The 56,671-nt window shown below is 70.6% G+C and carries 51 protein-coding genes; 19 read left to right on the forward strand and 32 right to left on the reverse strand.

Annotated elements, in window-relative coordinates:
* Positions 1-476: 476 nt before the first annotated feature.
* On the reverse strand, positions 477-1,484 hold the full coding sequence (locus PV396_RS38040) for a stage II sporulation protein M (RefSeq protein ID WP_319212681.1): 1,008 nt from the start codon (positions 1,482-1,484) through the stop codon (positions 477-479).
* Positions 1,485-1,615: 131 nt separating this feature from the next.
* Here PV396_RS38040 and PV396_RS38045 point away from each other — a divergent pair, with 131 nt between their 5' ends.
* On the forward strand, positions 1,616-2,593 hold the full coding sequence (locus PV396_RS38045; RefSeq protein ID WP_319212683.1) for an RDD family protein: 978 nt from the start codon (positions 1,616-1,618) through the stop codon (positions 2,591-2,593).
* Here PV396_RS38045 and PV396_RS38050 read toward each other — a convergent pair.
* The 8 genes from PV396_RS38050 to PV396_RS38085 form a co-directional block, all read right to left on the reverse strand.
* Entirely contained in the window at positions 2,590-3,207 is a 618-nt protein-coding gene (locus tag PV396_RS38050) for a hypothetical protein (RefSeq protein WP_319212685.1), read from the reverse strand. The genes PV396_RS38045 and PV396_RS38050 overlap by 4 nt on opposite strands.
* A gap of 163 nt (positions 3,208-3,370) precedes the next feature.
* Entirely contained in the window at positions 3,371-4,828 is a 1,458-nt protein-coding gene (gene ahcY, locus PV396_RS38055; RefSeq protein ID WP_319212687.1) for an adenosylhomocysteinase, read from the reverse strand.
* A 270-nt stretch (positions 4,829-5,098) separates the two neighbouring features.
* Positions 5,099-6,076 (reverse strand): cation diffusion facilitator family transporter, encoded by a 978-nt coding sequence (locus tag PV396_RS38060; RefSeq protein ID WP_319212689.1) that lies wholly within the window; start codon positions 6,074-6,076, stop codon positions 5,099-5,101.
* Between the two features lie 202 nt (positions 6,077-6,278).
* Entirely contained in the window at positions 6,279-7,430 is a 1,152-nt protein-coding gene (gene manA, locus PV396_RS38065; RefSeq protein WP_319212690.1) for a mannose-6-phosphate isomerase, class I, read from the reverse strand.
* Between the two features lie 86 nt (positions 7,431-7,516).
* Positions 7,517-8,656 carry an SIS domain-containing protein gene (locus tag PV396_RS38070; RefSeq protein WP_319212692.1) on the reverse strand — a complete coding sequence of 380 codons (1,140 nt, stop codon included), beginning with the start codon at positions 8,654-8,656 and terminating at the stop codon, positions 7,517-7,519.
* A 29-nt stretch (positions 8,657-8,685) separates the two neighbouring features.
* The gene (locus PV396_RS38075; protein ID WP_190149712.1) at positions 8,686-8,856 is read right to left on the reverse strand and encodes a Trm112 family protein; all 171 of its coding nucleotides are present in this window, start codon (positions 8,854-8,856) and stop codon (positions 8,686-8,688) included.
* A 251-nt stretch (positions 8,857-9,107) separates the two neighbouring features.
* Positions 9,108-10,481, reverse strand: a complete 1,374-nt coding sequence (locus PV396_RS38080; protein ID WP_319212695.1) for a phosphomannomutase/phosphoglucomutase — start codon at positions 10,479-10,481, stop codon at positions 9,108-9,110.
* 102 nt (positions 10,482-10,583) lie between these two features.
* Positions 10,584-11,003, reverse strand: coding sequence for a DUF3499 domain-containing protein (locus PV396_RS38085; protein WP_319212697.1), 420 nt, complete (start codon positions 11,001-11,003; stop codon positions 10,584-10,586).
* A 314-nt stretch (positions 11,004-11,317) separates the two neighbouring features.
* On the opposite strand from PV396_RS38085, the gene PV396_RS38090 reads away from it, so the two are divergent.
* A complete protein-coding gene (locus tag PV396_RS38090; protein WP_319212842.1) occupies positions 11,318-11,767 on the forward strand; it encodes a metallopeptidase family protein in 450 nt (149 codons plus the stop codon).
* 47 nt (positions 11,768-11,814) lie between these two features.
* Here the strand turns inward: PV396_RS38090 and PV396_RS38095 are convergent, their stop codons facing one another.
* From PV396_RS38095 to PV396_RS38105, 3 genes are all read right to left on the reverse strand, one after another.
* On the reverse strand, positions 11,815-13,302 hold the full coding sequence (locus tag PV396_RS38095; protein ID WP_319212698.1) for a DUF5719 family protein: 1,488 nt from the start codon (positions 13,300-13,302) through the stop codon (positions 11,815-11,817).
* A complete protein-coding gene (locus PV396_RS38100) occupies positions 13,299-16,967 on the reverse strand; it encodes a glycosyltransferase family 2 protein (protein WP_319212700.1) in 3,669 nt (1,222 codons plus the stop codon). Before PV396_RS38100 ends, PV396_RS38095 begins: the two co-directional genes overlap by 4 nt.
* Before the next feature lie 211 nt (positions 16,968-17,178).
* Positions 17,179-17,442, reverse strand: coding sequence for a WhiB family transcriptional regulator (locus tag PV396_RS38105; protein ID WP_010034659.1), 264 nt, complete (start codon positions 17,440-17,442; stop codon positions 17,179-17,181).
* 670 nt (positions 17,443-18,112) lie between these two features.
* On the opposite strand from PV396_RS38105, the gene PV396_RS38110 reads away from it, so the two are divergent.
* The 4 genes from PV396_RS38110 to PV396_RS38125 all read left to right on the forward strand — a co-directional run bounded on the left by PV396_RS38110 (position 18,113) and on the right by PV396_RS38125 (position 22,717).
* Positions 18,113-18,643: a cysteine dioxygenase family protein gene (locus tag PV396_RS38110; protein WP_319212702.1), complete on the forward strand. Its 531-nt coding sequence runs from the start codon at positions 18,113-18,115 to the stop codon at positions 18,641-18,643.
* Positions 18,644-18,725: 82 nt separating this feature from the next.
* Positions 18,726-19,685 (forward strand): 2-phospho-L-lactate transferase, encoded by a 960-nt coding sequence (gene cofD / locus PV396_RS38115; protein WP_319212704.1) that lies wholly within the window; start codon positions 18,726-18,728, stop codon positions 19,683-19,685.
* 629 nt (positions 19,686-20,314) lie between these two features.
* Positions 20,315-21,607 (forward strand): coenzyme F420-0:L-glutamate ligase, encoded by a 1,293-nt coding sequence (locus tag PV396_RS38120; RefSeq protein WP_319212705.1) that lies wholly within the window; start codon positions 20,315-20,317, stop codon positions 21,605-21,607.
* A 93-nt stretch (positions 21,608-21,700) separates the two neighbouring features.
* Positions 21,701-22,717 carry a DNA-3-methyladenine glycosylase 2 family protein gene (locus PV396_RS38125; protein ID WP_319212707.1) on the forward strand — a complete coding sequence of 339 codons (1,017 nt, stop codon included), beginning with the start codon at positions 21,701-21,703 and terminating at the stop codon, positions 22,715-22,717.
* Positions 22,718-22,922: 205 nt separating this feature from the next.
* On the opposite strand, the gene PV396_RS38130 is transcribed toward PV396_RS38125, so the two are convergent.
* Both PV396_RS38130 and PV396_RS38135 read right to left on the reverse strand, forming a co-directional pair.
* Entirely contained in the window at positions 22,923-24,005 is a 1,083-nt protein-coding gene (locus PV396_RS38130) for an NDP-sugar synthase (RefSeq protein WP_319212709.1), read from the reverse strand.
* 115 nt (positions 24,006-24,120) lie between these two features.
* Positions 24,121-25,422, reverse strand: coding sequence for a peptidoglycan recognition protein (locus PV396_RS38135; protein ID WP_319212710.1), 1,302 nt, complete (start codon positions 25,420-25,422; stop codon positions 24,121-24,123).
* Between the two features lie 127 nt (positions 25,423-25,549).
* On the opposite strand from PV396_RS38135, the gene PV396_RS38140 reads away from it, so the two are divergent.
* The 4 genes from PV396_RS38140 to PV396_RS38155 all read left to right on the forward strand — a co-directional run bounded on the left by PV396_RS38140 (position 25,550) and on the right by PV396_RS38155 (position 31,464).
* Positions 25,550-26,308: a TIGR03089 family protein gene (locus PV396_RS38140; RefSeq protein ID WP_319212711.1), complete on the forward strand. Its 759-nt coding sequence runs from the start codon at positions 25,550-25,552 to the stop codon at positions 26,306-26,308.
* A 163-nt stretch (positions 26,309-26,471) separates the two neighbouring features.
* Complete coding sequence (locus PV396_RS38145) at positions 26,472-27,608, forward strand: LCP family protein (RefSeq protein WP_319212712.1); 1,137 nt, start codon at positions 26,472-26,474, stop codon at positions 27,606-27,608.
* Between the two features lie 224 nt (positions 27,609-27,832).
* Complete coding sequence (locus PV396_RS38150) at positions 27,833-29,593, forward strand: LCP family protein (RefSeq protein ID WP_319212713.1); 1,761 nt, start codon at positions 27,833-27,835, stop codon at positions 29,591-29,593.
* A 188-nt stretch (positions 29,594-29,781) separates the two neighbouring features.
* The gene (locus tag PV396_RS38155) at positions 29,782-31,464 is read left to right on the forward strand and encodes an LCP family protein (protein ID WP_319212714.1); all 1,683 of its coding nucleotides are present in this window, start codon (positions 29,782-29,784) and stop codon (positions 31,462-31,464) included.
* A 68-nt stretch (positions 31,465-31,532) separates the two neighbouring features.
* Here PV396_RS38155 and PV396_RS38160 read toward each other — a convergent pair whose 3' ends face one another.
* Positions 31,533-32,582 carry a glycosyltransferase family 2 protein gene (locus PV396_RS38160; protein WP_319212715.1) on the reverse strand — a complete coding sequence of 350 codons (1,050 nt, stop codon included), beginning with the start codon at positions 32,580-32,582 and terminating at the stop codon, positions 31,533-31,535.
* Positions 32,583-32,761: 179 nt separating this feature from the next.
* On the opposite strand from PV396_RS38160, the gene PV396_RS38165 reads away from it, so the two are divergent.
* On the forward strand, positions 32,762-34,249 hold the full coding sequence (locus tag PV396_RS38165; RefSeq protein ID WP_416071551.1) for an LCP family protein: 1,488 nt from the start codon (positions 32,762-32,764) through the stop codon (positions 34,247-34,249).
* A gap of 61 nt (positions 34,250-34,310) precedes the next feature.
* Here the strand turns inward: PV396_RS38165 and PV396_RS38170 are convergent, their stop codons facing one another.
* Positions 34,311-34,859 (reverse strand): acyl-CoA thioesterase, encoded by a 549-nt coding sequence (locus tag PV396_RS38170; RefSeq protein WP_319212717.1) that lies wholly within the window; start codon positions 34,857-34,859, stop codon positions 34,311-34,313.
* Between the two features lie 119 nt (positions 34,860-34,978).
* Between PV396_RS38170 and PV396_RS38175 the strand changes: the two genes are divergently transcribed.
* Positions 34,979-36,301 carry an LCP family protein gene (locus PV396_RS38175; protein ID WP_319212718.1) on the forward strand — a complete coding sequence of 441 codons (1,323 nt, stop codon included), beginning with the start codon at positions 34,979-34,981 and terminating at the stop codon, positions 36,299-36,301.
* A gap of 60 nt (positions 36,302-36,361) precedes the next feature.
* Here PV396_RS38175 and PV396_RS38180 read toward each other — a convergent pair whose 3' ends face one another.
* Positions 36,362-37,519: an acyl-CoA dehydrogenase family protein gene (locus tag PV396_RS38180; RefSeq protein ID WP_319212720.1), complete on the reverse strand. Its 1,158-nt coding sequence runs from the start codon at positions 37,517-37,519 to the stop codon at positions 36,362-36,364.
* Positions 37,520-37,742: 223 nt separating this feature from the next.
* Here PV396_RS38180 and PV396_RS38185 point away from each other — a divergent pair, with 223 nt between their 5' ends.
* A complete protein-coding gene (locus tag PV396_RS38185; protein WP_319212722.1) occupies positions 37,743-39,086 on the forward strand; it encodes a UDP-glucose/GDP-mannose dehydrogenase family protein in 1,344 nt (447 codons plus the stop codon).
* Between the two features lie 203 nt (positions 39,087-39,289).
* On the opposite strand, the gene PV396_RS38190 is transcribed toward PV396_RS38185, so the two are convergent.
* Both PV396_RS38190 and PV396_RS38195 read right to left on the reverse strand, forming a co-directional pair.
* On the reverse strand, positions 39,290-39,757 hold the full coding sequence (locus PV396_RS38190; RefSeq protein WP_319212723.1) for a nuclear transport factor 2 family protein: 468 nt from the start codon (positions 39,755-39,757) through the stop codon (positions 39,290-39,292).
* Between the two features lie 51 nt (positions 39,758-39,808).
* Complete coding sequence (locus tag PV396_RS38195; RefSeq protein WP_319212724.1) at positions 39,809-40,318, reverse strand: CGNR zinc finger domain-containing protein; 510 nt, start codon at positions 40,316-40,318, stop codon at positions 39,809-39,811.
* A gap of 95 nt (positions 40,319-40,413) precedes the next feature.
* On the opposite strand from PV396_RS38195, the gene PV396_RS38200 reads away from it, so the two are divergent.
* Together PV396_RS38200 and PV396_RS38205 are read left to right on the forward strand one after the other, a co-directional pair.
* Positions 40,414-40,773: a VOC family protein gene (locus tag PV396_RS38200; RefSeq protein ID WP_319212725.1), complete on the forward strand. Its 360-nt coding sequence runs from the start codon at positions 40,414-40,416 to the stop codon at positions 40,771-40,773.
* A gap of 38 nt (positions 40,774-40,811) precedes the next feature.
* A complete protein-coding gene (locus PV396_RS38205; RefSeq protein ID WP_319212727.1) occupies positions 40,812-41,207 on the forward strand; it encodes a VOC family protein in 396 nt (131 codons plus the stop codon).
* A 17-nt stretch (positions 41,208-41,224) separates the two neighbouring features.
* On the opposite strand, the gene PV396_RS38210 is transcribed toward PV396_RS38205, so the two are convergent.
* From PV396_RS38210 to PV396_RS38225, 4 genes are all read right to left on the reverse strand, one after another.
* Entirely contained in the window at positions 41,225-42,397 is a 1,173-nt protein-coding gene (locus PV396_RS38210) for a dipeptidase (RefSeq protein WP_319212729.1), read from the reverse strand.
* A gap of 150 nt (positions 42,398-42,547) precedes the next feature.
* Positions 42,548-43,729 (reverse strand): dipeptidase, encoded by a 1,182-nt coding sequence (locus tag PV396_RS38215; RefSeq protein ID WP_416071552.1) that lies wholly within the window; start codon positions 43,727-43,729, stop codon positions 42,548-42,550.
* A 5-nt stretch (positions 43,730-43,734) separates the two neighbouring features.
* Complete coding sequence (gene purE, locus PV396_RS38220) at positions 43,735-44,244, reverse strand: 5-(carboxyamino)imidazole ribonucleotide mutase (protein ID WP_319212844.1); 510 nt, start codon at positions 44,242-44,244, stop codon at positions 43,735-43,737.
* 32 nt (positions 44,245-44,276) lie between these two features.
* Positions 44,277-45,419 (reverse strand): 5-(carboxyamino)imidazole ribonucleotide synthase, encoded by a 1,143-nt coding sequence (locus PV396_RS38225; protein ID WP_319212732.1) that lies wholly within the window; start codon positions 45,417-45,419, stop codon positions 44,277-44,279.
* Positions 45,420-45,563: 144 nt separating this feature from the next.
* Here PV396_RS38225 and PV396_RS38230 point away from each other — a divergent pair, with 144 nt between their 5' ends.
* Positions 45,564-46,145: a GtrA family protein gene (locus tag PV396_RS38230; RefSeq protein WP_319212734.1), complete on the forward strand. Its 582-nt coding sequence runs from the start codon at positions 45,564-45,566 to the stop codon at positions 46,143-46,145.
* A gap of 86 nt (positions 46,146-46,231) precedes the next feature.
* On the opposite strand, the gene PV396_RS38235 is transcribed toward PV396_RS38230, so the two are convergent.
* Entirely contained in the window at positions 46,232-47,503 is a 1,272-nt protein-coding gene (locus tag PV396_RS38235) for an ATP-binding protein (RefSeq protein ID WP_319212736.1), read from the reverse strand.
* Positions 47,504-47,661: 158 nt separating this feature from the next.
* Complete coding sequence (locus PV396_RS38240; protein WP_053745752.1) at positions 47,662-48,339, reverse strand: response regulator transcription factor; 678 nt, start codon at positions 48,337-48,339, stop codon at positions 47,662-47,664.
* 337 nt (positions 48,340-48,676) lie between these two features.
* Here PV396_RS38240 and PV396_RS38245 point away from each other — a divergent pair, with 337 nt between their 5' ends.
* Positions 48,677-50,173: an oligopeptide:H+ symporter gene (locus PV396_RS38245; protein ID WP_319212739.1), complete on the forward strand. Its 1,497-nt coding sequence runs from the start codon at positions 48,677-48,679 to the stop codon at positions 50,171-50,173.
* Here the strand turns inward: PV396_RS38245 and PV396_RS38250 are convergent.
* Both PV396_RS38250 and PV396_RS38260 read right to left on the reverse strand, forming a co-directional pair.
* Positions 50,166-50,399 carry a DUF397 domain-containing protein gene (locus tag PV396_RS38250; protein WP_319212740.1) on the reverse strand — a complete coding sequence of 78 codons (234 nt, stop codon included), beginning with the start codon at positions 50,397-50,399 and terminating at the stop codon, positions 50,166-50,168. The genes PV396_RS38245 and PV396_RS38250 overlap by 8 nt on opposite strands.
* A gap of 75 nt (positions 50,400-50,474) precedes the next feature.
* Positions 50,475-50,990, reverse strand: a complete 516-nt coding sequence (locus PV396_RS38260) for a Scr1 family TA system antitoxin-like transcriptional regulator (protein ID WP_416071553.1) — start codon at positions 50,988-50,990, stop codon at positions 50,475-50,477.
* Positions 50,991-51,190: 200 nt separating this feature from the next.
* Between PV396_RS38260 and PV396_RS38265 the strand changes: the two genes are divergently transcribed.
* Together PV396_RS38265 and PV396_RS38270 are read left to right on the forward strand one after the other, a co-directional pair.
* The gene (locus PV396_RS38265; protein WP_319212742.1) at positions 51,191-51,349 is read left to right on the forward strand and encodes a hypothetical protein; all 159 of its coding nucleotides are present in this window, start codon (positions 51,191-51,193) and stop codon (positions 51,347-51,349) included.
* Entirely contained in the window at positions 51,346-51,510 is a 165-nt protein-coding gene (locus PV396_RS38270) for a hypothetical protein (RefSeq protein ID WP_319212743.1), read from the forward strand. Before PV396_RS38265 ends, PV396_RS38270 begins: the two co-directional genes overlap by 4 nt.
* Before the next feature lie 128 nt (positions 51,511-51,638).
* On the opposite strand, the gene PV396_RS38275 is transcribed toward PV396_RS38270, so the two are convergent.
* From PV396_RS38275 to PV396_RS38295, 5 genes are all read right to left on the reverse strand, one after another.
* Complete coding sequence (locus PV396_RS38275) at positions 51,639-52,967, reverse strand: hypothetical protein (protein ID WP_319212745.1); 1,329 nt, start codon at positions 52,965-52,967, stop codon at positions 51,639-51,641.
* Positions 52,964-54,157, reverse strand: coding sequence for a hypothetical protein (locus PV396_RS38280; protein ID WP_319212747.1), 1,194 nt, complete (start codon positions 54,155-54,157; stop codon positions 52,964-52,966). The genes PV396_RS38275 and PV396_RS38280 overlap by 4 nt, the downstream gene beginning before the upstream one ends.
* A complete protein-coding gene (locus tag PV396_RS38285; RefSeq protein WP_319212748.1) occupies positions 54,157-55,038 on the reverse strand; it encodes a hypothetical protein in 882 nt (293 codons plus the stop codon). The genes PV396_RS38280 and PV396_RS38285 overlap by 1 nt, the downstream gene beginning before the upstream one ends.
* A 41-nt stretch (positions 55,039-55,079) precedes the next feature.
* The gene (locus PV396_RS38290) at positions 55,080-55,805 is read right to left on the reverse strand and encodes an LPXTG cell wall anchor domain-containing protein (RefSeq protein WP_319212750.1); all 726 of its coding nucleotides are present in this window, start codon (positions 55,803-55,805) and stop codon (positions 55,080-55,082) included.
* 228 nt (positions 55,806-56,033) lie between these two features.
* Positions 56,034-56,510 (reverse strand): ATP-binding protein, encoded by a 477-nt coding sequence (locus PV396_RS38295; protein WP_319212752.1) that lies wholly within the window; start codon positions 56,508-56,510, stop codon positions 56,034-56,036.
* Positions 56,511-56,671 lie beyond the last annotated feature (161 nt).

The raw sequence follows: 56,671 nt of genomic DNA on the forward strand, positions 1-56,671 counted from the left end.
AACCCACAGAACATTCTGTGAGCCGGGGTATCAACATATCTGGCGTTGATTTTTGGCACGCTGTTGAGTTCTCAAGGAACGGACGCTTCCTTCGTACTCGCCCAAGAGGCTCTCTCAGGCTTTCCTCCGGGCAGTTTCCCTTCGGTTCTTGCTGTCTTGCGTTTCCGACTCTATCAGACCGTTTCGCGATCCAATTTCCTCGGTGCTTTCCAGGTTTCCGCTTTCGCGTTTCCCTTTCCGGCGGCTCCGACTTTATCAGAAGTTTTCGGCCGGGCTGACCGGCTGCTCATTTCTGAGATTCATCGGGAGGTGGCCCTCGGGAATCAAAGTCCTCGAGAAACCAGTAGATTTTCACTGCCGCCACCGAACCTGTCCGGCTCCAGGCAACTGCTCTAATCTACCTCCCCACTCGCTCCGCGTCAACGGTTTCTGTGGGGCGAAGAGGAGACTAGCAGCCCGGCCGCCGTGTCCGCACATCAGGCGGCAGTGGGGACCGAGGCGCTCCGCTCTGCCGCCTCTAGGTCACCCGTCTCGCCGGCGCGCGCGGCACGACCGCCGAGGACGTACACGTACGCGAGGAAGGCCAGTTCGGCGACGACCCCGATCGTGATGCGGGCCCAGGTGGGCAGACCGGACGGGGTGACGAAGCCTTCTATGGCGCCCGAGACGAAGAGGACCAGGGCCAGGCCGATCGCCATTCCCAGGGCGGCTCGTCCTTCTTCGGCCAGTGCCGTGCGGCGGGAGCGCGGGCCCGGGTCGATGACCGTCCAGCCGAGGCGCAGGCCCGTGCCGGCGGCCACGAAGACCGCGGTCAGCTCCAGGAGGCCGTGCGGCAGGATCAGGCCGAGGAAGGTGTCCAGGCGGCCCGCAGAGGACATCAGGCCGATGCCGATGCCCACGTTGAGCATGTTCTCGAAGAGGATCCAGACGACCGGCAGGCAGAGGAAGACTCCCAGGACCAGGCACATCGCTGCGGCCTGTGCGTTGTTCGTCCAGACCTGAGCGGCGAAGGACGCCGCGGGATGGCTGGAGTAGTACGTCTCATATTCGCCACCGGGACGGGTGAGGGCGCGCAGTTCGTCGGGGGCCGCTATGGAGGACTGCACCTCGGGGTGGGTGCCTATCCACCAGCCCAGGAGGACCGCCACCGCCGTGGAGATGAGCGCGGTGGGGACCCACCAGTGGCGGGATCGGTAGACCGCCGCGGGGAAGCCGTGGGTGAGGAATCGGGTGACGTCGCGCCAGGACGCGCGGCGGGTTCCTGTCACGGCGCTACGCGCGCGTGCCACCAGTTGACTGAGCCTGCCGGTCAGCTGGGGGTCCGGGGCGCTCGACTGGATCAGCGAGAGGTGGGTGGCGGTGCGTTGGTACAGGACGACGAGTTCGTCCGCCTCGGCTCCGTTGAGGCGGCGCTGGCGGCGGAGCAGTGCGTCCAGGCGGTCCCACTCGGCGCGGTGGGCGGAGACGAAGACGTCGAGGTCCATCGGTTTTGCCTGCTCCTCGGCTGTTCGCCGACTGCACGTCGTGGGTGTCGGCTTGTCGTACTGCGGCGCGATGCCCTGTCAGCTTGGCAGACTTGCTGTTCCAGGGGCAGGTCAGGGGAAGGACGGCAGGCGTGAGTGAGCTGGTTACGGGCGAGGCAGTGGCGCTGGAACTGCGCCCAGCGAAACTGCCCAGCAGGGCGCTCGCCGTGTTGCTCGACCTTGTGGTGGTCGGGGTGGTCTACACCCTGGTCACCATAGTTCTGGTCATATCCACGGCTTCATTGGACGAGGCGGCGCAGGCCGCTGTCGCCGTCGCCGCGTTCCTTCTGGTGCTGGTGGGTGCGCCGATCGCGGTGGAGACCCTCAGCCATGGGCGATCGCTCGGAAAGCTGGCGTGCGGTCTGCGGGTGGTGCGGGACGACGGTGGGCCGATCCGGTTCCGGCACGCGCTGGTGCGTGGTGCGGTCGGGGTGGTCGAGATCCTGATGACGTTCGGAGTGGTGGCCTGTATCGCGTCGCTCGTGTCGGCGCGTGGGCGGCGGCTCGGTGATGTCGTCGCGGGCACGCTCGTCGTACGGGAGCGAGTGCCGGTGGCTCGGGCCGCTTTCGTACCTCCTCCGCCGCCGTGGTTGTCCGGGCGGTTCGCGGAGCTCGACCTGTCGGCCGTGCCCGACGGGTTGTGGCTGGCCGTACGTCAGTATCTGACGCGTATGGGGCAGCTGGATCCGCAGGTGGGCTGGGCCATGGCCCAGCGGCTGGCCTCCGAGGTGGCGGCGTGTACGGGGGCTCCGGCGCCGCAGGGTGTTCCGCCGGCGGCCTATCTGGCGGCTGTGCTGCAGGAGCGGCAGGTGCGGGAAGCTCGGCGGGCGTTCGGGAGCGGGCCTGCGGCCGTGGGGCCCTCGGTGCCTGGTGGCCATGTCGTGCATGGTGGCCCGGGGGTGTTCGGTCCTGCGGCGCCGCAGCCGCCGGGTGTGGCTTTTCATCCGCCCGCCGCGGTCTCCCATCCGCAGGTCTCCGGCGCCGGCGTCCCTGTCCCGGTCGTCGAAGCCGAGCCGGCGGACCAGGCCGGCGATCGCCGCTCCTCCGGCGGGTTCGCGCCGCCTGCCTAGTCGGCGAACACCGACGGCGGGGATTCGAGGTGTTCCAGCTCGATGCCCGGGGCGGCGAGGACTACGTCGCCGGCGATGTGCACGGCGTGCTGTTCGCCGGTGTCCAGGGCTGTGACCTGGTATTCGTCCACGGTCAGGGGGCCGTTGTCAGTGGCGTGTGCTTCTCTTTTCACCAAGGCCCAGGACTGGTCCACGGTACGGGGGGCGAGGACGGGGTCCGTGAAGGCGACGAGGCGTACGCGGGTTGCGGTGGCGGAGGGGGTGAGGCGCAGGAGACGGGTGGTGGCGACCAAGAAGGCGGGCGATGTGCCGGTGAAGGCATGGGCGCGGACGTTGCCTTCGGTGGCGTGGGTGCCGGTGGGGTCGGTGCGGACCCAGGTGACGCCGTCGAGTGCGGCGCCACGGATCTGCCAGCTCGCCGCGTGGAGTTCGAGGCGGATCGGGCGGCCCAGGTCGTCGAGGGTGAGGTCGACGGAGCCGGTGTGGTCGCCCGAGGGAGCGGTCAGCTGGGAGACGTAGCGCCAGCCGGAGGGGCCGGGGGCGCAGTGGAAGTGCTCTTCTGCGAGGGGGGTGTGATCGTGCGCATCGTGAAGCGAATAACGGCCGCGGGGCATGGGGGTCCTGGGTCTTTCGGACTGTCGCTCGAGCTTTCGAGCCGCTGAGCCTCGGTAAAGGGGCAGGCCCCCGGCACGGGGGTGCGGGGGCCTGCCTCGGAGGACCTGCTGGTGGTGAACGCGTCAGTGCACGGGCGTGTTCACCATCAGTCGGAATACCGGCTCAGTAGCGGTAGTGGTCCGGCTTGTACGGGCCCTCGACCTCGACCCCGATGTACGACGCCTGCTCCGGGCGCAGCGTCGTGAGTTTGACGCCGAGGGCGTCGAGGTGGAGGCGGGCGACCTTCTCGTCGAGGTGCTTGGGCAGCACGTAGACGTCGGTCGGGTACTCCTCGGGCTTGGTGAACAGCTCGATCTGGGCCAGGGTCTGGTCCGCGAAGGAGTTGGACATCACGAACGACGGGTGCCCCGTCGCGTTGCCCAGGTTCAGCAGACGGCCCTCCGACAGCACGATCAGCACCTTGCCGTCGGGGAACTTCCACGTGTGGACCTGCGGCTTGACCTCGTCCTTGACGATGCCCTCGATCTTCGCCAGGCCCGCCATGTCGATCTCGTTGTCGAAGTGACCGATGTTCCCCACGATCGCCTGGTGCTTCATCCGGGCCATGTCCGAGGCCATGATGATGTCCTTGTTGCCGGTCGTGGTGATGAAGATGTCCGCCGTCTCCACCACATCGTCCAGCGTCGCGACCTGATAACCGTCCATCGCCGCCTGCAACGCACAGATCGGGTCGATCTCCGTCACGATCACCCGCGCACCCTGACCGCGCAACGACTCCGCACAGCCCTTGCCCACATCCCCGTACCCGAAGACGACCGCCGTCTTGCCGCCGATCAGTACATCCGTGGCCCGGTTGATCCCGTCGATCAGCGAATGCCGGCAGCCGTACTTGTTGTCGAACTTCGACTTCGTCACCGCGTCGTTCACGTTGATCGCGGGGAAGAGGAGGCTGCCCTCGCGCTGCATCTCGTACAGGCGGTGCACACCCGTCGTGGTCTCCTCGGTCACACCACGGATCTCCGACGCCAGCTGCGTCCACTTCTGCGAACCATTGCCGATCGTCCGGTTCAGCAGCTCGAGAATCACCCGGTGCTCGTCGTTCTCGGCCGTCTCGACGGCCGGCACCTTGCCGGCCTTCTCGTACTCGACACCCTTGTGGACCAGGAGCGTGGCGTCACCACCGTCGTCCAGGATCATGTTCGGACCACCCGTGGGACTGCCCGGCCAGGTCAGCGCCTGCTCCGTGCACCACCAGTACTCTTCGAGGGTCTCGCCCTTCCAGGCGAACACCGGGACACCCTGCGGGTTCTCCGGCGTGCCGTGCGGGCCGACCGCGATCGCCGCGGCCGCATGGTCCTGCGTCGAGAAGATGTTGCAGGACACCCAGCGGACCTCGGCACCCAGGGCGACCAGGGTCTCGATCAGGACGGCGGTCTGCACGGTCATGTGCAGCGAACCCATGATCCGGGCACCCGCCAACGGCTGCGCCGCCGCGAACTCCCTACGGATGGACATCAGACCGGGCATCTCATGCTCGGCAAGGGTGATCTCCTTACGGCCGAACGCGGCCAGCGAGAGATCTGCGACCTTGAAGTCCTGTCGGTTGTCGACAGTCGTCATTACGGGCTGCTCCTCAAGGTTGGGAAGAGGTGATTACGGCTGTTCTGCGCGGCGGCGGACACAGGGGTGCCCGAAGAGGACACGGGCGTGCCCCAGTACGCGCAGCGCAGTCCGTCGGAGGCCCTCTCTCCCTCGGTCGGTCCTCGTTGGGACCGCCCGACCGCCATCAGCAGCGACGTCTGGCTCCGTCCCAAGCTACACCTGTCGGCCGACCGTCCCCAGTCCGCCTGCGAACACATCCGGACACATCGAGGCCGAGCGGAGGTGAACTCAGTGGGCGGCGGGCTGGGTCGGACCGCCCGGGGACGCCTCGGGGTCGGGGCCCTTGGCGGCGTCCTTCTCGCTGTAGATGTCCGGTTCCAGGTAGATGACGCGGGCGATCGGGACGGCGGCGCGGATACGGCCTTCGGCGGCGTTGATCGCGGTGGCCACCTCGGCGGCGGTGTCGTCGTGCTGGACGGCGATCTTGGCGGCGACCAGGAGTTCCTCGGGGCCGAGGTGGAGCGTGCGCATGTGGATGATGCCGGTGACGGTGTCGCCGTCGACGATCGCCTTCTCGATCTTCACGACCGCTTCCGCGCCCGCGGACTCGCCCAGGAGCAGGGACTTGGTCTCGACGGCCAGTACGAGGGCGATCAGGATCAGCAGGATGCCGATGCAGAGGGTGCCGATGCCGTCCCAGACGCCGTCGCCGGTGGCGAGGGCGAGGCCGACGCCGCCGAGGGCCAGGATCAGACCGACGAGCGCGCCGAGGTCCTCGAGAAGGACGACGGGCAGTTCAGGCGCCTTGGCGTGGCGGACGAAGTCCTTCCAGGAGTCGCCGCCGCGCAGGGGGTTGGACTCCTTGATGGCCGTACGGAAGGAGAAGCCCTCGGCGATGATCGCGAAGACGAGGACGCCCACCGGCCAGTACCAGTGCTCGAGCTCGTGCGGGTGCTTGATCTTCTCGTAGCCCTCGTAGATCGCGAACATGCCGCCGACCGAGAAGAGCACGATGGAGACGAGGAAGGCGTAGATGTACCGCTCGCGGCCGTAGCCGAAGGGGTGTTGCGGAGTTGCCTCGCGTTGGGCCTTCTTGCCGCCGAGGAGAAGAAGCCCCTGGTTGCCGGAGTCGGCGAGCGAATGCACGGACTCCGCGAGCATCGACGACGAGCCGCTGAAGAGGAACGCCACGAACTTCGCTGCCGCGATCGCGAGGTTGGCGCCGAGTGCCGCCACGATCGCCCTGGTGCCGCCTGACGCGCTCATGTGTTCGCGTTGTCCCTTCGTACGTTCGCTGTCCCGGGCTTTGCCCGCCCTTTGCCGGTGGGCCATTGTTGCAGCCACCTCCGACAACGACCCGCCAGGCTGTCACACAGGCCCTGGCAACCAGTGCCCGGGATGTGCTTGAACAGTCACCGGCAGGCGTTGACGGTCTCCGGGGGTGCCGGGCGGGGTGCCGAACGGGGTGTCAGACGACGACCGTCGCCCGGAAGAGCGTGCCGGGGCCGGACACTTCGGCTTTTTCGTTCGCCGGTACGAAGACCGACTGGCCGGGGGCGAGTTCGATGTCGCCGGCGCGGACCGAGCCTGCTGTGCAGAGGAGGATCTGCGGGGTCGGGAGGGCCAGTTCGCGGGTGGGCGTGGTCTGCGTGAGGACGTACCGGGAGAGGCGGAACTCGTCGATGGGGGTGTCGTAGACCTCCTCGCCGTCGGCGGAGGCCTCCGGGCGCAGTACGCCGGGGTCGCTCGCCTCGAAGCGGACGACGCGCAGGAGCTCGGGGACGTCGACGTGCTTGGGGGTCAGGCCGCAGCGCAGGACGTTGTCGGAGTTGGCCATGATCTCGACGCCCAGGCCGTTGAGGTAGGCGTGCGGGATTCCCGCGCCGAGGAACAGTGCCTCGCCGGGCTGGAGTCGTACGTGGTTCAGGAGCATCGCGGCGATGACGCCCGGGTCGCCGGGGTAGTGGTGGGCGATGTCCGCGTAGGGCGCGTAGTCGCCGCCGAGGCGGGCGCAGGCGGTCGCGGCCTCGGTGACCGTGCGGGCCATGTCCTCGCGGTCCGCGCCGAGTACGGCCGTCAGGACCTCGCGCAGCGCCGCCTCCTCGGGGTGGGCGCGCAGCAGGTCGACGTACGGCTTCAGGGAGTCGACGTTCAGGCCGGCGAGGAGTTCGGCGGCCTGCGAGGGATCGCGGAAACCGCACAGGCCGTCGAACTCGGTGAGGGCGCAGATCAGTTCGGGTTTGTGGTTGGCGTCCTTGTAGTTGCGGTGCCCGGCGTCCACCGGGATTCCGCGGTTCTCCTCGTCCGCGTAACCCTCTCTGGCCTGGGCGAGGTTGGGGTGCACTTGGAGGGAGAGGGGAGCGCCGGCGGCGAGGATCTTCAGGAGGAAGGGCAGGCGGGGGCCGAATTTGGCCACGGCCGCCGCGCCGAGTTCGGCTTGCGGGTCCGCGTCGATGACCTCGACGAGCGTGCCGCGTCCGGTGCGCGAGGGGGCGCCGGGGTGGGCGCCCATCCACATCTCCGCCTGCGGTTCACCGGTCGGCTCGGTGCCGAGGAGCGCCGGGATGGCGGTGGTGGATCCCCAGGCGTAGGGGCGGATGGTGTTGTCGAGGCGGTCCATACCGGTCTTTCTGTTCTTCCTGCGTGCAGGTTGAAGTAGGTGAACGAGGAGTGAGTCCTCGCGAGTTCTTGGCAGGTCAGGTCGGGTCAGGTCCCGGCGGTGAGCGCCAGGTACACCGCGGCGAAGTCCGTGGTGGCGATCAGTTCCGCCAGGGTCTCCAGTTCGGCGCCGTCCTCCGGTTCGAGCTCGCTGATCGCCGTGTCGTGGCCGAGGGCGAGTTCGCGGGCGGCGGGGGCGGCGCTCAGGCCGCCGGCCGGTCGGTCGCGGAGCAGGACCACGCGCGCGTGCAGGGCGGGAGCCTCGTTCACGCGGTCGCGGAAGAAGTCGTCGGGGTCGGCGCCGGCGGCGAGCCGGCTCGCGAGCAGGGCGCCGTGCGCGGCGAGTGCCTCGGGGAGTTCGGCGGCCAGCGCGGGGCGGCCGGCGAGTTCGGCGAGGGCGGCGGCGAACCGGCGGCCCGCGGGTCCGGCCGACGTGCCCTCCGTCCAGATCACCGGGAGCGTGTCCGCGAGTTCGGCGGCGAGGGTCTTGGCCGGATTGCTGTACGTCGCGATGGCCGGGCCGCAGCGTTCGGCGATGTTGTCGAGGCGGTCGGCGACTTTCTCCAGCGCGTCCGGAGGGGCTGCGAGCAGGCCCGTACGGTCCAGGAGGGCGAGCAGCGGGGTGAGCAGCGCCCACAGGACACCGGGGGCGGACGCGGCGAGGGGCAGGTCCGTCCCCTCCTGCTCGTACGGGGCGGTCGCCATCCTTACGAAGAGGCCATGGGCGGCGCCCTGCACCGTCTCGGTGAGCGGGGTGCTGGTGGGCGCGACGGCGACGACCGTGCAGCCGCGCCGGTAGGCCTGCTCGGCGAGCAGGGACAGGCCCGGTTCGGTGCCGTCGGGGGTGGCGATCAGGAGCAGGTCCACGGAGCCGGCCCAGCCCGGCAGCTCCCAGCGGAGGGCGCCTGCCGCGGGGGCGACGCCGGTGGGGGCCAGGCGGATGACGGGGGTGGTCGCGCCGGCGAGGGTGCCGAGGAGGTCGGCGACGCAGGTCGCGGCGGCGCCGGGGCCCGCGATGAGGACGGCGCGGGGGCGGCCGTCGGGTTTGAGGTCGTTGATGCCTGCCTCGGCCGCGTGCCGGGCAGCGGTGCGGACGCGGGCGCCCGCTTCGGCCGCGCCGCGCAGGAGGTTGCGGCGGTCTGCGTCCGCCAACGCCTCGGGGGCGTCGAGCAGCGATTCGTCGAGCATGGATGGCACCTCCGATCGCCGGGTCGGGACTACGCGGGGTGGCGGGCCTCGTCGACGAGCAGTACGGGGATTCCGTCGCGGACGGGGTACGCCAGGCCGCAGTCCTGGCCTGTGCAGATCAGCTCGGTGTCCTGCTCCTTGAGGGGGGCGTGGCAGGCCGGGCAGGCGAGGATCTCCAGGAGGCCGGCTTCGAGCGGCATGAGGTGTCCCTTCGGGGGTGCGACGCAGTGGTGTGGCCTGGTCAGGGTACCGCCGTGGGGGGTGGGGTGTCGGGCGTGGTGGGGCAGGGGTGGGAAGGGTTTCGCCCCCGCCGCCCCTACCCGTCCCATCCTGTCCCTGGGGGCTGCGCCCCCAGACCCCCCTACGGCCCTGAACGGGCCTTGTCCTCAAACGCCGGACGGGCTGGAAATGCGGGCCGGGGCTGGAAAAAAGGGCCTACCCCCCGGCGGCCTCAGCCTCGGATGATGGTCAGGACCTCGTCCCGTACCTTCGCCATGGTCGGTTCGTCCCTTGCCTCCGTGTTCAGGCGTAGGAGGGGCTCCGTGTTGGAGGGGCGGACGTTGAACCACCAGTCCGCTGCCGTGACCGTCAGGCCGTCCAGGTCGTCCAGTTCGATGCCGTCCCTGGACTGGTAGGCCGTCCTGATCGCGTCCAGGCGGGCTGTCTGGTCGGCCACCGTGGAGTTGATCTCGCCTGAGCCCGCGTACCGGTCGTACTGGGCCACCAGGGCCGACAGGAGGCCGTTCTGGCCGCCGAGGGCGGCGAGGACGTGCAGGGCGGCCAGCATGCCCGTGTCCGCGTTCCAGAAGTCCTTGAAGTAGTAGTGCGCGGAGTGCTCACCGCCGAAGATCGCGCCCGTGCGCGCCATCTCGGCCTTGATGAAGGAGTGGCCCACGCGCGTGCGTACGGGTGTGCCGCCCTGTTCGCGGACGACCTCCGGGACCGACCAGGAGGTGATCAGGTTGTGGATGACCGTCCCGGAGCCGCCGTTGCGGGCCAGTTCGCGGGAGGCCACCAGGGCGGTGATCGCCGACGGCGAGACCGGGTCGCCCTGTTCGTCGACCACGAAACAGCGGTCCGCGTCCCCGTCGAAGGCGATGCCGAGGTCTGCGTGCTCTTCACGGACCCGCTTCTGGAGGTCCACCAGGTTGGCCGGGTCGAGCGGGTTGGCCTCGTGGTTCGGGAACGTGCCGTCCAGCTCGAAGTACATGGGGACGAGGGTCAGGGGCAGGCCGGCGAAGACCGTCGGCACGGTGTGGCCGCCCATGCCGTTGCCCGCGTCGACGACGACCTTCAGAGGGCGGATGGAGGTCACGTCGACGAGCGAGCGGAGGTACGCCGCGTAGTCCTCCAACGTGTCCCGTGACGTGATCGTTCCCGGCGTCCCGGGCTTCGGCTCCGGTGCGCCCGAGTCCAGCCAGGACTCGACCAGTTCCCGGATCTCGGCGAGGCCCGTGTCCTGCCCGACGGGTGCGGCGCCCGCCCGGCACATCTTGATGCCGTTGTACTGGGCCGGGTTGTGCGAGGCCGTGAACATGGCGCCGGGCAGGTCGAACGCACCCGACGCGTAGTAGAGCTGGTCCGTGGAGCACAGGCCGATCTCGGTCACCTCGACGCCGCGTGCGGCCGCCCCGCGCGCGAAGGCCCGCGACAGGCCGGGCGACGAGGGCCGCATGTCGTGTCCGATCACGATCGCGTCCGCCCCGGTCACCTGGATGAAGGCAGCGCCGAGCAGTTCCGCCAGCGGCTCGTCCCACTGGTCCGGGACCACACCACGTACGTCGTACGCCTTCACGAGCTGCGACAGATCTGCGGGCACGGCCATCCCTCCATGAAAAGTCTCATCGGTCGCCCCAAACTACCCGTCGGGACCGACAACTCCCGCGCATGGAGGGTCGCTGGATTCCGCGATGTGGAAAGCGGTTTCTCAGTTCTCGGGGGACCGCAGCACCCTGAGGTGTCCGCGCCGTGCGACCTCGCGGGGGTCCGCCGTGCGTGGTGCGCCGCCCTCGGCGTTCCGCTCCGGTGGGCGGGCCGCTTCGCGGACCGCGTTGGCAAGCGCTTCCAGATCATCTCCGCTGGGCCGTGCGGGAGCGGAGCTGTCCAGAAGCCGGACGACCTCCCAGCCACGCGGCGCTGTGAGGCGCTCGGAGTGCTCGGCGCACAGGTCGTAGCAGTGGGGTTCGGCGTAGGTGGCGAGGGGGCCGAGGACCGCGGTCGAGTCGGCGTAGACGTACGTCAGCGTCGCGACGGCGGGACGGCCGCAAGCGGTGCGCGAACAGCGACGTACAGGGCTCACGACGTTGGACGGTACCGCACTCTTGAGCGGGCCGCGACGACTCCCCACCAGGCCACACTCCCGTGTCGTGGTGTGAAACCGCCCACACGGGTCTTCTGGGACACCCCGTTGACCTGGGGCGACATCGGGGTACGGGATACCGAACAACCCCGCCCCGGTACCCACTTGGCGCAAAACATGTCAATTACCGTGAGATTGACGGCCATCGGCGATCTGGGATGGATATGAAATCGAGCCCAACCTTGGCTGGAATGGTCTTCTCGCGACATGGCGTCGGCAGGCCGTCCGGCCCTGGTCGGCGACCGTGGGCGCAGCGTGCCAGGCACCCGCGCGGTGGTCACGGGGACTACGCTTCGTCAGTGATGGACAACCCCGTACCGCCCCGCGCCGCAGGCCCCGGCCCCCGCCGCCGTGATCGCCACGGCCGTGGCATGCGCGGCCCCGTGGCGCCGCCGCAGGTTCCGCTCTCCGCGAGCCGCGCCGAGGCGTTCGCGGATCTGGTGCAGGACTCCGTGGAGCGGCTCGAGCGGCGCTGGCCGCAGCTCGCGGACATCGACTTCGTCGTCCTCGAGGTACCGCGGCTCGAAGGCCCGCCCGAGGCCTGGGCCGACGAGGCGGTACCCCTGGGAGGCACGATTCCCGCCCGCGAGGGTCACACCGCGCGCGTGGTGGTCTATCGCCGCCCGGTCGAGATCAGGACCAAGGGCCGCGACGAACGCGCGGCCCTGGTCCACGAGGTCGTGGTCGAGCAGGTCGCCGAGCTGCTGGGGCTCACGCCCGACACCGTCGATCCGCGATACGGCGAGGAATGACCCAAGGTCCCTGATCGCCTCGCGGGGCGATCACTTCTGTACGTCGATCACTGCTGCAGGACCGACAGGTCCTGCTCCGCGTCCGGCACCGCCACGGTCGCCCGGTCGTCCGGCAGTGTCTGGACCGTGAATGCCGGGACGCCGTCCTCCGGTGCCAGGAGGGTCCGGGACGCGTAGACGGCTCCCCCGGAGACCCGCTCGACCGTCAGCGCGTACGTGCCCTTCAGGCCTGCCGGGACGGGGAGTTCGAGGTCCTGCGTGGTGCCCTTCTTGATCGTGTACGTCTTCGTGGCCGCCGTACCGCCCTCGCTGCCCGCGGACGCCGTCACCTTGACCTGCGCGGCGCCGTCCGGGGCGGTCAGGGACAGGATGGTGCCCCTGGCGGTGTTGCCGACGACCGTCGCGCGCGTGGAGATCGGGCCCGTGGCCGGGATGAACGCGGTCTCCTGCTTGGCGCCCTTGCCGCGTACGACCTCCAGGGCGGCGACGAACGGCACCGCGGTGTCGGTCGGTGTGAGCACCACGGAGCCGGCCTCGCCGCGCGTGAGGTCACCGAGGTCGGCGACCGCGGTCATGCCCGCCTTGAGGTGCAGCGTCTCGTTGCCGGCCGGCGTGATCAGGCCGGTCGGGGAGGCGAGGCGCACCTTCAGGTCGGCGTCGTTCTCGCTGGGCGTGAAGGCGATCAGACGTACGGAGGTGGCGTCCTTGGGGATGCCCGGCAGGACCTGGCTGGCCGCCGGTTCGCTGGACGCGCTCAGCCAGTCGCCGCCGGTCTTGGCGTCCAGGGCCTGGACGGCCGCGCCGACCCGGCCGCTGCGCACGTTCACGTGCACGGTGAGGTCGGCCTGTGGGCCGTCCGTGAGCGTGGACAGCAGGATCGGCTCGCTGCCGCGCGGCGGGACCGTGATGCCCTCGCCCACCTCGGACTTGAGGTTGCCGTCCTTGCCGTACAGCTCGATGTCGACGACCGCGGCGGAGTCGTCGGGGTTGATCAGATGGACGTAGTCCGTGCGGTCGGCGGCGGTGCTGGCGCCCGGGAACCAGAACTCGGTGTCCGGGACGGCGCAGTTGACGCCCAGCAGGCCGCGCCCGATGCCCGCGTCGACGTCGGTGGTCTCCTGCAGGGTCCAGCCCGGCGCGAACTTGCCCTCGGCGGTGCCGAGGAGCGCGGGCGCGTCACCGCCCGAGGTGTCCCCGTCGACCGGCTTTCCGGGCTCCTTGGGCGCGAGGACGGGCTTGGTCGCCTTGCCCTTGCCCTTGGCGCCGGCCACTGACTTCGTGGTGGCGGCTGCCAGTTCGGCCTTGCCGTCGCTCCCGGTGCCCTTGGTGACGGGCGTGAAGGACGTGTACGTCGTCTCCGCGAGGTCGGAGGAGCTGGGAGCCGGGCAGAGCAGGCTCGTGCGCTCCACGGGCAGCTGGGCGGCCGCCTTGGCCGTGCCCGCGTCGGACGCGTCCGGTGTGCTCATCGAGGCGAACCCGGTGACGGCGGCGAGCGCGGTCGTGCCGGCGATCAGGGAGATGGTGGTGCGGTTCACTGCTGGCTCCCGTCGGGGTGCTCACCCTGCGGGTGGGGCTGGTGTGGCTGCGCCGGGTCGTACGCGGGGTCGTAACCCTGGGTGTACGTCTGGTCGTACGCCGCGTTCTGCGGCGAACCGCCGTACGCGTAGGGGTCGTACTGGCCGCTCTGGTACGGCTCCCCCTGGTACGCCGGGTCGTAGGTGCCCGGCGGGTACTGCTGGGCGTTCTGGAACTGGTCGGCGCCGTAGGCGTCGAACTGGGCGCCCGCGTAGGCCGCGTTGTTCCATTCCTCGCCGTAGGGCTGCTGTTGCCCGGCCGCGGCGGGGACCTCCTCCGAGGGAGGAGGCGGGTCCGACGGGAACTCGGCCTGTTCGTCGGCCTGTTCGGTCTCGTCGGCCTCCGCCTGGGCGCGCAGTCGGCGGGCGCGGCGGCCGTCGCCGGAGGTGGCCTGGGCGGGGATCTCGCGCTCTTCCTCGGGGAGGTCGTCGTCGACGTCCCGGCGGCGGCCCGGCAGGGCCATCACGACGAGGACGACGGCCAGCGCGCCCTGGGTCCACAGCCAGGCGGTGTGGCCGATCGGGGTGTCGAAGGTGACGTCCAGCTTCCCTCCGGAGGAGGGGAGTTCGAAGCCCTGGGCCCAGCCGTCGAGGGTGGTGGGGGTGAGGGGCTTTCCGTCCAGCGTGGCCGTCCAGGACTCGTCGACGGCGTCGGCGAGGCGCAGGACGCGGTTGCCTGCGCCGGCCGGGATCGCGGTGTGGATGTCGACGGGTCCCGCGGCGACGGGCAGCGGGTCGCCGGCGCCGGACGCCGGGACGATGGCGGCGCGCGAGACCTGCTGGTCGACGCGCCACAGCGCGACGCCGTCCTGCTGGCTGAGCCTGCTCAGACCCGGCGTGGCGTCCAGGACGCGAGTGACCTGGCGGGGCGCGCCCCGGTGGACGAGGACGTAACGCACGGCGAAGTCGCCGAGTTCGTCGGCCTGGTCGGCGCCGGAGCCCGCGACGAGGTTGGCGACGACCTTGTCGAGGAGCGCGTTCTCGCCGCTCTGGGCGGCGAGTTCGCCGTCGCCGAGGCGGGCGCCCGAGCCGCGGACCAGGGTGTAGCCGACGCGGGCGGTGGAGTCGCTGGCCAGGACCAGGGTGCGGGCCTGGTCGCGGGTGCCGCTCTCCTCGGCGACGAACGCGGGCACCTGGACGGGGTCGCGTCGCTCCAGCGGGCCGTCGGCGCCGCGGATCATCCAGCCGGCGGCGAGCAGCAGCGGGCCCGCGGCGGCGGCGAACGCGATCAACGCGGCGACCGGCTGACGCCAGCCGAAGCTCTGCTCGGCCACGCGCGAGCGTGCCCCGTCGGCACCGAGCGTGGCGGCGGCCAGCAGCGCGAGTCCGTAGACGAGGGTGGCGGGTCCGGCCCAGGCCGAGCTGTTCGACAGGACCGCGAAGACGAGCGCCACCAGGGCCACCGCCCAGGCGGTCCAGATGCCGGACTGGCGCTCTGTGCGCAGCAGGGCGGCCAGCGCGGCGAGCACGACGCCGATGAGCATCAGCCCACTGACCGTGCCGGGGCCGCCGGGGCTGGCGCTGAGGAGGTCGAGGGCGCCGGCGGCGCCGGAGCCGTACTCCAGGCCGGCTTCCTTGAAGAAGCCGAACGGGAGCAGCGACAGCGACCAGGGGGCGAGCACCAGCAGCGGCACGCCGAACTGGGCGAGGAAGCGCAGCCCGTAGGCGGTGATCTCGCCTCGCCGTACGACAAGCAGCGCGAGGCCGAGCAGCAGGGCGATGGGCCACACGATGGGTGTGAACGCGGTGGTGATCGTCAGGAGCAGTGTGTACGCCCAGGTGGCGCGCCAGCTGCCGCGCGCCCCCGACGCATGCGCGAGACCGCTCGCCGCGACGCCCGCGCGGGCCATCAGCGGGAGGAGGACGGCGAGTACGGCGGTGCCGATCCGGCCGCCGGCGAGGGCACCGGTGGCCGCGGGCAGGAACGCGTAGACGACGGCCGCCCACGCGCGCAGGAGCCGTGATTCGACGAGCGGGCGGGAGGCGAAGTACGCGGTGAAGCCCGCCAGCGGCACCGAGGCGATCAGCAGGACGGTGACCGCGAGGCCCGTCGAGCCGAACAGGGCGGAGGCGAGCATCGCGATGATCGCGAGGTAGGGCGGCGCGGACGAGGTGTCACCCACGCCCACCGGATGCCAGGCGTCCAGATAGCGCGCCCAGAGTTCGGCGGAGTCGGCGGGCGCGGGCAGCAGCGCGCCGCCCGCGAGAGCGCCGCCGCCGAGCAGCTCACGGCAGGCGACGAGCGAGACGAGCAGGAGTACGAGGAAGAGCACCGGGCCGGGTTTGCGGGCGATGCGCTTGAGCCGGACGAACTGCTCGACCTCGAGGAAGTCGGCGTCGTCACCGCCGGGCCCGGACTCGACCGCGTTGCCGTGCCGGCCCGCGCCGGAGGTGGCTTCGGGGTCGGAGCGGCCGCCGAGGTCGCCGGCGACCTGTTCGATGGTGGCCCGCACGGTCGCGCCGGGCGGCGGGAACAGTGCCCTCAGTTCGCCCTTGTCGATCTGGGGAGCGCCTCGCCTGCGGCGCCCGGCGATGATCCGCTCGGGTCGCAGCAGGGTGCCCAGGAGGCCGCGGATCTCGTCGACGGCCTGTCCGGGGGCCTTGCCGACGAGATACGCCACCGTGCGCACCAGGGTGCCGAGGATCACGCGCAGCAGCACCCAGGGCAGCTGCGCCGTACGGCTGTTGACGAGCAGGGTGTAGACGGCGCCGGCCTTGTCGACTTTGTGTGGGGACGCGGAGGTGCGGCCCCCGCAGTCGACGGTGCGGCGCTCGCGGGAGGACGCCTCGGCATGCCGTACGACCGCCTCCGGGGCGACGAGGACCCGGTGGCCGGCGGCGGTGGCGCGCCAGCACAGGTCGACGTCGTCGCGCATCAGGGGCAGCCGGCGGTCGAAGCCGCCGAGTTCCTCGAAGACGTCGCGTCGTACGAGCATGCCCGCGGTGGACACGGACAGCACCGGGCGGACGTGGTCGTGCTGGCCCTGGTCCTGTTCACGGCGGTCCAGGCCGGTCCAGCGGCGGCCGGAGCTGGCGATGGTCACGCCGACTTCGAGGAGCTGTCTGCGGTCGTACCAGCCGCGGAGTTTGGGGCCGACGACCGCGATGTCGTCCGCCCGGCCGAGCTCGTGTTCGTTCTCGACGACCCGCAGCAGCTGGGCCAGGGCGTCCGGCTCGGGGGCGCAGTCGTCGTGCAGCAGCCAGAGCCATTGCACCGGCTCCCCGTGAGGGAGTTCGGGCATGTCGTACGCGTCGTCGCGCCAGCTGCGGGTGACGGGGTCCCAGCCGCTGGGGCGCTTCAGGTACGTCAGCTCGTCCGGTGTGAGGACCGGCGCGGTGCGGTTGGCCTCCTCGACGGCCTGGCCGAAGCCGGTGCGGCGGGCGAGGTGCAGGACTCGGTCGGCGCCGAGGGCGTCGGTGACCAGCTGGGCGGATTCGTCCGCGCTGCCGGTGTCGGCCGCCATGACGTTCTGCACCGGGCGCTCCTGGCCGAGCACCCCGGCGAGCGCGTCGGGCAGCCAGCGGGCGCCGTCGTGGGTGACGAGCACCGCCGTCACCACGTGACGCGGGAACTCGGGCGTGGTGGCAGTGCCGTAGTCGGCTGCCGTGTGGCTGTGCGCGGACATCGAGGTACGGGCCCCGGTTCGGTGGACTGTGGTGGACGCCTGTGCCCTGTGTGAGCGGCGGGGCGTCTCGGACGAGCAGCCACACTATCGGCTGGGCAGCACAGCGGCCCGCCGCCTGTGGATAACCACCCTCGACGGGCCGTTCGCCGTGCTGTGCCGCCGTGTACCGCGTTGCCCTTCGCTGTGTCGCCTTGATCCCGTGCCGTGCGCCTCAGACGGCGGCCTTCTTCAGCCGGCGGCGTTCGCGCTCGGACAGGCCGCCCCAGATGCCGAAGCGTTCGTCGTTCGCGAGGGCGTATTCGAGGCACTCGGAGCGGACCTCGCACGCGAGGCAGACCTTCTTGGCCTCTCGGGTCGAGCCGCCCTTCTCGGGAAAGAAGGACTCGGGGTCTGTCTGGGCGCACAGCGCGCGCTCCTGCCAGCCGAGTTCCTCGTCCGCGTCGTCGACCAGCAGTTGCTGCACCGTCTCGGTCATGTGCGCCCCTCGTCTGTCTTTCGCGTCCCCGTGAGGTTGCCGTCAACCGGTATCGGCCGAACGACACGAGTGAAATTACAAGTGTGCTGATCCGGGCGAGTCAAGCCGAGATCTGCTATTGGGCCCCTTATTCACTCTGCGGAACCAAGGCCATGCGGAAAGTGTTCAAATCGTCATAAACCTTGACAGCAGGAGGAGGCCCCAGGGGAACGGCTACCCCCATACAGAGCCTGTACGGGGGAGGACGTCCAGAAGTTCGATCTCGTTCCGAGGTCCGTGCGCCTGGTTGTGCGCCATGTGTCCCCGAAGACGCGCGAACAAACCTTTCACCTGACAGATGAACCGGATGGGGTGAAACGCGTCCCACATACCGGGTGTCGAGTTGACAGTGAGTGTGTGAACCGGTGTCCTTGTGGGCATGCTCGCGAACTTGGCACTCACCTCGACCCGCCCCGCGCGGTCCCTCGGTGCTGCCCCAGCTCGCTGTAGCTGTTGTTGCTGTTCCAGCTGTTGAGCCCAACGCGCTCCGGCTGCCTTTGAGTCCACCGTGACTCGGCTGCTGTTTCCCTCGAAGCCCACATCAGGGCGATGCGTTTCCCACCCGTGATCCGGGCGGGCGGTACGCGACACCCAGCCAACCCCCACACTCTGCCGAGGACCTCCGCACTCCATGAACAGCGACAGCGACCTCCAGATCGCCGGCGACATCCTCGAAGTACCGCACCTCCTCCAGGCCCCGCGCGAGCACCCGGCCACCGTCGCCGACTTCGTCGGCCTGGCCCGCACCATCGCCGCGGACCGCTCCCAGTGGGCACACCTGGTCGAGTACGACGCGACATCGCGCTGGTACCACCGGCTGCGCACCGGCCCCGGCTACGAGGTGTGGCTGCTGTCCTGGGTCCCCGGACAGGGCAGCGGGCTGCACGACCACGGCGGTTCGTCGGGCGTCCTGACCGTCCTGGAGGGGCGGCTCACCGAGCGGACGGAGCGCGGCACGCGCGCGTTGGGGGCGGGCTCGGTGGGGGTCCCCCCGCTCGAGCGAAGCCGAGAGTGGGGGAGCGTGTTCGCTCCGGGGTACGTGCACGAGGTGGTCAACGACAGCCTCGAACCGGCCGTGAGCCTGCACGTCTACTACCCGGGCCTCACCGAGATGCCGATGCACGCGGCGCGCTGCGCGCCCTCGGCGGTCGTGGCCGGCTGAGAGGGGCGTCGTCGCGGTCGGGGGCCGTCTCCGCGACAGACCTGCCGACGCGTTGTCGTACCCGCCTGCAAGACTTGGCCGTATGCGCATTGTGGTTCTGGCAGGCGGCATCGGTGGTGCCCGGTTCCTGCGTGGTCTTCAGCGGGCCGTGCCGGACGCGGACATCACCGTCATCGGCAACACCGGGGACGACATTCACCTCTTCGGGCTGAAGGTCTGCCCCGATCTCGACACGGTGATGTACACCCTCGGCGGCGGCATCAACGAGGAGCAGGGCTGGGGGCGGACCGACGAGACCTTCCATCTGAAGGAGGAGCTCGCGGCGTACGGGGTCGGGCCGGAGTGGTTCGGTCTCGGCGACCGGGACTTCGCCACGCACATCGTGCGGACGCAGATGCTCGGTGCGGGATTTCCGTTGAGCGCCGTCACGGAGGCGCTGTGCGACCGGTGGAAGCCCGGGGTGCGGCTCATCCCGATGTCCGACGACCGCGTGGAGACCCATGTCGCCGTCGAGGTCGATGGTGAGCGCAAGGCCGTGCACTTCCAGGAGTACTGGGTGCGGTTGCGGGCCTCGGTTCCGGCCGAGGCCATCGTGCCCGTCGGCGCGGAGCAGGCGAAGCCGGCGCCCGGTGTCCTCGAGGCGATCGCCGAGGCCGACGTGATCCTCTTCCCGCCGTCCAACCCCGTCGTGTCCATCGGCACGATCCTGGCCGTGCCCGGGATCCGCGAGGCGATCGCGGAGGCCGGGGTGCCCGTGGTGGGCCTCTCCCCCATCGTCGGGGACGCGCCCGTGCGGGGGATGGCCGACAAGGTGCTCGCGGCGGTCGGCGTGGACGCCACGGCTGCGGCGGTCGCCGAACACTACGGCTCGGGGCTCCTGGACGGCTGGCTCGTCGACACGGTCGACGCGGGCACGGTGGAACGCGTGGAGACGGCGGGCATCCGCTGCCGCGCGGTGCCGCTGATGATGACGGACGTCGAGGCGTCGGCACAGATGGCCCGCGAGGCGCTGGCACTGGCGGAGGAGGTGCAGGGCGCGTGAGCGGCGAGTTTGCCGGTGAGGGGGCCTGCGGCGCTTCGGGGGTCTGTGGTGGTGCGGGTGCGGGTGCCCGTGGCAGTGCGGGTGGCGGTGCAGGTGCCGTGGGCGGTGCAGGTGCCGTGGGCGGTGCAGGTGAGGATGTCCGCGCCGATGTCGGCGGCCGCCCCAATGCGGGTGGCAGTGCCGGTGGCAGTGCCGGTGCCGTAGGCGGTGCCAGTGCCACAGGCGGTGCAGGTGACGGTGGCGGTATCGGTGCCAGTACGGGTGTCCCTGGCGGTGCCGGTGCGGGTGGCAGCGTCCGTGACGGGGCCCGTGGCCGGGGCGGGGCCGGTGCCGGTGACGGGGCCGCCGGTCGTGACGGGGCCGGCACAGGTGCCCGTGGCAGTGCCGGTGACGGGGACCGTGGCAGTGGCGGGGCGCCTCCGGGGGCCGGTGCCGGTACAGGTGCCCGTGGCAGTGCCGGTGCGGGCGCGGGTGGCAATGGCGGTGCCGGGGACCGTGGCCGTGGCGGGGCGCGTGCGGGTGCCGGTGGCGGGGTCCGTGGCGGTGCCGGGGACAGTGGTGCCGGTGGCGGTGCCGGGGACAGTGGTGCCGGTGGCGGTGCCGGGGGCAGTGGTGCCGGTGGGTATCAGGTGTGGGCTGTGGAGGGGTTGCCTGAGGTTCGGGGTGGGGACGATCTTGCGAAGCTCATTGCCGACGCTGAGCCCGGGCTGATCGACGGAGACGTGTTGCTCGTCACCTCGAAGATCGTGTCCAAGGCCGAGGGGCGTGTCGTCCAGGCGGCGGACCGGGAGGCCGCCATCGACGCCGAGACCGTCCGGGTCGTCGCCCGGCGCGGGGCGCTGCGGATCGTGGAGAACCGGCAGGGGCTCGTCATGGCCGCCGCCGGCGTCGATGCCTCCAACACGCCTTCCGGCACAGTGCTGTTGCTGCCCGAGGACCCCGACGCGTCCGCCCGTGCGGTGCGGGACGGGCTCAGAGACGCCCTGGGCGTCAACATCGGGGTCGTCGTGACCGACACCTTCGGGCGCCCCTGGCGCGCGGGGCTCACGGACGTGGCGATCGGCGCCGCGGGCGTCCGCGTGCTCGACGATCTGCGCGGGGGCACGGACGCGTACGGCAATCCGCTGTCCGCCACCGTCGTGGCGACCGCCGACGAGCTGGCCGCCGCCGGGGATCTGGTCAAGGGCAAGGCTTCCGGGCTGCCCGTCGCCGTCGTGCGTGGGCTGTCGCATGTCGTGGTGGGTGAGGATGACGATGCCGGGGTGACCGGGGCACGGGCCATGGTGCGCGACGCCCGCGACGACATGTTCCGGCTCGGTACCTCGGAGGCCGTACGGGAGGCGGTGACCCAGCGGCGGACGGTGCGGGCCTTCACGGACGAGCCCGTCGACCTCGGTGCGGTACGGCGGGCGGTCGCCGCCGCGGTGACCGCGCCCGCCCCGCATCACACGACGCCCTGGCGCTTCGTACTGCTGGAGTCGGAGCGGTCGCGGACCGAGTTGCTCGACGCGATGCGGGACGCCTGGATCGCGGATCTGCGGCGCGACGGCAAGAGCGAGGCGTCCATCGAGAAGCGGGTTCGGCGCGGGGATGTGCTGCGCGCGGCGCCGTATCTCGTGGTGCCCTGTCTCGTGATGGACGGGTCGCACACGTACGGGGACGCGCGGCGGGACGGGGCCGAGCGGGAGATGTTCGTGGTCGCCGCCGGGGCCGGGGTGCAGAACTTCCTGGTCGCGCTCGCCGGGGAGCGGCTCGGGTCGGCGTGGGTGTCGTCGACGATGTTTTGCCGGGATGTCGTGCGGGAGGTGCTGGGGCTGCCCGCCGGGTGGGATCCGATGGGGGCGGTCGCGGTCGGGCATCCTGCTCAGGCTTCGCAGGCTCGGGTGGATCGGGATGCGGGGGCGTTCATCGAGGTGCGGTGAATCGACGTGCGGTGAGTTCGCGGTCGCGGCGGCGCTGTCCCAGCTGACGTTCGTTTCTTCTGGCTTCGTTCTTCGTGTGCTAGGAACGGTCTCGTGGCAGGACGGTTCGCTTCCCAGCCCTCGCGGCCCACTCGTACCACCGTGCGAGGTGGTCATGTCGTTGTGCCTGGTGGGGTGCCCCGGCAGGCCGTGGCGCCCGGGCGGACCCGGACCTGGGTGCCCGGTGTGCCGCTCGACCTCGGGCTGGTACTGGGGCCGTTGCGGCGGGGGCCTGGCGACCCCACGTTCTGGGCTGCGCCGGACGGGTCCGTGTGGCGGACCAGCCGTACGCCCGCCGGGCCCGGGACGCTCCGGGTCGCGCTGCGGGACGGGGTTGTCCGGGGCGAGGCATGGGGGCCGGGAGCCGAGTGGCTGCTGGAGCAGATGCCCGAGTTGCTGGGGGCGGCCGACGATCCCGAGGTGTTCGCGCCCCGGCACCGGATCGTCGCCCTCGCCCGGCATCAGCGGCCGGGGCTACGGCTGACGCGGACCGGGCTGGTCATGGAGTCGCTGATCCCCTCCGTGCTGGAGCAGAAGGTCACCACCGACGAGGCCTATCGGGCCTGGCGGTTGCTCGTACGGAAGTTCGGGGAGCCTGCGCCTGGGCCGGCGAGTTCGCCTCGCGGGCTGTTCGTGGTGCCCTCGGCCCGGGACTGGGCGCTGATTCCGTCCTGGGAGTGGCATCGGGCCGGGGTCGACAACAAGCGGGCGTCGACGATTCTGCGGGCGGTTCGGGTCGCTGGGCGGCTCGAGGAGGCCGTGGCGCTGGATCCGGAGCGGGCTCGGGCTCGGCTGGAGGTGGTTTCGGGGGTGGGGCCGTGGACCTCGGCGGAGGTTGTGCAGCGGAGTCATGGGGCGGCGGATGCGGTGACTGTGGGGGATCTGCATCTGCCGGGGATCGTCGGGTTCGCGTTGGCGGGGGATCGGGATGCGGATGATGAGGTGATGTTGTCGTTGCTGGAGCCGTATGCGGGGCAGCGGCATCGGGCGGCTCGGTTGATTCTGTTGAGTGGGCGTACGCCGGGGAGGCGGGGGCCGCGGATGCAGCCGGGGGATATTGGGCGGTTGTGAGGCGGCGGTTCGGTTTTCGCCCCCGCCGCCCCTACCCGTCCCATCCCATTCCTGGGGGCTGCGCCCCCAGACCCCCCTACGGCCCTGAACGGGCCTTGTCCTCAAACGCCGGACGGGCTGATGGTGCGGGCCGGCGCCTCAAAGGGCGGACGGGCTGGGGGCGCGGGCCGAGGCCTCAAAGGGCGGACGGGCTGAAAATGCGCGCCTACTCGTCCGGGGAGAAACGGAGTGCCCCCGGAGGGATTCTGGCGTCGCACCACACCCGTACTCCCTCCCTCAGTTCGTTGTCGGCGCCGATGATCGCGCCGTCGCCGATGATCGTGCCGGTCAGGATCGAGCGTTCGCCCACGCGGGCCCTCGTGCCGATCAGGGAGTCGGTGATGACCGCGCCCGGTTCGACCACCGCACCGGCCATGATCGTGCTGCCCGAGACGCGGGCGCCCTCCGCCACGTACGCGCCCTCGCCCACCACCGTGCCGCCGGTCAGTTTGGCGTCGGCGGCCACTCGGGCCGAGGGGAGGATCAGGCGGTCGCCGCAGCGGCCGGGGACGGCCGGGGACGGGGCGCGGCCCAGGACCAGGTCCGCCGAGCCCCGTACGAAGGCCGCCGGGGTGCCGAGGTCGAGCCAGTACGTCGAGTCGACCAGGCCCTGGAGGTGTGCGCCGGCGGAGAGGAGTTCCGGGAACGTTTCTCTTTCGACCGACACCGGGCGGCCTGCCGGGATCGTGTCGATGACCGAGCGGCGGAAGACGTACGCCCCCGCGTTGATCTGGTCGGTGACGATCTCCTCGGGGGTCTGGGGTTTCTCCAGGAAAGCCGTCACTCGGCCTGTTTCGTCGGTCGGGACCAGGCCGTAGGCCCTCGGGTCCGTCACTCGGGTGAGGTGGAGCGAGACGTCCGCCGACGTCGACTCGTGGGTGCGGACCAGGGCCCTGATGTCCAGGCCCGTCAGGATGTCGCCGTTGAAGACGAGGACCGGGTCGTCGGGGCCCGAGTGCAGGCGGGAGGCCACGTTGCGGATCGCGCCGCCCGTGCCGAGGGGTTCGTCCTCGGTGACGTACTCCAGATGGAGGCCGAGCGACGAGCCGTCGCCGAAGTGCGGTTCGAAGATCTCGGCCAGGTAGGAGGTCGCCAGGACGATGTGGTCCACCCCCGCCGCTCTCGCTCTCGCCAACTGGTGGGTGAGGAAAGGGACCCCGGCCGCCGGGACCATCGGCTTCGGGGTGTGCACGGTGAGCGGACGCAACCGGGTGCCCTTGCCCCCGACCAGGAGGATCGCTTCTGTCACCTGTCGTCTCTGCTTCCTGCCGGGACCGACCGAAATCGCGTTCGGCCGGCCAGTGTGTGCAGATCGTTCGACCGTTCGTCTGCAGAACCGAGCTCCGGTGGCGCGATGCGTGAACTCATCGCCCCTGGTACTTGGCCGCCGTCTTCCGTGCCGTGCCGAGCTTTTCGTAGAGCAGCCGACCCGGGCACTCGGTGGCGAAGCCGTCCCGGTGGCCGGAGATCACGTTCAGTCGTACGTTCTTTCCCTTTCGGTAGAGATTCCCACCCCCTGAGGTCAGGTATGTCTTTCCGTTCGGATTGCCCCCGAACAGACCGAGTTTCCAGGCGGTGAGCCGAGCGATCGCGTTCACCGCCGATTTGGACGGCTTGGAGCCGGTGAAAGTTCCGAGGACGGCGATTCCCATGCTGTCGGTGTTGAATCCGCGCGTGTGTGCGCCCATCACGGGCTTCGCCGTGCCGCCCGCCCGGCCCTCGTAGATGTTTCCGCACCGGTCGACGAGGAAGTTGTAGCCGATGTCCCGCCAGCCGCTGCTCAGCACGTGGTAGCGGTAGATGCCGCGGATGACGGACGGCACCTGCGAGCACCAATACTTGTTGCCGGAGGCCGTGTGGTGCACGAAGGCCGCCTTCACCTTCTTCGTGTAGATGAACCCGCGTTCGCGCAGCGACTCGTCGGCACCCCAGCCCCGACGCAGGATGATCTTCGGGCGGGGGCCGATGTACGGCTTCATCCGGCGCTCTTCGGGCACGAGGTTCGTGTTCTCCGACCCCGACCCCGACTCCGACTCCGACCCCGGGTCCTCCTGCGGCTGCGGCTCCGTCGCGCGGGGGTTTTGGCGGTCGGATGCCGTCGGTTCCGTGCCCGGGTCCACCAGTTCGAGGCGCAGGCCCGCGGGGAGGGGGGCGCGCGTGTCCAGCGCGCGTCCCCCGCCGTCCGCCCGTACGCGCACCTCCACGCCGTCCGAGTCGCCCACCCACAGCGGGGCCGTGGAGCCCCGGACCCGGCCCGAGGTGCGTTCTGCGGACTCGGGGTCGGCCGCGTGTTCGTGGTTGTGCGTCTCGACGTCCTGCCAGCCGGACCACTGGCCGCCGCCGGCCTCCCGGGTGCGGACCTCGACCCGGCCGTACAACTCGGTGTCCGGGTTGTCCCAGACGACTCCGACGAGCGAGAAGTGACGTACGTCCGGCCGGTACAGGCCCTGTTCGGCGGCCGAGCCGAGGATGCGGTCGCCGGGGCGGGGGGCCAGCGGGAGCGACTGGGTGCTGCCGGGAACAGCGGGATCGGAGGGAGCCGCCTTCGCCGGTCTTGCCTCGGCGGATCTCGCCAGGGCCGAAACCGGGGTGACGGGCAGGGTCAACGGGAGCGCCAGGGCGGTTGCACAGACGACGCCGACAGAGGAAGAAAGGGGGATACGCATGCCCCTGATCCTGGACATAGTCATACATATCTGTCCATCGATGAACTGACGATCCGTCTGGTGCGTTCGCCCGAACCGGTGACCCGCGGGTCGGCCCGCGCCCGTCGCCCCGCGTACCCTTGCGCGGGTGAACGCCACCGACCGCACCCCTGCCGACCTGCTGCGTTCCGCGCTCGCCGCGGACCCCGCCCGCCCCCTGGTGACCTTCTACGACGACGCCACGGGCGAACGTGTCGAATTGTCCGTGGCCACCTTCGCCAATTGGGTGGCCAAGACCGCGAATCTTCTCCAGGGCGAGCTGTCCGCCGAACCCGGCGACCGGGTCGCGCTGCTGCTGCCCGCGCACTGGCAGACGGCGGTGTGGCTGCTGGCGTGTTCGTCGGTGGGCGTCGTCGCGGACATGGCGGGCGAGCCCGGTGCCGCCGACATCGTCGTCAGCGGGCCCGACACGCTGGACGCGGCGCGCGCGTGTTCCGGTGAGCGGATCGCCCTCGCGCTGCGGCCGTTGGGCGGACGGTTCCCGCAGGCTCCGGCCGGCTTCGCCGACTACGCGGTGGAGGTGCCGGGTCAGGGGGACCGCTTCGCGCCGTACGCGCCCGTCGATCCGGAGGCGCCCGCGCTGATCGTCGCCGGGGCGGAGTTCACGGGGGCCGAGGTCGTCGAGCGCGCCGGGGCGGACGCGGTGGACTTCGGGCTCACCGGGCCCGGGTCCCGGTTGCTGTCGGGGCTGGGGTACGAGACCTGGGAGGGAGTGAGCGCGGGGTTGTACTCGCCGCTCGCCACCGGAGGGTCCGTCGTGCTGTGCCGGCATCTGGATCAGGCGTCGGAGGACGTGGTGGCCAAGCGGGTCGAGGACGAGCGGGTGACGGCTACGCGCCGCGCGTAGTTTCGCGGCTGCGGGCCTGCGGTGACCCGCCCCGCCCGCGCGGCGGAACCGCACGTCGGCATCGGCACAGGCCCGCGCCCCTGGGTCGGGCGCCTCGCCCGCCTTCATTCGTTCGGCCTATCAACAGCACCCCTCGGCCCGGTCTCCGCGTCATGGTCGAGTGGTGACCGACACCCCTGGCACCCTCGGGCCCGGCACCGGCGGCACCGCCGTCGGTCGGCGGCGCCGTTGGCTGCGGCGGGCCGCTCTCGGGGCCGGGGTGGTCTCGCTCGGCACCGTCGGGATCGGGCTCGCGGTCTACGCCAAGCTCGACGGGAACATCACGCCGGACCTCGGTGCCGCCGCCGAGCTCGCCCGCTACGAGAAGGAGCGGCCCACCTCGCTCGTACGCGGGGCGCAGAACATCCTGCTCATCGGGTCCGACTCGCGGGCCGGCGCCGGGAACCGGAAGTACGGGCGGGACTCCGGGACCGAGCGGTCGGACACGGCCATCCTGTTGCATCTCGCCGCCGACCGGCGCAGCGCGACCGCCATGTCCCTGCCCCGCGATCTGATGGTGGACGTACCGAGTTGCCTGCGGCCCGACGGAAGCCGGAGCGAGCCCGGGTTCACCATGTTCAACCGCGCCTTCCAGCAGGGCGGTTCCGCCTGCACGATCCGTACCGTCGAGAAGTTGACGGACATTCGGGTCGACCATCACATGGTGGTCGACTTCCACGGCTTCAAGGAGCTGGTCGACGCCGTCGAGGGGGTCGAGGTGTGTCTGGCGAAGCCGGTCGACGACCGGGAGGCCCGGCTGCGGCTCCCCGCTGGGAAGGTGACGCTCGACGGCGAGCAGGCGCTCGGGTACGTGCGGGCGCGGAAGTCCCTCGGCAACGGGAGCGACACCTCTCGGATGGAGCGGCAGCAGCGGTTTCTCGGGGCGCTCGTCAACAAGGTGCAGAGCAATGACGTCCTCCTGAATCCGGTGAAGCTCTATCCGGTGCTCGATGCCGCGACTTCCTCGCTCACCACGGATCCCGCCCTGGCCAGTCTGCGCGGTTTGTACGAATTGGTGCGCAGTATGCGCGACATCCCGGTCGGACGTGTGAGATTTCTGACCGTTCCACGGGAGTCGTATGCCTATGACACCAATCGCGACCAGCTTGTCGAACCCGACGCCGGGCGGCTCTTCGAGCGGCTGCGGACGGACACTCCGGTGGTGGTGAGGGGGGAGAAGCCGGTTCGAAAGGGTTCCGTCGGCCCGTCTCCCGTGCCCGCTTTTCGCGGTAACACCGCCGCCGAGGGCCTCTGCGGGTAAAGCGCTTGCCAAGTCGACGAACGTTAGTTCAAGAAAATGGGTGGATTGCCCGGTGTAGGGGCGTGGAATTTGTCACCGTCGTCGCTTGACGCCCAACTGGCCGGATAGTGTGAGCGATCCGGTGCGTCAGGACACGTGTCGTGTGCACACCGGTAGACCGAGACCCGAGCGCCTTTTGGAGGGGGAAAGGCGCCGCGTGGCCCCGACGGAGGATGCAGACAACCGTGGACGCGCAAGGCCGTGGGCGGGCGGACGACATCGACCCCGCAGACCAGTGGGTGCTCAACCCGAGCACCGGCGAATACGAACTGCGACTGACTCCCTCCGCACCGCAATCAGCGGTCCCGGGACCTCGTCGAGCCGCCCCCGTGAACGCGGGTGCGGTGCGCGGGCGTTCGGCGGCACCGGAGCGGGAGCACGAACGCGAGACGCACGGGGTGCCGGGCACACCCGGGCAGGTACCGCCGCCGAGACGGCGTCGCGGTGTGCCCGAGGAGGATCCGCTGCCCGGGCGGCGCCGTTCGCGCGCCCCGCAGAAGAAGAAGTCGAAGGCCAAGAAGATAGTGCTCTGGACGGGCGGGACCATGGCCTTCGTCCTGGTGGCCGCCGCCGCGGGCGGCTATCTCTACCTCAAGCACCTCGAGGGCAACGTCCAGACGACCGACGTCGGTACGGCGGGCAAGGCCGGGTTCAGCAAGGACGAGGCCTTCAACATCCTCATCATCGGTACGGACAAGCGCACCGGTGCGGGCAACGAGGCCTACGGCGACGCGGGCAGCGTCGGCCACGCGGACACGACGATCCTGCTGCACGTCTCCAAGGACCGGACGAACGCGACCGCGCTGAGCATCCCGCGTGACCTGATCGTCAACGTCCCGGACTGTCCGACCAAGCTGAAGGACGGGACCGAGAAGATCATCCCCGGTACTCAGAACGTCCGTTTCAACACCAGTCTCGGGCAGGACGAGCGCGACCCGGGCTGCACCATGCGCACAGTGAAGGAGGTCACGGGCATCTCGCCGGACCACTTCATGATGGCCGACTTCAACGCGGTGAAGACGCTCACGACGGCGGTGGGCGGGGTCGAGGTCTGTGTGACCAAGCCCGTCAACGACAAGGAGTCGAAGCTGAAGCTGCCCGCCGGCAAGTCGACGGTCGAGGGCGAGCAGGCGCTCGCCTTCGTCCGTACGCGGCACAGCTTCGGCAATCAGGGCGACCTGGACCGGATCAAGGTGCAGCAGCAGTTCCTCAGCTCGCTGATGCGCAAGATGGCCTCCAGCGACACCCTGACCAACCCGGCCAAGCTGGTGAAGCTCGCCGAGGCGGCCACCAAGGCGCTGACCGTGGACACCGGCCTCGGCAAGGTCTCCACGCTCAAGGACGTGGCGCTGGAGCTGAAGAAGGTGCCGACGAAGAACATCACCTTCATGACCGTCCCCGTGGTCGACAACCCGGCGGAGAAGGTCCGGGCGACGGTCGTCGTCGGCCCGACCGCGCCCGAGGTGTTCAACGCGATCGCCAACGACGTGTCGTTCACCGCGGTCAAGCAGCAGAAGGCGAAGGAGGCGGCCGCCGTCGCCGCCCGCCTCAAGGGCCCCCAGTCCGCCGCCGCCGACGTGCGGGTGCGGATCCTCAACGGCGGTGCCGTCGCCGGCTCCGCACAGGAGACTCTCAACTACCTGCAGAATGATGAGGGCGTGACCAAGTCCGAGAACGCGGGCAACGCCTCGGCGGAGCTCCCGAAGACAACGCTGGAGTACGCGCCCGACCAGGCCGACCAGGCCCGGCGGCTGGCCGCCATCATGGGGCTGTCCGGCGCGGCGATGAAGCCCGGCAAGAGCGTGCTGAACTCCCAGGGGCTGCCGACCATGACGCTGACCCTGGGCAAGGACTTCAAGGGGGCCGGCGTCTCGCTCACCGCGCCGGCGAAGGCACCGACCGTGGACGGACAGTCCACGGCGGACAAGGCGCAGTGCGCCGGCTGAGCACATACATCGGCTGAGTACATCGGCCGAGTACATCGTCTGCGTACGTCGGCAGCGAACGTCGGCTGTCGATGGGCGTCCGCGCCAGATGTTTTGGTGCGCCGGTTGACCTGACAGGCCTGTCTCGCGTCCTACAGGGCGCGAGACAGGCCTGTTCGGCGGCGGCGGCAAGGGTGGGGAGGCAGGGAATGACACAGAGCAGTGTGCACGGGGAGGGGACGCGGTCACGCGTCCGGCCTGCTCGGGTTCCGGGGCAGAGAGACGGCTCGCACAAGGAGGGGAGCGACGCCGGGGACGGGGGCGGCGGCGCGTCCGACGACGGTGGCAGTGGCAGCGGCGGCGGTCCGGGCGGAAAAGGGCGACGGGCCGGCAAGCACAAGGTGCTGCGCTGGTCGGCGATGACCCTCGCGGTGCTGATACTCGGCACGGCCGGTGTCGGATACCTGTACTACGAACACCTGAACAGCAACATCCAGAAGGGCGCGCGCAGCAGCGGCGACTCCAAGGCGCGGAAGACCGAGCCGAACGCGGCCGGGCAGACCCCGCTGAACATCCTGCTGATCGGCTCGGACAGCCGTAACTCCGACGCCAACGTGTCGCTGGGCGGTGACCGGGACAACCGTGGCAACCCGCCGCTGGGCGACGTCCAGATGCTGGTCCACGTCTCCGCCGACCGCAAGAGCGCGGCCGTGGTGAGCATCCCGCGTGACACCCGCGTCGACATCCCGAAGTGCACGGACCCCGACACCGGGGAGAAGTTCGCGGCGACCAACGCCATCATCAACACGTCGCTGGCGCGGGGCGGCGCCGGCTGCACGCTGGCCACCTGGCAGAACCTCACCGGGGTCTACATCGACCACTGGATGACGATCGACTTCGCCGGCGTCGTGAAGATGGCCGACGCCATCGGAGGCGTCGAGGTCTGCGTGAACCAGAACGTGTGGGACCGTCCGCTGCCGGGCGTGTCCGGCGGCTCCGGGCTCAAGCTCACGGCAGGCAAGCACAAGGTGCAGGGCAAGCAGGCGCTGCAGTGGCTGCGTACCCGGCACGCCTTCTACAGCGACCTGGGGCGCGCCAAGGCCCAGCACATGTACATGAACTCGATGATCCGCACGCTGAAGGCGCAAAACGTCTTCACGGACGCCGGGCGGCTCACCGGTCTGGCCGAGGCGGCCACCAAGTCCCTGACGGTGTCCGAGGAGCTCGGCACGGTCAAGGAGCTGTACGACCTGGGCATGCAGCTCAAGTCGGTGCCGACCGACCGCATCACCATGACGACGATCCCGACCGTCGTGGACCCCGAGAACGCGAACCACCTGGTGACGGCCGACGCCGACGCCGAACAGATGTGGACGATGCTCCGCGACGACATCGCCTTCGACGACAAGGGCGGCGCCGCGTCCAAGGCCCCGAAGGCGACGGCCTCGGCGACCGCCCCGACCGACACCGCGGCCGACCCCGGCGAGATCGGCGTGCTCGTCCAGAACGGCACGCGTACGGCCACCCTCGCCGCGGCCGGCGGCCGGGCGAAGGCGATCAGCCAGATCCTCGCGGACAAGGGCTTCACGAACGCGGCGGCGGACACCTCCGGTTCTCAGTCCGTGGAGAAGACGGTCGTGCGCTACCCGAGCGCGGACCTCGCGGGCGATGCCCAGCTGGTCGCCAAGTCCCTGGGGATTCCGGCGAGTTCGGTGAAGAAGTCGACGGACGTCTCCGGTGTGACGGTGACCGTGGGCGCCGACTGGCGCGAGGGCACGGCGTATCCGAAGCAGGAGGCGCCGAAGGCCGGCCAACTGCCCGAGACCGCCGACAAGGTGGTCGGTTCGGACACCGGCGCGTGCATGGACGTGTACGCGCCCTATCGCTGGTAACCAGCCCGGCGAACGAACGAGTCGGGGGCCTGCCGTCGCATGACGGCAGGCCCCCGACTCGTGGTGGTTCAGGCCGCGTTCGCGCCGTCCAGGACCGCCGGCCGACGGGCCGCGATCACCTTCCTGGCAAGCGACTTGGGGCTCGTCAAAAAGCCCCAGCCCCAGCACATGTGCATCGTGGCGAGGGCGACGGGGATCTGCAGCCGGGCCTTCAGCGACAGCCCCTTGCCCGCCGGGACCGAGCCCGCGGTGATCGCCGCGAGGTAGCCGCCGAGCACCAGGAAGGCCCACGGGGTCAGTACGGCGCCCAGCAGCACGCCCGCCGCTATCGCCAACACGGCGGTGGGCGGGGCGAGGTAACGGAGGTTGATGGAGCCCTCGTGGTAGCGGGCCACGACATGGCGCCAACGGCCGTAGTCCTTGTACTGCTTGGCCAGCGCGCGCACGGAGGGCCTCGGCCGGTACGACACCCGCAGCTCGGGCGAGAACCAGATGAGGCCGCCCGCCTCCCGGATGCGGAAGTTGAGCTCCCAGTCCTGGGCGCGGATGAACTCCACGTTGTAGCCGCCCTGTTGCTCGAGGGCGGCACGCCGGAAGACCCCGAGGTACACGGTCTCGGCGGGCCCGGCCACGCCCCCCGTGTGGAAGGCGGCGTTGCCGACCCCGATCTTCGAGGTCATCGCGGCGGCCACCGCGTGCTCCCAGGCGTTCTCGCCCTCGGCGTGCATGATCCCGCCGACGTTCTGCGCGCCGGTCTCGTCGAGGAGACGTACGGCGGTCGCGATGTAGTCGGGCGAGAGCATGCCGTGCCCGTCGACGCGTACGACAACGGGGTGCCGGGAGGCCTTGATCGCGGCGTTCAGCGCGGCGGGCGTACGGCCGGTCGGGTTGGGGACCGTGTGGACGCGCTTGCTCGTACCGGCCGTTTCGCGTACCAGCTCGGCGGCGATCTCGTCCGTGCGGTCCGTGGACGGACCGAGGGCGATGACGACCTCCATCTCGCCGGCGTACTCCTGGGCGAGGATCGCTTGGACGGCTCCGCGCAGATGCCGCTCCTCGTTGAGGACGGGCATGATCACGGACACGGCGGGCAGCTGCACGTCGGGCTTGGCGTTCATAGGGGGCTCACGTTACCGCGAACGGGGGACACCGACGCGCGCCGCCCGTCCCCTGACCCGGGCCGCAGATCGTATGGGCCTACGGTGCTCACGGATCGCACGTTCGGCCCACTCCCCCTCCTTCCTTCCCCCCCACCCCCTCCCCTTTCCCCGGCCAGCCTTCGCGGAGGTGTCCCCCCATGCCCGCGTCCCCCGCATCCCCCCGCTCCCCCGGTTCCCCGCAGCGCCGGCCACGGCCGTCGTCCGGGCGCCCGCGTCCGCCCGTACGGCGGAAGAAGCCCCGTTGGGCCATGCGGGCGGTGACGACGCTGTCCGTCGTGGTGCTCGCCGCCGCCGGGATCGGGCACGCGGTGGTGTCGAGCCTCGACGCCGACATCGCCCGCGTCGATCCCTTCAAGGACATGAAGAACCGTCCGCAGGCCGGTCACGGCATGAACGTGCTGCTGGTCGGCACGGACGGGCGGGACGGGATCAGCGAGGCCGAACGGCGTCAGTACCGGCTCGGGGGCGCGCCCTGCCACTGCACCGACACGATGATGATCGTGCACATCTCGGAGGACCGGGAGCGGGCGAGCGTCGTCAGCCTGCCGCGTGACTCGTACGCCGAGACTCCCCCGCACACCGACCGGATCAGCGGACAGCGCCATGGCGGACACGTCATCAAGCTGAACGCGGCGTACGCGGAGGGCGGTCCGAACCTCACCGTGCGGACGGTCGAGCGCATGACGCATCTGAAGATCGACCACTATCTGGAGATCGACTTCATCAGCTTCATGAAGACGGTGGATGTGCTGGGCGGAGTCGAGATCTGCACGCCCAAGCCACTGAAGGACTCGTACACCGGGCTGGACCTCGCCGCCGGGACGCACGACCTGAGCGGCGGACAGGCCCTGCAGTACGTGCGCGCCCGGCACGCCGACGGGTCCTCCGACCTGGGGCGGATGCAGCGCCAGCAGCGGTTCATGGCCGCGCTCATCGCCCAGTCGACGTCGTCCGGTGTGCTGCTGAACCCGATGAAGTTCCGGGACATCACCCGGGCGGTGCTCGGGTCGGTGCGGGCGGACAAGGAGTTCGGCACCGGCGAACTGCTGGACCTCGGGCGGGCGATGCGCAACTTCTCCCCGGCGTCGTCCGAGTTCACGACCGTGCCGATCGGGCGGATGGGGTACGCCGTGAAGGGCATCGGTTCGACGCTGAAGTGGGACGCGGCGAAGGCGGGGCGGCTGTTCCGGGCCCTGCGGGAGGACGAGCCGCTGTCGGTGCGGCGGAGCACCGGGGGCGGCGGGGGCGGCGGCGGAAAGGGCGGTGCGCCGGCCCGGGTCGAGGTGGCGCCGCAGCAGATCCGGGTGCAGGTCGAGAACGGGACGCTCACCGCCGGGCTGGGGCGCAGGGTGGACCGGGCGCTGGCCGCGACCGGGTTCCACACCACTGGGGTGCCGGTGAACGCGCGGGTCCGGGAGACGCGGCGGACGGTGATCGCGTACGACCCCCGGTGGGACCGCTCGGCGAAGTCCCTGGCGGCGGCGTTGCCGGGGAGTTCGCTGCGGTCGGTGCCGGGCCAGGGTCCGGTGCTGAAGGTGATCGTCGGGGCGGACCATCAGGGCGTGCGGAAGGTTCGGGTGGGCGAGTTCGGGGTGAGTACGGGGGATCAGGCGGGGTGCCGGTGAGGGCGTCCGCCGTCACGGGGACGACATCCCGTCCCCCTCGGCCGGCCAAGTCCTCCGCCCCTCAGTCGTCCAGGCCCTCCGCCGCTCTCCGTTCCCGCAGCTCCACGATCGCCCTCCGCCGGGCCAGGCGGTGCGTGCGGCGGATCTGGGCCTCCTGATAGCGGCGCTCGTCGCGTTCCGTCTCCGGGAGGACCGGCGGGACGCGGCGGGGCCTGCCGTCGGCGTCGACCGCCGCGAAGACCAGGTACGCCGACCCGACCTGGGTCGCCGGCGCCGACTCGTTCCAGCGCTCGGCGAGGACCCGTACCCCGACCTCCATGGAGGTCCGGCCGGTCCAGTTGACCTGGGCCTTCACATGGACCAGGTCGCCCACCCTGACCGGTTCCAGGAACGCCATCTCGTCCATCGACGCCGTGACCGCGGGCCCGCCGCTGTGCCGGCCGGCCACCGCGCCCGCCGCGTCGTCGACGAGTTTCATGATCACACCGCCGTGCACCGTACCCAGGAGGTTGGTGTCGGCGTGGGTCATGATGTGGCTGAGGGTGGTCCGGGAGGCGGAGGTCGGCTTGCCCGGGGGCGCCTCTTCCGGCCGTGTGGCCTGGTCTGTCATGGCGACCACCCTATGTCGGACGTACACCTGGGCGATTTGTGTCAGCTTCGCAACAGCCGTGCTCCTAATTTCCTTCGACCCTTGTAAAGGGCATGGCCCGGCACTGCACACTGGTCCGCATGAACGATTGGCCCGACGCGTGGTCCGACGACAACCGCAACAACCGCTACGGACGTGGCAGCGCGAACGCACAGCCCGAGAGTGCGCGCGTGATGCGGCAGGTCCCGCGCGGCCAAGGCGGCCCCTACGCCCAGAACCCCGCCGCCCCGCCGTACGGCGGCGGGGTGCCTCAGCAGCAGCAGTACGCCGGTGATCAGAGCCAGGACCCGTACGGGAACGGAAACGGGGGCGGCTATGACAGCGGCTATAACACCGGCCAGGTCTACGGCGGCGCCCCGAGCGGCGGCGGACCTGGCGGCGGGCCGGCCGGGCCCGGTGCGATGAGCGGCCCGCGCCCCGCGCCGAACTGGCGCAAGCGCATCAAGTGGACCGCGATCACCGTGGTCACCCTGCTGGTCGTGGTGTCCGTCGGTACGTACTTCTGGGCCGACTCCAAGCTGAACCGCCAGGTCGACCTGTCCAAGGTCATCGACCGGCCGGACGGCGGCAAGGGCACCAACTACCTGATCGTCGGTTCCGACAGCCGTGAGGGCATGTCGGCCGAGGAGAAGAAGGCCCTGCACACCGGGTCCGCCGAGGGCAAGCGCACGGACTCGATGATGATCCTGCACACCGGCGACAACGGCCCGACCCTCATCTCCCTCCCCCGCGACTCGGACGTGGAGATCCCGACGTTCGTGGGCTCCGAGTCCGGCAAGACGTTCAAGGGCACCGGCAAGCACACCAAGCTGAACGCGGCGTACGCCACGGACGGGCCCGAACTCCTCGTGCGTACCGTCGAGTTCAACACCGGTCTGCGGATCGACCACTACGTGGAGATCGGCTTCGCCGGCTTCGCGAACATCGTGGACGCGGTCGGGGGTGTGGACCTCACCATTCCCAAGGGCGGGATGAAGGACACCAAGTCGGGCGCGAACTTCGCGGCGGGCGAGCAGACCCTCAACGGCGAGCAGGCGCTGGCCTTCGTCCGTACCCGGTACGCGCTCGCGGGCAGCGACCTCGACCGTACGAAGAACCAGCAGAAGTTCCTCGCGGCGCTGGCGAGCCAGACCGCGACGCCGGGCACGATCCTGAACCCGTTCAAGCTGTACCCGACGATGAGCGCGGGCCTCGACACCCTGATCGTCGACAAGGACATGGGCCTGTTCGACCTGGCCGACATGTTCTGGGCGATGAAGGGCGTCACGGGCGGCGACGGCAAGTCCATGAACATGCCGATCTCGGGCTCGACCGGCGGCAACCTCGTCTGGGACAAGACGAAGGTGAAGACGCTGGTGAACGAGCTGAAGAACGACGAGAAGGTCACTGTTTCGGGCAACTGAGCGAAGACGCCGTGTGCCCCCTGCCTTGACGGGGAGGGGGCACACGGCGTTTCAGGGGACTTACGGCAGGTTGCGGGCCATCACGATCCGCTGGACCTGGTTCGTGCCCTCATAGATCTGCGTGATCTTCGCGTCGCGCATCATCCGCTCCACCGGGTAGTCGCGGGTGTAGCCGTAGCCGCCGAGGAGCTGGACCGCGTCCGTGGTGACCTCCATCGCCACGTCCGAGGCGAAGCACTTCGCCGCCGCGCCCTGGAAGGTCAGGTCGGCGTCGCCACGCTCCGACTTGGCCGCGGCGGCGTACGTCAGCTGACGGGCGGCCTCGATCTTCATGGCCATGTCGGCGAGCATGAACTGGATGCCCTGGAAGTCGGCGATCGGCTTGCCGAACTGCTTGCGCTCCTTGACGTACCCCTTGGCGTAGTCGAGGGCGCCCTGTGCGATGCCCAGGGCCTGCGCGGCGATCGTGATGCGGGTGTGGTCCAGGGTCTTCATCGCGGTGGCGAAGCCGGTGCCCTCCTCGCCGATCATGCGGTCGGCCGGGATGCGCACGTTGTCGAGGTAGACCTCGCGGGTCGGGCTGCCCTTGATGCCCAGCTTCTTCTCCGGGGCGCCGAAGGAGACCCCGGGATCGGACTTCTCGACTACGAAGGCCGAGATGCCCTTCGAGCGCTTCTCCGGGTCGGTCACGGCCATCACCGTGTAGTACTCGGACTCGCCCGCGTTGGTGATCCAGCGCTTCACGCCGTTGAGGACCCAGAAGTCCCCGTCGCGGACCGCCTTCGTCTTCATGCCGGCCGCGTCCGAGCCCGCGTCGGGCTCCGAGAGGCAGTAGGAGAACATGCCGTCGCCCTTGGCGAGCGGCGTCATGTACTTCTTCTTCAGCTCCTCCGAGCCGGACAGGATCACGGGGAGGGAGCCGAGCTTGTTGACGGCGGGGATGAGGGAGGAGCTGGCACAGACACGCGCCACCTCCTCGATCACGATCACCGTCGCCAGCGCGTCCGCGCCCGCGCCGCCGTACGACTCGGGTACGTGCACCGCGTGCAGGTCGGCCGCGACGAGCGCGTCGTGGGCCTCCTGGGGGAAGCGTGCTTCCTCGTCCACCACTGCGGCGTACGGCAAGATCTTCGCCTCGGCCAGGGAGCGGATCGCGTCACGGAGCATGTCGTGCTCCTCGGACGGGCGGTACAGGTCGAAATCAGCCGATCCGGCCAAGGTCTCTCACGCTCCAAAGACGCTGTATCAATTGACGCTAACTACCGTTAAGTAACCCAGTCGGTAATCCAGATTTTAAGGGCCTGCCCACCCGAGTGAGACGTGAGCTTGGCGACAGAGTCAATTGTGCCCGGGCAAGGGCCGCGCCAGCCCTCGTCGGGCCCGCGACTATGCTCGCCATCGCCCGCCCGACCGCCCCCACGCGACACCCCCAGGAGCACCCATGGCTCTCAAGATCACCGTGATCGGCACCGGATATCTCGGCGCCACCCACGCCGCCGCCATGGCAGAGCTCGGTTTCGAGGTGCTGGGACTCGACGTCGTCGAGGAGAAGGTCGATCTGCTGCGGCGCGCGAAGGCCCCCATGTACGAGCCCGGGCTCGACGAACTGCTGCGCAAGCACGTCGCCGGGATCGAGGGTTCCACCGGGCGGCTGCGCTTCACCACGGACTGGGCCGAGGTGGCCGCCTTCGGCGACATCCACTTCGTGTGCGTGAACACCCCGCAGAAGCACGGTGAGTACGCCAGCGACATGTCGTACGTCGACGCCGCGATCGAGTCCCTCGCCCCGCACCTCACCGCGCCCACCCTGGTCGTCGGCAAGTCGACCGTGCCCGTCGGCTCGGCGGACCGGCTCGCCCGGACGATCTCCGGGCTGGCGCCGGCCGGCGCGGACGCCGAGCTGGCCTGGAACCCGGAGTTCCTGCGGGAGGGCTTCGCCGTCCAGGACACGCTGCACCCGGACCGGCTGGTGGTCGGCGTACGGAGCGAGCGGGCCGAGAAGCTGCTGCGCGAGGTGTACGCGACGCCGATCGAGGAGGGGACGCCGTTCGTCGTCACCGACTTCCCGACGGCCGAGCTGGTGAAGACGTCCGCGAACTCCTTCCTGGCCACCAAGATCTCGTTCATCAACGCGATGGCGGAGGTCTGCGAGGCCGCCGACGGGGATGTGGCGAAGCTGGCGGAGGCCATCGGGTACGACGACCGGATCGGCAAGAAGTTCCTGCGGGCCGGGATCGGGTTCGGGGGCGGCTGTCTGCCCAAGGACATCCGGGCGTTCATGGCGCGCGCGGGTGAGCTGGGCGCGGACCAGGCGCTGACCTTCCTGCGCGAGATCGACTCGATCAACATGCGTCAGCGCGGTCAGATGGTGGAGCTGGCCCGGCAGGCGCTGGGCGGCGGGCCGTTCCTCGGCAAGCGGGTCGCGGTGCTCGGCGCCACCTTCAAGCCCGACTCGGACGACGTCCGCGACTCGCCGGCCCTCAACGTCGCCGGGCAGATCCACCTCCAGGGCGGCCAGGTGACGGTGTACGACCCGAAAGGCATGGCCAACGCCCGGCGCCTCTTCCCGACGCTCGCGTACGCCGACACGGCCCTGGAGGCGGTCCGGGGCGCCGACGCCGTACTGCACCTGACGGAGTGGCGGGAGTTCCGCGAGCTGGACCCGGCGACGCTGGGCGAGGCGGTGGCCCACCGCCTGATCCTGGACGGCCGCAACGCCCTCGACCCGGAGGTGTGGCGGAAGGCCGGGTGGACGTACCGGGCGATGGGGCGCCCCACGGCCTGACGGCGGCTGCCCGCCGAGGCGATTCGCCCCGGGCGACGCACCGGTCCGCTTGACGCACCGGTCCGCTCGGGGACACCGGTCCGGCCGAGGCTCAGTCGGCCGGACCGGCGCCGGCTCCATTCTCCACATCCCGGCCACCCTTCGGGAAGCGCATTCCACATCCCGGGCGGGCACCTTGTGTGGGAGGGGCGCGACGGCGGTCCCTAGGACTTGCCGCCGAGGCTTGTGGCGGAGGCCTGCAGGCGGTCCATCGTGTGCGCCACACGGAGTCCGTCCATGTAGTCGCGGACATGCACGATCCGGCCGTCGCGGACCCGGATCACCAGGAGGCCCGGGAAGCTGAAGGGGCGGCCGGTCGTGGTCACAATTCCGGTGACGACCTGCTCGACGGTAATCACCTCGGGGTCCGCACCGTCGTGGACGACGACCTCCGTGATCTCCCGCGGCCGCGCCGGGCTCGCGCCCCAGGCCGCCCTGTATCCCGCGCGGACCTCCTCGCGGCCCCGGTAGCGCTCGGGCATGCCCGGAAAGAGGAAGGGGAACTCGTGGACGGCGTCGACCGCGTACAGGTCGGCCAGGTCGTCCGCCGACCCGTCGAGCATCGCCCGCTGGTAACGGGCGAGGACGTCGCGGGGGCCGAGGTTCGGTTCCGACGAGGGGACATCCGGCACGGCAGTGGCTCCGTTCTGTCGGCGCGAGACCCAACTCCCGCTCCCAGCAGCCTACTTCGCGCGGTACCTCCGCATCTTCGCGCGCGCCCCGCAGCCCGCCATGGAGCACCAGCGGCGACGTCCGGCCGGGCTGCGGTCGTAGTACGCCCAGTGGCACTCGGGCAGTTCGCAGGCCTTGAGACGCAACCAGGTGCCGTCGGTGAGCGCCTCCGCGACGGCTGCCGCCACCCGGGAGAGCAGCGGACCCTCCTCGGCGGCGATCAGGCGGGCCGAGCCGTCCCGCTCGTCGACGGCCACCAACAGCGGGGCACGGGACAGCAGTTGGCCCAGGGGTATGACGACATCGTGCGGTGGATGTCCGGCGTGCGCGAGGCAGACGGCGCGCAGGGACTCGCGCAGTTCCTTCACGGCGGCCAGTTCCCGTTCGTCGATCTCCGCGATACCGAACGGGGCGCGCCCCTCAGCGGTGTTCAGCGCGTCCCGGCCCGATTCCAGACCCCTGGTGTTCACCAGTGCCTCCACGAGGGCCAGCCCTCCGGGCGCGGCCCCGATCTCGCTCATACCGGCGACGGTACCTCCTCGCGTTACCTCCTATACAGGGGCATCGGGTAACCGTTACCGTATGAGGCCCTCAACAGGTAACAACGGAGGAAGCCATGGCCATCGCCAAGTTCGACACCGTCGTCCTGGACTGTCCCGACCCCGGCGTGCTCGCCGCGTTCTACGCCGAGCTGCTGGGCGGCACGCCCGAGGCCGAGGAGGGCTGGGTCGACCTGCGGATCCCGGACGGGCCGAAGCTGGCCTTCCAGGCCGCCCCCGGACACGTACCCCCGAAGTGGCCTGCGCCCGACGCCTCGCAGCAGTTCCATCTGGACGTGACCGTGGACGACCTGGACACGGCCGAGCGGGAGGTTCTCGCGCTCGGCGCGAAGCCGCTCGACACGGAGGACCGCGCACGCTCCTTCAGGGTTTACGCGGACCCGGCGGGGCACCCGTTCTGCCTCTGCGCGGGCTGAACAGACCTGCCGGACAGCCGTAGCAAACGGAGGAGCCCATGCCGCCCGTAGCCCGTTTCCGTACCGTCGTCGTCGACTGCCCCGATCCCCGCGCGCTGGCCCGTTTCTACGCCGGGGTCGTCGGCGGCACCCCCGACGGCGAGGATGCCGAGTGGGTCGTCCTCCCCGTCCCCGGCGGGCCGCGGCTGGCCTTCCAGCGGGCGCCCGGGTACTCCCCGCCCGAGTGGCCGCGGGCCGACCACGACTCCCAGCAGTTCCATCTCGACCTGGACGCCGGGTCCACCTGGGCGGAGCTGGACGCGGCGCAGGAGGCGGTCCTGGCGCTGGGTGCCCGCCCACTGGACCTGGACGACCAAGACGGGAAGCGGGACTTCAGGGTGTACGCCGATCCGGCGGGGCATCCGTTCTGTCTCTGCCGGATCGAGCACCCCTGATCAGCCGCTGCGGGTGATCAGCCGTCCAGTTCCGCGATCCGTGCCGTCGACGGCTCCCTGCGCTGCTGGGCCGCCTTGGCCGTGAAGTCGGCGCTGCGCAGCACACGCTGGACGTTTCCCCAGGTGAGCAGGGTGAGGTCGGGTTCGGTCCAGCCGCGGCGCAGGAGTTCCGCGATCAGGTTCGGGTAGCAGGAGGCGTCGCCGAGTTCCTGCGGGTGGGCGCTGCCGGAGTCGTAGGTGCCGGAGAGGCCGACGCACTCCGGGCCCGCGACCGCACGGACGTGGTCGAGATGGTCGGCGACGTCACGGACGGACGGCCCCGTCTGCTCGGCCGTCAGCGGGACCAGGCACAGGCCTCGGGCCTCGCCCAGCTGGGCGAGCGTCTCGTCGGGGAGGTTGGCGGGGTGGGGGCGCAGGGCGCGGGCCGCGGAGCGGGTGCACAGGACCGGGGCCTTGGAGATCGTGGCGGCGCGGTGGACGGTGGCCGGGGACGCGCCCGAGAGGTCGGCCAGCACGCCGAGACGGTTCATCTCCCGGACCACCTCCTCGCCGAACCGGGTCAGCCCCGCCTCGCTCGCCCAGGACGTCCCGGCCAGGGTGAGGACGCGCAGGCCCAGTGAGTGCAGGACGCGCAGGATGGCCAGCGAGTCGTCGAGCGCGGCGGCCGCGGCGGGCCCGAGGACGACGGCGATACGTCCGCAGTTGCGGGCGTCGGTGACCTGTCCCGCGGTGCCCGCGAGACGCAGTCCCTCGGGGTGGCTCCGGGCCACGGTCTTCACCAGGTCGAGCTGCTCCAGGGTGGCGCCGACGGCCCGGTCACCGGTGAGCCCGTCCGGCAGGTGCAGCGCCCAGAACAGCGCGCCCACGTGGCCGCGCCGCATCCGGGGCACATCGGTGTCGACAGTGCTCTCCCCGAGCTCCAGGTCGTACCAGGGCAGGTGCCGCAGCGCCCAGGGCAGCCCGCTGTAGCCGTCGGCGACGGGGTGCGCGGCGAGGATGGCGTGGGCGCGGTCGAGGGGTGCGGCGTCGGGGTCGGAGAGCGGGGTGAGGTCGGGCTCCGGCGTGCCGTGGTCGTCGGGATGGCTGTCGGGATGGCCGTCGGGGTCCGGCGAGGAGACGGGCGGTGGGGCCGGCGGGTCGAGTTCCCCGACCTCGGCTGTGGTGTGCAGTTCGTCCTGCAGGTCGGCCATGGCGGGCTCCGTACGTCGTGATCTACCTCGTGATCGCAATACGGTCACCGTCGCACGGGGGCGCGGGGGCTTCCTGGTGGGTGGGGCGTTCGGGGGTACGCCCCACACGCCCCCCTACCTGAGGCCTTACCTCAGGCCTTACGTCAGGCCTTACGTCAGGTCCAGCTCCTCCAGCATGGCGTTCGAGGCCCCACGCCTCTCCTGAACCTCGCGCGCCACGTCCTCCGCCGCCCCCAGCACCCGTACCGCGTTGCCCCAGGTCAGCTTGGCGAGGTCGTCCCTCGACCAGCGCCGGTCCAGGAGTTCCGCGATCAGGTTCGGGTAGGTGGAGACGTCTCCGAGGCCGTCGGGGGTGAATGCCGTGCCGTCGTAGTCGCCGCCGATGCCCAGGTGGTCGATTCCGGCCACCTCCCGCATGTGGTCCAGATGGTCGGCGACCGTCGGGACCGTGGCGACCGGACGCGGGTTCGACTCCTCGAAGGCCCGGTGGATCTTCATCGCCTCGGGGGTCGTGGCGAGGGGGTGGAAGCCGTGGACGCGCATGTTGTCGTCCGCGGCGGCCGTCCAGTCGACGGCGGCCTGGAGGACGAACTTCGGCACGAAGGTCACCATCGCCATGCCGCCGTTGCCGGGCAGGCGTTCGAGGACGTCGTCGGGGATGTTGCGCGGGTGGTCGCACACCGCGCGCGAGGAGGAGTGGGAGAAGATCACCGGCGCGACGGACGTGTCCAGGGCGTGCCGCATCGTCGTCGCCGCCACGTGCGAGAGGTCGACCAGCATGCCGAGGCGGTTCATCTCCCGGACCACCTCGCGGCCGAACTCCGAGAGACCGCCGACTCCGGGCTCGTCCGTCGCCGAGTCCGCCCATGCCACGTTGTCGTTGTGGGTGAGGGTCATGTAGCGCACGCCCAGCGCGTACAAGCCCCGCAGGGTGCCCAGGGAGTTTGCGATCGAGTGACCGCCCTCGGCGCCCATCAGGGAGGCGATACGGCCTTCACGCCGGCCCGCCTCCATGTCGGCGGCCGTGAGAGCGGGCCGCAGGTCGTCCCCGTACCGCGCGATCAACTGGCGTACGCAGTCGATCTGTTCGAGGGTCGCCGGCACCGCGTCCGGGAGGTCCGAGCGGACGTACACCGACCAGTACTGCGCGCCGACACCGCCCGCGCGCAGGCGGGGAATGTCGGTGTGCAGGTGAGTGTGCTGGTCGGTGGCGATGTCGCGGGCGTCGAGGTCGTAGCGGACCTGTTCGCGCAGCGCCCACGGGAGGTCGTTGTGGCCGTCGACGACCGGGAACTCGCGCAGCAGTGCCCGGGCTTCCTCGAGGGAGCTCACGGACGTCACTTCCCGAAGCCGAATCCGTTGCCGCCGCCCGCGCCGCTCTCGACCTTGGCGCGCAGCCGCTTGCCCTTCTCGGTGGCCTGGTCGTTCAGGTCCTGCTGGAACTCCCGCATCCGGCCGAGGAGTTCCTCGTCGTGCGAGGCGAGGATGCGGGCCGCCAGCAGGCCCGCGTTGCGCGCGCCGCCGACCGAGACGGTGGCGACCGGGACACCGGCGGGCATCTGGACGATCGACAGCAGCGAGTCCATGCCGTCGAGGTACTTGAGGGGGACCGGGACGCCGATCACCGGGAGCGGGGTCACCGACGCCAGCATGCCGGGCAGATGGGCCGCGCCGCCGGCGCCCGCGATGATCGCCTTCAGACCGCGCTCGGCGGCCTGCTCGCCGTACGTGATCATCTCGCGCGGCATGCGGTGCGCGGAGAGAACGTCGACCTCGTACTCGATCTCGAACTCGTCCAGGGCCTGGGCGGCGGCCTCCATGACGGGCCAGTCGGAGTCCGAACCCATGACGATGCCCACGACGGGGCCTGCGACGGAACTCATTCGGTGATCGTGCCTCTCAGATAGCCGGCTGCGTGACGGGCGCGCTCCAGCACGTCGTCGAGGTCGTCGCCGTAGGTGTTGACGTGGCCCACCTTGCGGCCGGGCTTCACGTCCTTGCCGTACATGTGGATCTTCAGCTGGGGGTCGCGGGCCATGCAGTGCAGGTACGCGGAGTACATGTCGGGGTAGTCGCCGCCCAGGACGTTGACCATGACCGTCCATGGGGCGCGGGGGCGCGGGTCGCCGAGCGGGAGGTCGAGGACGGCTCGGACGTGGTTGGCGAACTGGCTGGTGATCGCGCCGTCCTGGGTCCAGTGGCCCGAGTTGTGCGGACGCATCGCGAGTTCGTTGACGAGGATGCGTCCGTCGCGGGTCTCGAACAGTTCGACGGCGAGGTGGCCGACCACGTCGAGTTCCTTGGCGATGCGCAGGGCCAGTTCCGTGGCCTGGAGGGCGAGCTCCTCCGCGATGCCGGGCGCCGGCGCGATGACGGTGTCGCACACGCCGTCGACCTGCTGCGACTCGACGACCGGGTACGCGACGGCCTGGCCGTGCGGGGAGCGGACGACGTTCGCCGCCAGTTCCCGTACGAAGTCGACCTTCTCCTCGGCCAGGACCGGGACGCCGGCCCGGAAGGGGTCGGCGGCCTCCGCCTCGGAGCGGACCACCCACACGCCCTTGCCGTCGTACCCGCCGCGGACCGTCTTGAGGACGACCGGGAAGCCTCCCCCACTCTCGGCCGCGAAGGCGACGACGTCGGCGGGGTCCGTCACGAGCCGGTGCCGTGGGCACGGCACCCCGATCTCGTCGAGCTTCGCGCGCATCACCCCCTTGTCCTGGGCGTGCACGAGCGCGTCGGGGCCGGGGCGGACGGGGATGCCGTCCGCCTCCAGGGCCCGAAGGTGCTCGGTCGGGACGTGTTCGTGATCGAAAGTGATCACATCGCACCCCTGCGCGAACGCGCGCAGCGTCTCCAGATCGCGGTAGTCGCCGACGACGACATCACCGACGACCTGGGCCGCGGAATCCTGCGGGGTGTCACTGAGGAGCTTGAATCTGATGCCGAGCGGGATGCCCGCCTCGTGTGTCATACGAGCGAGCTGACCCCCGCCGACCATGCCGACTACCGGGAACGTCACCCTCCAAGAGTATCGGCCCGGCCATCGCGGCCCGATTACACGCCTGTGACCCGATGCGCACAGGCATCCCCGGGAGGGGGTGGTTAGCATGGCTGGGTTGACGAAATCCCACACTGCGATCCCACAGACGGGGGCCGACAGACCATGGAACTTGGTTCCAAACGTGGTTCCACAGGCGGTTCCGACGGGCTTCATACCCGGCCCAAGAGCGCCGTACGCCGACGATTCGACCAGTTCGCGGCCGAGGTGGCGAAGTTCGGGGCGGTGGGCACGGCCGGGCTTCTCGTCAACCTGCTCGTGTTCAACCTGGTGCGCGGCACGACCGACCTCCCGGTGGTCCGCGCCAGTGTGACCGCCACGGTCGTGGCGATCTGCTCGAACTACATCGGCTTCCGCTACTTCACCTACCGGGACCGCGACAAGAGCGGCCGTACGAAGGAACTGACGCTGTTCCTGCTGTTCAGCGCGGTCGGACTGGTCATCGAGAACGGCGTGCTGTACGCGGCGACGTATGGCTTCGGCCTGGACAGCCCACTGCAGAGCAACGTCTTCAAGTTCGTCGGGATCGGCGTCGCGACCCTGTTCCGCTTCTGGTCGTACCGCACCTGGGTGTTCCGTACGCTTCCGGCGCGTGAGGCGGTCGCCAGCGCCGAATCGTTCCTCGAGGAGCTCCCCGAGGGTGGGACGATTCCTGGGCGCCGGAACCAGCGTCAGCGGGTGGGTTGAGCGGTCCGGTGCGGCACCGTCGTGGCTTGTCGCGCCCACGCGGCGGAGCCGCATATCGATACAGCCCCGCGCCCCTGTGAGGGCGCCTACCGGACTGTCCGCTCCTCGTCCTCCTGCGGCTTCTTCAGGGGGTTGCGGGACAGGAACAGGCCGAAGACCGGCGGCTGCTGCTGGAGCAGCTCCAGACGGCCCGCGTCGGCCTCCGCGAGGTCGCGGGCGACGGCGAGGCCGATGCCCGTGGAGTTGCGGCCGCTGATCGCCCGCTCGAAGATCCGGGCGCCGAGGTCGGCCGGGACACCGGGCCCCTCGTCCGTGACCTCGATCACGGCCTGGTTGCCGATGACGCGGGTGCGCAGGGCGACCGTGCCGCCGCCGTGCATGAGCGAGTTCTCGATCAGCGCGGCCAGCACCTGGGCGACCGCGCCCGGCGTGCCGACGGCCTGCAGATGCCGCTTGCCGGAGCTGACAATGGCCCGGCCCGCGCTGCGGTAGGCGGGACGCCACTCGGCGAGCTGCTGCTGGATGACCTCGTCGAGGTCGAAGGAGACGGCGGAGCCGGTGCGCGGATCGCGCGCGTTGGTGAGGAGCCGCTCCACGACGTCCGTGAGCCGTTCGACCTGCGTGAGCGCGATCGTGGCCTCCTCCTTCACCGTGTCCGGGTCGTCGGTGAGGGTGATCTCCTCGAGGCGCATGGAGAGGGCGGTGAGGGGCGTACGCAGCTGGTGGGAGGCGTCCGCCGCCAGCCGGCGTTCGGCGGTGAGCATCCGGGCGATACGTTCCGCCGAGCTGTCCAGCACATCCGCGACCCGGTCGAGCTCCGGCACGCCGTACCGCTTGTGCCGGGGGCGCGGGTCGCCCGAGCCGAGGCGTTCGGCGGTCTCGGCGAGGTCGGTGAGCGGCGAGGCGAGCCGGTTCGCCTGCCGTACGGCGAGCAGGACGGCGGCGATGACGGCGAGCAGTGCGACGGCGCCGATGATCAGCAGGGTGCGGCCGACCTCGCGGGTCACGGAGGACCGGGGTTCCTCGACCCGGACGGTCTCGCCCTCCTCGCCGTCCTCCTCGGCGGAGATGACATCACCGACGGGCTGGTCCCCGACCTCGATCGGCGGGCGGCCGGGGATACGCACGACGGCGTACCGGTCGCCGGTGACGAGTCCCCTGAGGACCTTGGAGTTGATCTGCTCGTCGCCGAGGATGCGACTGTCCACGATGCTGGCCAGCCGCACGGCCTCGGAGTCCACCCGTTCCTGGGCGCTGCTACTGATCGTCCGCGTCTCGACGATGACGAGCGACACCCCGAACACGGCGATCACGACGAGCACCACAGCAAGCGTGGACTGAATAAGACGACGACGCACGGCCCCTCCGGGCGGAGACTGAAAAACGACGAGCGTGCCCGCTCCTGGGCGCCCCGCAGGGGCGCTCTCAGGGGCGCGGGGAACTGCGCGACCAGCCCCCACCGGCCGGCAGCCGCGCACACCGCACAAGCCCCCCGGACGTTACGCGCGTGGTCGAGCTAACTCTTTTCGAACCGGAAACCCACACCCCGGACCGTGGCGATGTACCGCGGGTTCGCCGCATCGTCGCCCAGCTTCTTACGCAGCCAGGAGATGTGCATGTCGAGCGTCTTGGTCGAAGACCACCACGTCGTGTCCCACACCTCCCGCATCAGCTGGTCGCGCGTCACCACCCGCCCCGCGTCGCGCACCAGCACCCGCAGCAGGTCGAACTCCTTGGCCGTGAGCTGGAGTTCCTCGTCGCCCATCCACGCCCGGTGCGACTCGACGTCGATGCGCACACCGTGCGTGGCGGGCGGCTGCTGCGGCTCGGCGGCGCCGCGCCGGAGCAGGGCCCGGACACGGGCGAGCAGTTCGGCGAGCCGGAAGGGCTTGGTGACGTAGTCGTCGGCGCCCGCGTCGAGACCGACGACGGTGTCCACCTCGTCGGCGCGCGCGGTCAGGATGAGGATCGGCACGGTCAGGCCCTCGGCACGCAGCCGACGGGCCACTTCGAGGCCGTCCATGCCGGGCAGTCCGAGGTCGAGCACGACCAGGTCGATACCGCCCTGGATACCGGCGTCGAGCGCGGTCGGTCCGTCCTCGCGCACCTCGACCTCGTAACCTTCCCGGCGCAGTGCGCGGGCCAGCGGCTCCGAGATGGACGCGTCGTCCTCAGCGAGCAGTACACGGGTCATGACCTGATGGTAAACCGCTCTGGACACCGCCTGTGGTGTGACCAGGCGTTCTTGATTCTTACCTTTGGACACCAGGACGAGGGCACCCGTGACGGCCGGTACGGCGCCCGCCTCGCATCACCACCCGAACCTGTGCCTCTGCGAGGACACCTCGCCTCTCACCTTCGAATAAGTGGCTTAAAATGACATGTCACCTGTGATTCACCTCTCAAGTCCTTCCATTTACGACTGTTACCTGTCGTATGGTGAAAGGACGCTCTTAACGGCACCCGGGGACCTTTGGCGAGATTTCTGCCGAAGGTCTTTTTTGTGAGTCCCGACCAGCAAGGAACGACTCATGGCGTCCAGCCTGACGAAGGAATCCCTGACACCGGGTACCCCCGGTTCCCCACGGTCCTTCTTCGGCCACCCCCGTGGACTGGCCACCCTCTTCATGACCGAGATGTGGGAGAGGTTCTCCTACTACGGCATGCGGGCCCTGCTCCCGCTGTACCTGATAGCGCCGAGCGGGCTCCACCTCAGTGCGACGGCCGCGACCGCGATCGGTTCCGTCTACGTCTCGCTCGTGTACCTGCTCGCCCTGCCGGGCGGCTGGTTCGGCGACCGCGTCTGGGGCCCGCGCAGGACCGTCGCCGTGGCCGGCGGCATCATCATGCTCGGCCATCTGACGCTGGCCCTGCCGACGGCGGGCACCTTCTACGCCGGCCTCGGCCTCGTGGCGATCGGCTCGGGCCTGCTGAAGGCCAACATCTCCACCATGGTCGGCCATCTGTACGACGGCCCGGACGACCCGCGCCGCGACGGCGGCTTCACCGTCTTCTACATGGGCATCAACCTCGGCGCGTTCGCCGCGCCGCTGGTGATCGGCACGATCGGCGAGAAGGTCAACTGGCATCTCGGCTTCGCCCTCGCCGCGCTCGGCATGGCGCTCGGCCTCGCCCAGTTCCTGCTGGGCAGCCGGCACCTGGACGCGCGTTCCAGCGTCGTCCCGACCCCGCTGTCCGCCGCCGAGAAGTCTGCGACCCTGCGCAAGGCGGCGATCTGGGCGGGCGTCGCGGCCGTCTTCTACGCGCTGGTCGGCCTCTCGGGCCACTACACGCTGAACTGGGTCATGGTTCCGCTGATCCTGCTCGGCCTGATCGTTCCGGTGGTCGTGCTGGCGCGGATCAGGCGTGACAAGGAGCTCAGCGCGTCCGAGCAGTCGTCGATGTCGGCGTACATCTGGTTCTTCGTCGCTGCGGCCGTCTTCTGGATGATCTACGACCAGGGCGCCACGACCCTGTCGATCTTCGCCGACCAGAACGCGGAGAACAGCGTCCTCGGCTGGGAGTTCCCGGTCTCCTGGTACCAGTCGGTGAACCCCGTGCTGATCATGGCGCTGGCCCCGGTCTTCGCCTGGTTCTGGCTGGCGCTGAACCGGCGCGGCAGCGAACCGAGCACGATCGTGAAGTTCGCCTCGGGCCTGGTCCTGGTCGGCGTCTCGTTCTTCCTCTTCCTGGCCCCGCTGTCGATCGCCGGGGACGGCCACAAGGCGGCGGCGATGTGGATCGTGGCGATCTACTTCGTCCAGACGGTCGGCGAACTGACCCTCTCGCCGGTCGGACTGTCGGTCACGACCAAGATGGCTCCCGCGAAGTACGCCTCCCAGATGATGGGCGTCTGGTTCCTGGCCGTCACGGCGGGGGACGCGACGACCGGCCTGCTCTCCGTCGCGGGCGTCAACCTCGACCGGATGGGCGTGGTGGCGCTGGAGGCGGTCCTCGCGGTTGCGGCGGGCGTGGCGGTGTGGGCGTACCGGAGCAGGGTGAAGGCACTGATGGGGAGCGTCAACTGACGCTTCCCGTGCGCCGGTTGCGTGGCCGGCAGGCGGGGAGTTCGTCCTGGCGGACGGCGGTGACGAAGGAGGACCAGGCGGCTGCCCTGAGCACGAGGGCGGGGGCGTCGGGGGTCTTGGAGTCGCGGACTGCGGGCGCGTGGAGGGTGTCGCAGACCTCGACGCACTCGCCGCCGTCGGTGTTGCTCAAACCGAACGGCCCCGCGCTGAACGGCAGTACCTGCACCGTGACATTCGGGGCGCCCGGACATGGACACGAGGTGCTCCAACTGATCCGCCCACGCCTTCTGGTCACGCAGCATCAGCCGCAGCGCGGACTCGAACAGGATCGTGCGGAATCGCGGCGCGTCCCGCGCCAGCAAAACATCACTCCACGCTCGGCGCGCGCCTCGACCTGCCGGATCAGCTCCTCGCCCCGGTTGCCCCCCGCCGCCAGCACCTCGGTCGCGTACCCCCGGGTCTGCAGCAGACCCGGAATGCTGCTCAGACCGAAGTGCCACAGACTGAGCGCCTCCGCCTCGAACTCCATGTACGCGCGGTACTGCTCCTTGAACTCGCTCTTGTCCGCCAGCGCCAGTTCCCACAACATCACCAGAAGCCTGCCAGTACCGAAGTACTGGTCGAGCGCCCGCACCACCTCGGCGCTGCCCAGCGTGTGGCCGTTCTCCATCTTGCCGAAGAGCGAGAAGTCCCAGCCCACCCGCTCGCCGAGCTGCCGCAGACTGTCCCCGTGCGCCTCCCGCAACGCCTTCAGCTCCTCGGCGAACCGGGCGCGTGGCCGCCGACTGAGGCTCGTCACGGTGCGTCGTTGCGACATCTCGTTCCTCTCCTGCGGTAACTGTGGGTAGCCGTAGGACGTAGTGGAATTAAGCCCCGCCGAACGTGGGCCTACGGCCCTGTCCGCGACGTTTCGCCCCATTTACCCGGCATGCTCGTCATGCATCTGAACACGCACAGTAATTTGGCGACTGCACACAGCACAGGCATCGCCGGAACCGCCACCCGAGGAGTGACCCCATGACGACGAACTCCCTCCCGCGCCTCCCCCGTCGCAACCCCACCCTCACCCCCCGCGCCGTCCGCACCCCCTCCTGGACCCCTTCCGGCTCCTGGGCGGCGCCCACCCCCGAGGTCCTGCGCACGCTGGAAGCGGCACTCGCACGGTGGGCGTCGTGACGACGGTCCCCGGCGGGGCGGACGCACCGCCCTGTGATGTGTGCGAGGCACTGACCGTCCAGCGGGACGCGGCACGGGCGGCCGGCCGTACGGGCGAAGCCGGCGACTGCGAGCGGGAGTTGAGGGAGCACGAGGGACACGGCCGGGGGCGTACGTCGTGACAGCGACGCGAACGTGCGGCTCCGGGCCCATCTGCTGGACGCCCCCCTGTGAACAGCTCGGGAGCAGCGCGGGACCCCGCCCGGAGATACGTTTCCGGAGCGGGGTCCCAGGGTCGTCGTTCAGCGGGTCAGCGCAGGCGTCGGCGCCCGGGCATGAACGTGAACACCGCCACGCCCGCCAGGATCACCGTTCCGGCCACCAGCCCCAGCGCCTTCAGGGCGCCGTCGTTCTCGGCGCCCGTGTTGGCGAGGCCGCCGCTGGTCGACGTACCGCCGGACGTCGTGGTCGACGAGCCGCCCGACGCGCCGCTGGCCTGTTCCTCGGTGTTCAGGGTCAGGGAGACCGCGGTCGGGGACGGGGTGCAGGTGGTCGTCGTCCCGACGGCCTTCACCGTCAACACGCCCGGCGACAGGGTCGATTCACCGGTCGCGCCCGGCTTGTAGGTGCCCTTCATGTCGGGGATCGTCATCGCGTCGCCCGTCTTGATCGGCGCCGCGTTGGTCGGGCCCTCGACATGGACGGTTCCCTTGTCGGACCCGCCGATGACGACCTCCATGGACGGCTTCACCACGTTCGCCGGGAGGTCGGCCGGGCTGTTCATCACCGAGCCCTTGAACTGGACGGTGAGGTCGTAACTGCCGCTGTTCTTCTTCGCGTTGATCTGGATGGGGTTCGTCACGTCCTTGGGGCCGAGGGGCGTCACGCACTTGTAGGGGATCTTCACCTCCTTGCCGGTGAAGTCCGTCTGGCCGTCGTCGCTCGCTGTGTCCGAGGGGCTCGGCGTGGCCGTCGGTGACGGTGTCGGGCTCGGGGTGTCAGTCGGAGTCGAGGGCGGCGTCGGCGTGGGGCTCGGGGTCGGGGTCGGGGAGCCGGACGGTGTGGGTGACTGCGAACCGCCTCCGCCCGCCGTCACCTTGATCGTCACCGACGGCTGCACCGGCTGGGTCGGCGTGCACTTCGTGTCCGTCCCGAAGGCGTTGATCGTGTAGGCGTCCGGCGTCAGCGTCACGTCTCCCGCCGCCGTCAGTTTCACCTTGCCCTTCATGTCGGACAGGACCATCGCCCCGCCCTTGGGGATCGCCGGGTTCTGGCGGGGTCCGACCATCGCGATGTCGGCGCTCTGCGCGCCGCCCGCCTTCAACACCCCGCTCGGCTGAACCGAGTCGGCGGGAAGGTCGATCAGGTCCGGGTTCTTGGACGCGGCCTGCGTGAACTTCCAGACCACCTCCACCTCGTCACCCACCTTGGCCGTCGCCGACGCGTTGATCTGCACCTTGGTCGTGCCGTTGACGGGCGGCAGGCCGGCGGCCGGCGGCGGCACGCACCTGGTCGCGTACGACACCTCGGCCGCCTGGGCGGGCCCCGCCGCGGCCACGCCCAGCAGGACACCGCCCGCTCCGCCGAGCAGCAACAGGGCCCCTGCCGCACTCCCGCTCCGTCTCCGTTGGGTTCTCACGTGTTCCCCTTCGTCTTCGTCGTGTCGGTCGTCGGAGCGCCCGCGCCTGCGCTTGTCGCTGTGGCTGCGTCGGTATCTGTGGCTGTGTCGGTAGTTGTGGCTGTCTCCGTCTCCGGGGCTGTCTCCGGGTCCGTGACGGTGACCGTGATGGTGGTCGTCGTGCCGGGGTCGGCGTCCGGGGTGAACCAGGGCAGGGTCGAGGCGGCGGCGGTCGCCGGCCGGCGCCGGTCATGGTCTGCCCGCGTGCCCAACCGGGGCATGCGCAACGTCAGTTCGGGCTTCCGCGACGCCCAGCCGGGCCGCCCCGCCGTCTGCTGCCCGCCCGGTCCGCGTGGCCGTACCCGGTCCACCACCGCCATGCCGACGCGGAACACCGCCGCCGGTACGACGACCGCGGCCAGGACCCAGAACAGGGTCACGCCCCATGGCCTGCCCACGCCCCACGGCTGCTCCACGAGCACCTTGCCGCCGTACTTGAGCGAGACCGTGTAGTCGCCGTGCGCCCCGCTCGCCAGTTCGAACGGCAGCTCGACGCGTGCCTTGCCGCCCGGCTGGATGGTGCCGCGCCACTGCTGCTCCTCCCACTGCGGGGCGAACACCCCGTGGGCGGTGCCGATCTGGAACACCGGGTCCTTGACGGCGGCCGTCCCGAGGTTGCCGACGGTGATCGCGAGGGTGCGCGCGGGCGGCGCCCCGAACCAGGTCAGCACGCCGCTCGAACCGTCGAGCCGTGGGTCCGTGAGGACCGAGAGACGGCCCGACCCGACCTGCCTGGGCAGGGGTTCGACCGGGTGGCCCGCCACCTTGAACACCGCGTCGGCGACCGCCTGCGAGGCTCCGGTCACCGTCGTCACATGCACCACGCAGGGGCACGGCACCGGCGGGTCGACCACCGGCAGGCTCTTGCTGAAGTGGCCCGTCGTGTCCGTCGTGACGGCTCTCGCGTCCGCGTTGGCACAGGAGTTGGTGCCGCCGATCACGCCCCGGGACGGTTCCGCCCTGCCGCAGATCAGCATCATCAGCAGCACCTTCGGCTGCCATCCGGTCCCCGTCACGACGACCGAACTCCCGGTCCCCGCCTCGGCCGCGGACACCTGGACGGTCGGCCCCTCGGCCGCGGTCGCGGCGGCCGTCGGCAGCATCAGGAGAGCGGTCACCAGTGCCGCGATCAGTGCGGTAATCCGCCGCATCACGTCATCGCCCCCGTCAGCCGCTCGTCCGACCCCGTCGTCAACTCCGCGCGCACGCACGGCGGTTCCTCATGTCGTTCCCGTCGCTCACGTCGCCTCAGCCGTCGTACGCCCAGGAGGGCCGCGCCCGCCGACAACGCCGCCACGGCCCCCGTCACCCCGCCCCACGGCACGAACCGCACCGACGTGCCCGCCTCGTCGCGTACCGTCCCGTCCGCCGCCGTGACCGTCAGCCGTACGTCCACCGCGTCGAACGCCGGGCGCCCGGACCAGGGTTCGGTGAGGGCCAGGCGCCGGCCCGGGGGCAGGCGTACGGGCAGGGTGCGCGGCGGCCGGTCGAGGCGGGGGCCGAGGAGGCCGTCCGCGTGGACGGCGAGCGTCGGGGTCAGGTCGGTGGTGCCGCGGTTGACCAGCTCGTACGCGATGCGGTCACCGCGCACCCGCACGTGCTCGACGGTCAGCGCCGGCAACCGGGGTCCCCCGACCCGGAGTCGGACACGTACCGTCTCGGTCCGGCCCGAGGCGCGGGCGCTGATCGTGGCGGTGCGGTCGCCGGGAGGCGTGCCCTCGGGGATGCGTACCGTGAAGGGCACGTCGGCGCGGGTGCGCGCCGGGACGTCGACCCCGGGGGCGGCGAGGGTGAGCCAACCGCTGCCGGTGAGGCGCACGTCGAGGGGCCGGGTCGTCGGGTTGCGGACGGAGAGCGTGTCCTCGAGAACCGTTCCGGGGGTGCCCTCCGCGTAGAAGTACGGCCGGTCGGCGCCCAGGGGCGCGACGGACCAGCCCTCGTCGGCTGCCGCCGGGGTCCCCGCGACCAGCAGCGCGAAGAGGCCGAGGAGGCTGACAAGGCAGGTGCTGAGGCTGGGGCAGAGGACACGCATCGGCGGCTCCCGGATGTCGTACGGGTCTCGTACGGTCGTCCTCAGCGGCGTGCCGTGGGCTGCCGTCGTAGCGCCCCCGGCTGGTTCCTGCGGGTCAGCCACAGCGCGCCCGCCGCGCCCGCGAGCAGGACCGTCCCGCCGAGCGTGCCCAGCGCGATCATCGAGTCCTCGGGGCCGGTCTGCGGGAGATCGGCCCCGGGATCCGAACCGCCGGTGCCGCCCGTACCGCCGGTGTCTCCGCCGCCCGAGGCGCCCGTGACGTCGAGCGTCAGGGACGGCTTGGGGTTGTTGGTGGGTGTGCAGGTGGTGGTCGTACCGGCGGCCTTGATCGTCAGGACGCCGGCCGTGAAGGTGACCTTGCCGTTCTTGGCCGGCTTGTACGTACCGCTCAGGTCATTGATCTTTATGGGGGTGTTCGCGGGGAGCGCGGCCTGGTTCGGGGGCCCGCTGACACTGAGCGTGCCGCTGTCGGCGCCGCCCAGCTTGATCGTGGCGCTCGGGCTCATCGCGCCCTTGCCCAGTTCCACCGGGCTGGACGAGACGCCCTTCTGCCAGGACATGGTGACCTTGTAGGAGCCGCCGCTCTCCACCGCCTTGATGTCGATGGACGACAGGGCGCTCTTGACGCCGATCGGCGTATCGCACCGGTAGTTGACGTCCACGATCTCGGCCCGGGCGGCCGGGGCCGCCATCAGCACCGCCGATCCGGCCAGTGCCGCGGCGGACGCGAGCGCGGCGCTTCGTTTCGGGTGCGTTCGGTACGACATCGTCGTCCCCCATTTCTGACGGCACATCAGATCGCGGATCGGCCGTCAAGGTACGCCGGGGGACCAACAGTTGGAAGACACAGCACACGCCGGGTTCGGTTCGTAGCCGGGTGCGGGTCCAGGGGGAGCGAAAAGCATGGGGCGCAGCCCCTGCTTTTCAGGGGCGCGGGGAACTGCGCGAGAAACCCCCACCGGACCCGCACCCGACAACGCACCCGAGGGCGGGCGTCACGCCGGAGCGCCCAGCTCCGCCCACACCCTCTTGCCGGCGACGCCGGGAATCCGCACGACACCCCAGTCCAGACACAGCCGCTGCACGATGAACATGCCGTGACCGCCGGGGCGCCCGGCCCGGTGCGGGGTGCGCGGGGCGGGCTGGCCGGTGCCCCGGTCGGAGACCTCGACGCGGATCACCTTGTTGTCGCAGGTGATCCACATCTCGTCCGGCCCCTCGGCGTGCAGGCAGGCGTTGGTGACGAGTTCGGAGACGACGAGAAGTACGTCCTCGGCGGCGGCCCGCTGGTCGGCGGTCTCGGCGGGCAGCCAGCCCCAGGCGTACAGCGCCTGCCGGGCGAAGTCACGGGCGAGCGGAACGACACCGCTCCGGCCGTCGAAACTCAGGCTGCGGGTCTGGCGACCCCCGGAAGCGCCGCTGGACTCGGAGGACTCCTCAGAGCCCGGCGAGTCGGGCCGGGTGGTGCTCATCAGCGCTTCACCTCACCGATTCACCAGTTCACGTACACGGTCGTCATTCAACACTGTTCCCCACGCACGTCCTTGTGTGCATATTCAGGATGTCTCCTGCCCGGCGGAACCGACACAACACCCCCAAAAAGAGCGCGCTCAACAGCCCGGCCGGCCGACCA

The sequence above is a fragment of the Streptomyces sp. ME02-8801-2C genome (assembly GCF_033793965.1).
Classification (GTDB): Bacteria; Actinomycetota; Actinomycetes; order Streptomycetales; family Streptomycetaceae; genus Streptomyces.

Excerpts from the sequence above, each read along its gene's own strand:
- PV396_RS38165 (WP_416071551.1), top strand. The coding sequence starts at position 32,762 with ATGCCCGCGTCCCCCGCATCCCCCCGCTCCCCCGGTTCCCCGCAGCGC.
- ahcY (WP_319212687.1), bottom strand. The coding sequence starts at position 4,828 with ATGACGACTGTCGACAACCGACAGGACTTCAAGGTCGCAGATCTCTCG.
- PV396_RS38295 (WP_319212752.1), bottom strand. The coding sequence starts at position 56,510 with ATGAGCACCACCCGGCCCGACTCGCCGGGCTCTGAGGAGTCCTCCGAG.
- PV396_RS38155 (WP_319212714.1), top strand. The coding sequence starts at position 29,782 with ATGACACAGAGCAGTGTGCACGGGGAGGGGACGCGGTCACGCGTCCGG.
- PV396_RS38200 (WP_319212725.1), top strand. The coding sequence starts at position 40,414 with ATGGCCATCGCCAAGTTCGACACCGTCGTCCTGGACTGTCCCGACCCC.
- PV396_RS38240 (WP_053745752.1), bottom strand. The coding sequence starts at position 48,339 with ATGACCCGTGTACTGCTCGCTGAGGACGACGCGTCCATCTCGGAGCCG.
- PV396_RS38205 (WP_319212727.1), top strand. The coding sequence starts at position 40,812 with ATGCCGCCCGTAGCCCGTTTCCGTACCGTCGTCGTCGACTGCCCCGAT.
- PV396_RS38170 (WP_319212717.1), bottom strand. The coding sequence starts at position 34,859 with ATGACAGACCAGGCCACACGGCCGGAAGAGGCGCCCCCGGGCAAGCCG.
- PV396_RS38195 (WP_319212724.1), bottom strand. The coding sequence starts at position 40,318 with ATGAGCGAGATCGGGGCCGCGCCCGGAGGGCTGGCCCTCGTGGAGGCA.
- PV396_RS38285 (WP_319212748.1), bottom strand. The coding sequence starts at position 55,038 with ATGCGTGTCCTCTGCCCCAGCCTCAGCACCTGCCTTGTCAGCCTCCTC.
- PV396_RS38070 (WP_319212692.1), bottom strand. The coding sequence starts at position 8,656 with ATGCTCGACGAATCGCTGCTCGACGCCCCCGAGGCGTTGGCGGACGCA.
- PV396_RS38290 (WP_319212750.1), bottom strand. The coding sequence starts at position 55,805 with ATGTCGTACCGAACGCACCCGAAACGAAGCGCCGCGCTCGCGTCCGCC.
- PV396_RS38080 (WP_319212695.1), bottom strand. The coding sequence starts at position 10,481 with ATGGCCGTGCCCGCAGATCTGTCGCAGCTCGTGAAGGCGTACGACGTA.
- PV396_RS38265 (WP_319212742.1), top strand. The coding sequence starts at position 51,191 with ATGACGACGAACTCCCTCCCGCGCCTCCCCCGTCGCAACCCCACCCTC.
- PV396_RS38105 (WP_010034659.1), bottom strand. The coding sequence starts at position 17,442 with ATGACCGAGACGGTGCAGCAACTGCTGGTCGACGACGCGGACGAGGAA.
- PV396_RS38110 (WP_319212702.1), top strand. The coding sequence starts at position 18,113 with ATGAACAGCGACAGCGACCTCCAGATCGCCGGCGACATCCTCGAAGTA.
- PV396_RS38075 (WP_190149712.1), bottom strand. The coding sequence starts at position 8,856 with ATGCCGCTCGAAGCCGGCCTCCTGGAGATCCTCGCCTGCCCGGCCTGC.
- PV396_RS38100 (WP_319212700.1), bottom strand. The coding sequence starts at position 16,967 with ATGTCCGCGCACAGCCACACGGCAGCCGACTACGGCACTGCCACCACG.
- purE (WP_319212844.1), bottom strand. The coding sequence starts at position 44,244 with ATGGGTTCGGACTCCGACTGGCCCGTCATGGAGGCCGCCGCCCAGGCC.
- PV396_RS38040 (WP_319212681.1), bottom strand. The coding sequence starts at position 1,484 with ATGGACCTCGACGTCTTCGTCTCCGCCCACCGCGCCGAGTGGGACCGC.
- PV396_RS38280 (WP_319212747.1), bottom strand. The coding sequence starts at position 54,157 with ATGCGGCGGATTACCGCACTGATCGCGGCACTGGTGACCGCTCTCCTG.
- PV396_RS38090 (WP_319212842.1), top strand. The coding sequence starts at position 11,318 with ATGGACAACCCCGTACCGCCCCGCGCCGCAGGCCCCGGCCCCCGCCGC.
- PV396_RS38185 (WP_319212722.1), top strand. The coding sequence starts at position 37,743 with ATGGCTCTCAAGATCACCGTGATCGGCACCGGATATCTCGGCGCCACC.
- cofD (WP_319212704.1), top strand. The coding sequence starts at position 18,726 with ATGCGCATTGTGGTTCTGGCAGGCGGCATCGGTGGTGCCCGGTTCCTG.
- PV396_RS38260 (WP_416071553.1), bottom strand. The coding sequence starts at position 50,990 with ATGTCGCAACGACGCACCGTGACGAGCCTCAGTCGGCGGCCACGCGCC.
- PV396_RS38230 (WP_319212734.1), top strand. The coding sequence starts at position 45,564 with ATGGAACTTGGTTCCAAACGTGGTTCCACAGGCGGTTCCGACGGGCTT.
- PV396_RS38160 (WP_319212715.1), bottom strand. The coding sequence starts at position 32,582 with ATGAACGCCAAGCCCGACGTGCAGCTGCCCGCCGTGTCCGTGATCATG.
- PV396_RS38135 (WP_319212710.1), bottom strand. The coding sequence starts at position 25,422 with ATGCGTATCCCCCTTTCTTCCTCTGTCGGCGTCGTCTGTGCAACCGCC.
- manA (WP_319212690.1), bottom strand. The coding sequence starts at position 7,430 with ATGGACCGCCTCGACAACACCATCCGCCCCTACGCCTGGGGATCCACC.
- PV396_RS38175 (WP_319212718.1), top strand. The coding sequence starts at position 34,979 with ATGAACGATTGGCCCGACGCGTGGTCCGACGACAACCGCAACAACCGC.
- PV396_RS38060 (WP_319212689.1), bottom strand. The coding sequence starts at position 6,076 with ATGAGCGCGTCAGGCGGCACCAGGGCGATCGTGGCGGCACTCGGCGCC.
- PV396_RS38050 (WP_319212685.1), bottom strand. The coding sequence starts at position 3,207 with ATGCCCCGCGGCCGTTATTCGCTTCACGATGCGCACGATCACACCCCC.
- PV396_RS38210 (WP_319212729.1), bottom strand. The coding sequence starts at position 42,397 with ATGGCCGACCTGCAGGACGAACTGCACACCACAGCCGAGGTCGGGGAA.
- PV396_RS38245 (WP_319212739.1), top strand. The coding sequence starts at position 48,677 with ATGGCGTCCAGCCTGACGAAGGAATCCCTGACACCGGGTACCCCCGGT.